General features: G+C 68.7%; 52 protein-coding genes and 5 tRNA genes (1 of these 57 cut by a window edge). 38 read left to right on the top strand and 19 right to left on the bottom strand.

The genetic code is table 11. From position 1 onward, the window contains the following. The 3 genes in view from ACO1BU_RS13455 to ACO1BU_RS13445 are tightly spaced (at most 9 nt apart) and all read left to right on the top strand, a layout consistent with a single transcriptional unit that may run on beyond the window. A protein-coding gene (locus ACO1BU_RS13455; RefSeq protein WP_424136465.1) for an amidase crosses the window boundary here: on the top strand, nucleotides 1-1265 show its 3' portion. The gene continues 232 nt to the left of window position 1, outside the view; 1265 of the gene's 1497 nt are visible here — the last part of the coding sequence; its start codon lies beyond the left edge, outside the window; its stop codon occupies nucleotides 1263-1265. Between the two features lie 9 nt (nucleotides 1266-1274). Continuing rightward, complete coding sequence (locus ACO1BU_RS13450) at nucleotides 1275-2891, top strand: ABC transporter substrate-binding protein (protein ID WP_424136464.1); 1617 nt, start codon at nucleotides 1275-1277, stop codon at nucleotides 2889-2891. Continuing rightward, nucleotides 2888-3907, top strand: a complete 1020-nt coding sequence (locus tag ACO1BU_RS13445; RefSeq protein ID WP_424136463.1) for an alpha/beta hydrolase family protein — start codon at nucleotides 2888-2890, stop codon at nucleotides 3905-3907. Before ACO1BU_RS13450 ends, ACO1BU_RS13445 begins: the two co-directional genes overlap by 4 nt. Nucleotides 3908-3920: 13 nt before the next feature. On the opposite strand, the gene ACO1BU_RS13440 is transcribed toward ACO1BU_RS13445, so the two are convergent. From ACO1BU_RS13440 to ACO1BU_RS13430, 3 genes are all read right to left on the bottom strand, one after another. Beyond that, the gene (locus ACO1BU_RS13440) at nucleotides 3921-4163 is read right to left on the bottom strand and encodes a hypothetical protein (protein WP_424136462.1); all 243 of its coding nucleotides are present in this window, start codon (nucleotides 4161-4163) and stop codon (nucleotides 3921-3923) included. Further along, nucleotides 4163-4429: a hypothetical protein gene (locus ACO1BU_RS13435; RefSeq protein ID WP_424136461.1), complete on the bottom strand. Its 267-nt coding sequence runs from the start codon at nucleotides 4427-4429 to the stop codon at nucleotides 4163-4165. The genes ACO1BU_RS13440 and ACO1BU_RS13435 overlap by 1 nt, the downstream gene beginning before the upstream one ends. Nucleotides 4430-4558: 129 nt before the next feature. Further along, entirely contained in the window at nucleotides 4559-4813 is a 255-nt protein-coding gene (locus ACO1BU_RS13430) for an Lrp/AsnC ligand binding domain-containing protein (protein ID WP_424136460.1), read from the bottom strand. 311 nt (nucleotides 4814-5124) lie between these two features. Here ACO1BU_RS13430 and ACO1BU_RS13425 point away from each other — a divergent pair, with 311 nt between their 5' ends. The 4 genes from ACO1BU_RS13425 to ACO1BU_RS13410 all read left to right on the top strand — a co-directional run bounded on the left by ACO1BU_RS13425 (nucleotide 5125) and on the right by ACO1BU_RS13410 (nucleotide 9039). Next, entirely contained in the window at nucleotides 5125-6159 is a 1035-nt protein-coding gene (locus tag ACO1BU_RS13425) for an ABC transporter substrate-binding protein (RefSeq protein ID WP_424136459.1), read from the top strand. 12 nt (nucleotides 6160-6171) lie between these two features. Next, on the top strand, nucleotides 6172-6645 hold the full coding sequence (locus tag ACO1BU_RS13420; RefSeq protein WP_424136458.1) for a nucleoside deaminase: 474 nt from the start codon (nucleotides 6172-6174) through the stop codon (nucleotides 6643-6645). Between the two features lie 76 nt (nucleotides 6646-6721). After that, nucleotides 6722-7276 (top strand): DUF2937 family protein, encoded by a 555-nt coding sequence (locus ACO1BU_RS13415; protein WP_424136457.1) that lies wholly within the window; start codon nucleotides 6722-6724, stop codon nucleotides 7274-7276. 71 nt (nucleotides 7277-7347) lie between these two features. Beyond that, nucleotides 7348-9039: a thiamine pyrophosphate-dependent enzyme gene (locus tag ACO1BU_RS13410; protein WP_424136456.1), complete on the top strand. Its 1692-nt coding sequence runs from the start codon at nucleotides 7348-7350 to the stop codon at nucleotides 9037-9039. Between the two features lie 70 nt (nucleotides 9040-9109). Here the strand turns inward: ACO1BU_RS13410 and ACO1BU_RS13405 are convergent, their stop codons facing one another. The 5 genes from ACO1BU_RS13405 to ACO1BU_RS13385 form a co-directional block, all read right to left on the bottom strand. After that, on the bottom strand, nucleotides 9110-10693 hold the full coding sequence (locus tag ACO1BU_RS13405) for an ABC transporter substrate-binding protein (protein ID WP_424136455.1): 1584 nt from the start codon (nucleotides 10691-10693) through the stop codon (nucleotides 9110-9112). A gap of 77 nt (nucleotides 10694-10770) precedes the next feature. Beyond that, complete coding sequence (locus ACO1BU_RS13400; protein WP_424136454.1) at nucleotides 10771-11901, bottom strand: CaiB/BaiF CoA transferase family protein; 1131 nt, start codon at nucleotides 11899-11901, stop codon at nucleotides 10771-10773. Between the two features lie 9 nt (nucleotides 11902-11910). After that, complete coding sequence (locus ACO1BU_RS13395) at nucleotides 11911-13071, bottom strand: acyl-CoA dehydrogenase family protein (RefSeq protein WP_424136453.1); 1161 nt, start codon at nucleotides 13069-13071, stop codon at nucleotides 11911-11913. Between the two features lie 141 nt (nucleotides 13072-13212). Further along, nucleotides 13213-13896 carry a DUF1045 domain-containing protein gene (locus ACO1BU_RS13390; RefSeq protein WP_424136452.1) on the bottom strand — a complete coding sequence of 228 codons (684 nt, stop codon included), beginning with the start codon at nucleotides 13894-13896 and terminating at the stop codon, nucleotides 13213-13215. Nucleotides 13897-13901: 5 nt separating this feature from the next. Next, a complete protein-coding gene (locus ACO1BU_RS13385; RefSeq protein WP_424136451.1) occupies nucleotides 13902-15041 on the bottom strand; it encodes an alpha-D-ribose 1-methylphosphonate 5-triphosphate diphosphatase in 1140 nt (379 codons plus the stop codon). Nucleotides 15042-15176: 135 nt separating this feature from the next. On the opposite strand from ACO1BU_RS13385, the gene phnF reads away from it, so the two are divergent. Then, nucleotides 15177-15938, top strand: a complete 762-nt coding sequence (gene phnF, locus ACO1BU_RS13380; RefSeq protein ID WP_424136450.1) for a phosphonate metabolism transcriptional regulator PhnF — start codon at nucleotides 15177-15179, stop codon at nucleotides 15936-15938. A 46-nt stretch (nucleotides 15939-15984) separates the two neighbouring features. On the opposite strand, the gene ACO1BU_RS13375 is transcribed toward phnF, so the two are convergent. From ACO1BU_RS13375 to ACO1BU_RS13365, 3 genes are all read right to left on the bottom strand, one after another. Next, nucleotides 15985-16060 (bottom strand) — tRNA-Asn (locus ACO1BU_RS13375). Nucleotides 16061-16151: 91 nt separating this feature from the next. Beyond that, nucleotides 16152-16227: transfer RNA gene (locus ACO1BU_RS13370), tRNA-Asn, on the bottom strand. A gap of 87 nt (nucleotides 16228-16314) precedes the next feature. Further along, a tRNA-Cys gene (locus ACO1BU_RS13365) sits at nucleotides 16315-16388 on the bottom strand. Nucleotides 16389-16536: 148 nt separating this feature from the next. On the opposite strand from ACO1BU_RS13365, the gene ACO1BU_RS13360 reads away from it, so the two are divergent. The 6 genes from ACO1BU_RS13360 (at nucleotide 16537) to ACO1BU_RS13335 (ending at nucleotide 23858) form a co-directional block, all read left to right on the top strand. Continuing rightward, nucleotides 16537-17199 (top strand): protein-L-isoaspartate O-methyltransferase family protein, encoded by a 663-nt coding sequence (locus tag ACO1BU_RS13360; RefSeq protein WP_424136449.1) that lies wholly within the window; start codon nucleotides 16537-16539, stop codon nucleotides 17197-17199. Nucleotides 17200-17357: 158 nt separating this feature from the next. Beyond that, nucleotides 17358-18782 (top strand): TolC family outer membrane protein, encoded by a 1425-nt coding sequence (locus ACO1BU_RS13355; RefSeq protein WP_424136448.1) that lies wholly within the window; start codon nucleotides 17358-17360, stop codon nucleotides 18780-18782. Nucleotides 18783-18810: 28 nt separating this feature from the next. After that, nucleotides 18811-19395: a DUF2497 domain-containing protein gene (locus tag ACO1BU_RS13350; RefSeq protein WP_424136447.1), complete on the top strand. Its 585-nt coding sequence runs from the start codon at nucleotides 18811-18813 to the stop codon at nucleotides 19393-19395. 82 nt (nucleotides 19396-19477) lie between these two features. Continuing rightward, nucleotides 19478-22174, top strand: coding sequence for a valine--tRNA ligase (locus ACO1BU_RS13345; RefSeq protein WP_424136446.1), 2697 nt, complete (start codon nucleotides 19478-19480; stop codon nucleotides 22172-22174). Nucleotides 22175-22184: 10 nt separating this feature from the next. After that, nucleotides 22185-22376 carry a hypothetical protein gene (locus ACO1BU_RS13340; RefSeq protein ID WP_424136445.1) on the top strand — a complete coding sequence of 64 codons (192 nt, stop codon included), beginning with the start codon at nucleotides 22185-22187 and terminating at the stop codon, nucleotides 22374-22376. 156 nt (nucleotides 22377-22532) lie between these two features. Next, nucleotides 22533-23858, top strand: a complete 1326-nt coding sequence (locus ACO1BU_RS13335) for an MFS family transporter (RefSeq protein WP_424136444.1) — start codon at nucleotides 22533-22535, stop codon at nucleotides 23856-23858. A 564-nt stretch (nucleotides 23859-24422) separates the two neighbouring features. Here ACO1BU_RS13335 and ACO1BU_RS13330 read toward each other — a convergent pair. After that, entirely contained in the window at nucleotides 24423-25055 is a 633-nt protein-coding gene (locus tag ACO1BU_RS13330) for a histidine phosphatase family protein (protein ID WP_424136443.1), read from the bottom strand. Between the two features lie 206 nt (nucleotides 25056-25261). Here ACO1BU_RS13330 and ilvD point away from each other — a divergent pair, with 206 nt between their 5' ends. From ilvD to ACO1BU_RS13310, 4 genes are all read left to right on the top strand, one after another. Then, nucleotides 25262-26986: a dihydroxy-acid dehydratase gene (ilvD, locus tag ACO1BU_RS13325; protein ID WP_424136442.1), complete on the top strand. Its 1725-nt coding sequence runs from the start codon at nucleotides 25262-25264 to the stop codon at nucleotides 26984-26986. A 69-nt stretch (nucleotides 26987-27055) separates the two neighbouring features. Next, nucleotides 27056-28072: a 4-hydroxythreonine-4-phosphate dehydrogenase PdxA gene (pdxA, locus tag ACO1BU_RS13320; RefSeq protein ID WP_424136441.1), complete on the top strand. Its 1017-nt coding sequence runs from the start codon at nucleotides 27056-27058 to the stop codon at nucleotides 28070-28072. After that, on the top strand, nucleotides 28069-28800 hold the full coding sequence (locus ACO1BU_RS13315) for a pyridoxine 5'-phosphate synthase (RefSeq protein WP_424136440.1): 732 nt from the start codon (nucleotides 28069-28071) through the stop codon (nucleotides 28798-28800). Before pdxA ends, ACO1BU_RS13315 begins: the two co-directional genes overlap by 4 nt. Beyond that, nucleotides 28797-29507: a 2OG-Fe dioxygenase family protein gene (locus tag ACO1BU_RS13310; RefSeq protein ID WP_424136439.1), complete on the top strand. Its 711-nt coding sequence runs from the start codon at nucleotides 28797-28799 to the stop codon at nucleotides 29505-29507. Before ACO1BU_RS13315 ends, ACO1BU_RS13310 begins: the two co-directional genes overlap by 4 nt. A 59-nt stretch (nucleotides 29508-29566) precedes the next feature. Here the strand turns inward: ACO1BU_RS13310 and ACO1BU_RS13305 are convergent, their stop codons facing one another. Next, complete coding sequence (locus ACO1BU_RS13305) at nucleotides 29567-30337, bottom strand: exodeoxyribonuclease III (RefSeq protein ID WP_424136438.1); 771 nt, start codon at nucleotides 30335-30337, stop codon at nucleotides 29567-29569. An 8-nt stretch (nucleotides 30338-30345) separates the two neighbouring features. After that, nucleotides 30346-30690: a HesB/IscA family protein gene (locus tag ACO1BU_RS13300; protein ID WP_424136437.1), complete on the bottom strand. Its 345-nt coding sequence runs from the start codon at nucleotides 30688-30690 to the stop codon at nucleotides 30346-30348. Nucleotides 30691-30876: 186 nt separating this feature from the next. Here ACO1BU_RS13300 and ACO1BU_RS13295 point away from each other — a divergent pair, with 186 nt between their 5' ends. The 13 genes from ACO1BU_RS13295 to ACO1BU_RS13235 all read left to right on the top strand — a co-directional run bounded on the left by ACO1BU_RS13295 (nucleotide 30877) and on the right by ACO1BU_RS13235 (nucleotide 41469). Beyond that, a complete protein-coding gene (locus tag ACO1BU_RS13295) occupies nucleotides 30877-32061 on the top strand; it encodes a deoxyguanosinetriphosphate triphosphohydrolase (protein ID WP_424136547.1) in 1185 nt (394 codons plus the stop codon). A 7-nt stretch (nucleotides 32062-32068) separates the two neighbouring features. Beyond that, nucleotides 32069-33838: an arginine--tRNA ligase gene (gene argS / locus ACO1BU_RS13290; RefSeq protein ID WP_424136436.1), complete on the top strand. Its 1770-nt coding sequence runs from the start codon at nucleotides 32069-32071 to the stop codon at nucleotides 33836-33838. Further along, the gene (locus ACO1BU_RS13285; protein WP_424136435.1) at nucleotides 33835-34680 is read left to right on the top strand and encodes an SPOR domain-containing protein; all 846 of its coding nucleotides are present in this window, start codon (nucleotides 33835-33837) and stop codon (nucleotides 34678-34680) included. The genes argS and ACO1BU_RS13285 overlap by 4 nt, the downstream gene beginning before the upstream one ends. Then, nucleotides 34659-35690 (top strand): beta-N-acetylhexosaminidase, encoded by a 1032-nt coding sequence (gene nagZ, locus ACO1BU_RS13280; RefSeq protein ID WP_424136434.1) that lies wholly within the window; start codon nucleotides 34659-34661, stop codon nucleotides 35688-35690. Before ACO1BU_RS13285 ends, nagZ begins: the two co-directional genes overlap by 22 nt. Before the next feature lie 7 nt (nucleotides 35691-35697). Next, nucleotides 35698-36387: a site-2 protease family protein gene (locus ACO1BU_RS13275; RefSeq protein ID WP_424136433.1), complete on the top strand. Its 690-nt coding sequence runs from the start codon at nucleotides 35698-35700 to the stop codon at nucleotides 36385-36387. After that, the gene (locus tag ACO1BU_RS13270) at nucleotides 36384-37145 is read left to right on the top strand and encodes a segregation and condensation protein A (RefSeq protein ID WP_424136432.1); all 762 of its coding nucleotides are present in this window, start codon (nucleotides 36384-36386) and stop codon (nucleotides 37143-37145) included. The genes ACO1BU_RS13275 and ACO1BU_RS13270 overlap by 4 nt, the downstream gene beginning before the upstream one ends. Nucleotides 37146-37371: 226 nt before the next feature. Beyond that, nucleotides 37372-37971 carry an SMC-Scp complex subunit ScpB gene (scpB, locus tag ACO1BU_RS13265; protein WP_424136546.1) on the top strand — a complete coding sequence of 200 codons (600 nt, stop codon included), beginning with the start codon at nucleotides 37372-37374 and terminating at the stop codon, nucleotides 37969-37971. Between the two features lie 164 nt (nucleotides 37972-38135). Continuing rightward, nucleotides 38136-38762, top strand: coding sequence for a Sec-independent protein translocase protein TatB (tatB, locus tag ACO1BU_RS13260; RefSeq protein ID WP_424136431.1), 627 nt, complete (start codon nucleotides 38136-38138; stop codon nucleotides 38760-38762). A gap of 60 nt (nucleotides 38763-38822) precedes the next feature. Further along, nucleotides 38823-39572 (top strand): twin-arginine translocase subunit TatC, encoded by a 750-nt coding sequence (gene tatC, locus ACO1BU_RS13255; RefSeq protein WP_424136430.1) that lies wholly within the window; start codon nucleotides 38823-38825, stop codon nucleotides 39570-39572. A 22-nt stretch (nucleotides 39573-39594) separates the two neighbouring features. Then, entirely contained in the window at nucleotides 39595-40869 is a 1275-nt protein-coding gene (gene serS, locus ACO1BU_RS13250; protein WP_424136429.1) for a serine--tRNA ligase, read from the top strand. 56 nt (nucleotides 40870-40925) lie between these two features. Next, nucleotides 40926-40999, top strand: a tRNA-Pro gene (locus ACO1BU_RS13245). Between the two features lie 61 nt (nucleotides 41000-41060). Continuing rightward, nucleotides 41061-41372, top strand: coding sequence for an ETC complex I subunit (locus tag ACO1BU_RS13240; protein ID WP_424136428.1), 312 nt, complete (start codon nucleotides 41061-41063; stop codon nucleotides 41370-41372). A 20-nt stretch (nucleotides 41373-41392) separates the two neighbouring features. After that, a tRNA-Arg gene (locus ACO1BU_RS13235) sits at nucleotides 41393-41469 on the top strand. A gap of 20 nt (nucleotides 41470-41489) precedes the next feature. Here the strand turns inward: ACO1BU_RS13235 and ACO1BU_RS13230 are convergent. Beyond that, nucleotides 41490-41693, bottom strand: coding sequence for a hypothetical protein (locus ACO1BU_RS13230; RefSeq protein WP_424136427.1), 204 nt, complete (start codon nucleotides 41691-41693; stop codon nucleotides 41490-41492). Between the two features lie 435 nt (nucleotides 41694-42128). On the opposite strand from ACO1BU_RS13230, the gene ACO1BU_RS13225 reads away from it, so the two are divergent. Both ACO1BU_RS13225 and ACO1BU_RS13220 read left to right on the top strand, forming a co-directional pair. Continuing rightward, nucleotides 42129-43247, top strand: coding sequence for an S-(hydroxymethyl)glutathione dehydrogenase/class III alcohol dehydrogenase (locus ACO1BU_RS13225; protein ID WP_424136426.1), 1119 nt, complete (start codon nucleotides 42129-42131; stop codon nucleotides 43245-43247). A 4-nt stretch (nucleotides 43248-43251) separates the two neighbouring features. Then, a complete protein-coding gene (locus tag ACO1BU_RS13220; protein WP_424136425.1) occupies nucleotides 43252-44406 on the top strand; it encodes a 2-methylaconitate cis-trans isomerase PrpF family protein in 1155 nt (384 codons plus the stop codon). A 54-nt stretch (nucleotides 44407-44460) separates the two neighbouring features. Here ACO1BU_RS13220 and ACO1BU_RS13215 read toward each other — a convergent pair whose 3' ends face one another. Together ACO1BU_RS13215 and ACO1BU_RS13210 are read right to left on the bottom strand one after the other, a co-directional pair. Further along, nucleotides 44461-45351: a polysaccharide deacetylase family protein gene (locus ACO1BU_RS13215; RefSeq protein WP_424136424.1), complete on the bottom strand. Its 891-nt coding sequence runs from the start codon at nucleotides 45349-45351 to the stop codon at nucleotides 44461-44463. Nucleotides 45352-45435: 84 nt separating this feature from the next. After that, nucleotides 45436-46479, bottom strand: a complete 1044-nt coding sequence (locus tag ACO1BU_RS13210; protein WP_424136423.1) for a class I SAM-dependent methyltransferase — start codon at nucleotides 46477-46479, stop codon at nucleotides 45436-45438. 207 nt (nucleotides 46480-46686) lie between these two features. On the opposite strand from ACO1BU_RS13210, the gene cydD reads away from it, so the two are divergent. The 5 genes from cydD (at nucleotide 46687) to bfr (ending at nucleotide 52817) form a co-directional block, all read left to right on the top strand. Then, on the top strand, nucleotides 46687-48357 hold the full coding sequence (cydD, locus tag ACO1BU_RS13205; protein ID WP_424136422.1) for a thiol reductant ABC exporter subunit CydD: 1671 nt from the start codon (nucleotides 46687-46689) through the stop codon (nucleotides 48355-48357). Continuing rightward, complete coding sequence (gene cydC, locus ACO1BU_RS13200) at nucleotides 48354-50003, top strand: thiol reductant ABC exporter subunit CydC (RefSeq protein ID WP_424136421.1); 1650 nt, start codon at nucleotides 48354-48356, stop codon at nucleotides 50001-50003. The genes cydD and cydC overlap by 4 nt, the downstream gene beginning before the upstream one ends. Before the next feature lie 105 nt (nucleotides 50004-50108). Beyond that, complete coding sequence (recQ, locus tag ACO1BU_RS13195) at nucleotides 50109-51941, top strand: DNA helicase RecQ (protein WP_424136420.1); 1833 nt, start codon at nucleotides 50109-50111, stop codon at nucleotides 51939-51941. A gap of 99 nt (nucleotides 51942-52040) precedes the next feature. Further along, a complete protein-coding gene (locus ACO1BU_RS13190; RefSeq protein ID WP_424136419.1) occupies nucleotides 52041-52244 on the top strand; it encodes a (2Fe-2S)-binding protein in 204 nt (67 codons plus the stop codon). 84 nt (nucleotides 52245-52328) lie between these two features. Then, the gene (gene bfr / locus ACO1BU_RS13185) at nucleotides 52329-52817 is read left to right on the top strand and encodes a bacterioferritin (protein ID WP_424136418.1); all 489 of its coding nucleotides are present in this window, start codon (nucleotides 52329-52331) and stop codon (nucleotides 52815-52817) included. Nucleotides 52818-52872: 55 nt separating this feature from the next. On the opposite strand, the gene ACO1BU_RS13180 is transcribed toward bfr, so the two are convergent. Together ACO1BU_RS13180 and ACO1BU_RS13175 are read right to left on the bottom strand one after the other, a co-directional pair. Next, nucleotides 52873-54603 (bottom strand): ABC transporter ATP-binding protein/permease, encoded by a 1731-nt coding sequence (locus ACO1BU_RS13180; RefSeq protein ID WP_424136417.1) that lies wholly within the window; start codon nucleotides 54601-54603, stop codon nucleotides 52873-52875. 55 nt (nucleotides 54604-54658) lie between these two features. Then, the gene (locus ACO1BU_RS13175) at nucleotides 54659-54934 is read right to left on the bottom strand and encodes a DUF3253 domain-containing protein (RefSeq protein ID WP_424136416.1); all 276 of its coding nucleotides are present in this window, start codon (nucleotides 54932-54934) and stop codon (nucleotides 54659-54661) included. Nucleotides 54935-55135 lie beyond the last annotated feature (201 nt).

Raw genomic sequence — 55135 nt, 5'->3', positions numbered from 1 at the left:
TCAAGGACCTGGAGGAGACGGAGGGGCTGGTCACCACCTTCGGCAGCCCGCTCTTCAAGGACAATGTGCCGACCAAGGATCTCAGCTCCGTCGCGCGCATCCGCGCCGCGGGCGCGATCATCACGGCCAAAACCAACACGCCGGAATTCGGTGCCGGCGCGAACACCCGCAACGCCGTCTATGGCGCTACGGGCAATCCGCATGATCCCACGCGTTCCGCGGCGGGCTCTTCGGGCGGCTCAGGCGCGGCGCTGGCGGCGGGTATGTTCCCGATCTGCTCGGGCTCGGACACTGGGGGCTCGCTGCGCAACCCAGCGGCCTTCAACGGCATCGTCGGCTTCCGGCCCAGCCCGGGCCTCGTGGCCACGGAGCGCCGCTCGCTGGGCTGGCAGAACCTGCCTGTGCTCGGGCCGATGGCGCGCAACGCTGCGGATGCCGCGCTGCTTCTCGCTGCCATGGCGAGCGACGACGCGCAGGACCCGCTGGCCTATACGCTGCCGGGCAAGCCGGTGCGCGGCCTGCCGGAGATGTGGACGCCGCTGGCGCCGATCGACCTCTCCTCGATCCGTATTGCCGCGACGGAGGATTTCGGCCTCGCTCTGGTCGAGAGGACGGTACGCGAAGCGTTCCGTGCACGCGTTGCCGCGCTGGAACCGCTTTTCGCCGGGATCGACGAGGCGACGCCGGATTGCAGCGGCGCGAACGAGGCCTTCGAGATCTTGCGGGCCGTGAACTTCCTTGCCGCCCATTCAAAGAAGGTGGCGGAAACGCCGGAGATGGTCGGGCCGAATGTGCGTGCCAATGTCGAGGAGGGGCTGCGCTACAGCGCCGCCGATGTCGCGCAGGCCGGCGTGTTGCAAACCCAGCTTTACCAGCGCTGGCAGGCATTCTTCGCCGCTGGCACCGACCTGATCATCACGCCGGCCATCACCATCTCGCCCCGGCCCTGGTCGGAGCTCTTTCCGGCCGAGATCGACGGGCAGAAGACCCGCACCTACTTCCATTGGCTGGCCATGGCCTATTTCGTGACGCTGACCGGCCACCCGGCGATTTCCATCCCGATGGGGCGCGACGCGCTGGGCATGCCCTTCGGCCTGCAGATTGTCGGGCCGCGCGGCGGCGATGCGCTGGTGCTGCGCGCGGCGGCGGCCATCGAAGCGGCGGTGGCGGGCGATCCGCTTCTCAGCCGTCCGGTGCCGGACGTCGCGGCCCTGGCCAAGGCACCGCCCATCTCCGGCATGCCGGGGTTCCTGGGCTTCGACTGAGGAACCGCCATGCGCCGCCGCCTTGCCATCGCCTTCCTCGCCGCGGCCGTCGCGGCCTCCGCCGGGGCAGGGGGGGCCGCGGCGCAGACGCTGCGGATCGCCATGGCTGGGGAGACCACCTCGGCCGACCCGCACCAGTATGGGCTGACCCCCAATACGACGCTCCGCGCGCATATCTTCAACGCGCTGACGGAAAACGCACCCGATCTTTCCGTCATGCCCGGCCTCGCGACGCGCTGGAAGCGGGAGAGCGACACAAGCTGGATCTTCCACCTGCGCCCCGGCGTCACCTTTCATGACGGCAGTCCCTTCACCGCGGAGGACGTGGTCGCCAGCTTCTGCCGCGTCCGGAACAACGAGGGCGAGGTCACCCAGTCCTTCTCCCGCTATGTCCGCGGCTTCGAGCGGGTGGAGACGCCGGACGCGATGACGGTGCGGATCGTCACGAGCCACCCGGCGCCGCTGCTTCCGAGCGACCTGACGAACCTCGCCATCATCCCGCGCCGGCTGGTGCCGGCCGGGAAGCTGAATTTCCAGGCGAACCAGCAATGCGGCGTGCAGGGCGCCTGGCCGACAGCGCAGGACTTCAACGAGGGCCGGGCCGCCATCGGCACCGGCCCCTACCGCCTGGTCTCCTACACGCGTGGCGGCTTGATCGAGCTGGCGCGCTACGACGCTTACTGGGGTGAGAAGCCGCATTGGGCGACGCTGCGCCTCACGCCTGTCACCGCTGCCGGGCCGCGCCTCGCCGGCTTGCTGGCGGGGGACCATGACCTGATCGAGGCGCCGAACACCGCCGATCTGGTGCGGCTCCGGCAGAACCCGGCCGTGCATGTTTCGGCCGCGCCCACCACACGGCTGATCTTCCTGCAATTTGACGCGGCCCGCAGCCCGAGCCCCTTCATGCAGGGCGGCACCGGCCCGAACCCATTGCAGGACGCGCGGGTGCGGCAAGCACTGTCGCTCGCCATCGACCGCAAGGCACTCGCGAGCCGCGTCATGGATGACGTCGCGGTGCCGGCGTCGCAGTTCCTGCCCGATGGCATGGCCGGCACCATCCCGGGCTTGCCCCTGCTTCCCTATGATCCGGCCCGCGCCCGCGCGCTTCTGGCCGAGGCCGGCTTCCCGCAGGGCTTCAGCCTGACCTTCCACGCCACCAACAACCGCTATGTCAACGATGCGCGGCTGGCTCAGGCCATCGCCCAGTACTGGCAGCGCGTCGGCGTGAAGGTGGAACTGGAGACGGTGCCGAGCGCCGCCTTCTTCACGCGCCGGGCGAGAAAGGAGTTTTCGGTCGCCATGGGCGGCTGGTCGGCGGATGCGGCGGAAACGCTGCTCTTCCTTCAGCTCTGGCTTGCCAGCCCCGATCCGTCGCGCGGCTTCGGCAGCAGCAACTACGGCGGCTGGTCGGATCCCGATTTCGACCGGGCGGTGCGGGAGGCGGCCAGCACCATGGACCCCGCCGCCCGCGCCTCGCTGCTGCAACAGGCCGGACGCATGGCGCTGGAGCGCATGCCTGTTGCACCAGTCCATTTCGAAAGCGCGACCTGGGCCAGCCGGCGCGGCTTCCGCTATCCCGGACGTGTGGACCAGACGACTCTTGCCGCCGAGGTCACCCCCGAATGAGCCTCCGGCGCCGCGGGCTGCTGGCCCTCGGCGCCATTTTTCCGCTCGCCGTCCGTGCGGCCGAGCCTGCCCCGCATCGCCGGCGCAATCCGCCGGTGGCTATCAGACCGGACCCCGCCATGCCGTTTTCCTCGCAGCTTGCCCAAGCTCTTTCCGCGCCGGGCCGCGCCTCGATCCTCTTCGACGACCCAGCCGGCGATCCTAGCCGCCCCGTCACCCTGCACGCCTATCGGCCAGAGGGCTGGCGGCCTGACGGGCAGGTGGTGCTGGTGATGCATGGCATGGGGCGCAACGGGGATGAGTACCGCGATTTCTGGATCGAGGCCGCCGAACGCCACAAGCTGCTGATCGTCGCCCCCACCTTCCCCGCGCATCTCTTTCCGGGGCCGGAGACCTACAACAACGGTTACGTCCTGGCGGAGGACGGTTCCCTGCGCAGGCCGGAGTGGCGCGGCTACCGCATCCCGGCCCGGGTGGTGATGGCGCTGCGTGAGGCCGGGCTTTCCACCCGGCCCAAGGTGCTGATCTTCGGGCATTCGGCAGGGGGGCAATTCCTGCACCGGCTGCTCTCCACCGAGCCGTCCGACCTGTTCGAGGCTGCCATGGTCGGCAATCCCGGCTGGTTCACTCTCCCGGATCTTGGCCGCCCGTTCCCGGCCGGGCTGGGCGGAATTGGCACAACGGAGGCTGATATCGCACGGCTCTTCGCCTTCCCGATGACCATCCTCTCGGGAGAGGCGGATACCGAAACCAGCGGGCCCAGCTTACCCTCGCAGCCGGAGGCGGTGGCACAGGGGCCGCACCGCTTCGCGAGGGCGCTCTACTATTTCGAATACGGCCAGGCCGAGGCGAAGCGCCGTGGGCTGCCCTTCAACTGGAAGCGGGTGACCGTGCCCCATATCGGCCATGATGGCGCGGCCATGTCGCGCGCCGCCGCCAGCCTGTGGTTGGAGGGCCAACTACCGCCGGATGCGCTGCTGGCCGAATGGGGCCGGACACGTGAAGGGGCGCTTTAGGCGCCCCCTATTGTCACCAGTGCCGCCAGCCGTAGTGGCGGGGATAGTAATAGCCGTAGTAGCGGGGGCGCGGCGCATAATAGTAGCTTGGGCCGTAGTAGTATCCGCCGCTGCTGGAGGCGATGGCCGCCCCAGCGGCCGCGCCGACACCGGCGCCGACCAGCGCCGAACCCGCCACATTCGGCTCCCCATAGGGCCCGTAGCATCCGCCGAGGGTCAGTCCGGCGAGCGCGAGCGCCGCGAGGCGAATTTTCATCACCAGCCCCTCGCGTAGCCCTGGGCATAGGGACGCCCGTAGCCGCCCCGCCCATAGCCGTCATAGGAACCGTAACCCCGGCGCGGCGGTTTCCTGTAACGAGGGCCGCTGTCGCTCGCTGCCGCGGCAACCAGCCCGGCGGCGAGGCCGACACCAGCCCCAAGCGCCAGTGTGCTGCCCCAATCGGTGGAGCCGTCGGGGTTCTGGCATCCGGCCGTCGCAAGCGCGGCGCCGAGGACAAGAGCGGGGAGAAGCCGGACCTTCATTTGTTGGAACCTCCGATACCACCCAAGATGGGCGCCCCCTGTGGCACCCAGACGGCAGGTCCGGGGCAGCGCGAGGCGGCATGGAGGTCTTTTCATGGCAGGGCCCTTGGCCCCGTCCGGTTCCTTCCGTCAGCTTCGTGGGCCGGAGAAGGCGTTGAAGGTTTGTAGCGTGTAGGTGTCCTTCACGCCGGGTACGCTCTGCACACGCTCGACGACGAACAGGCCGATATCCTGCTCTGGTTCGAGGTAGAACTTGCCCAGGAGGTCGTACTGGCCGCTCGTGGAGTGCATCTCCGAGAGTTCCGGGATGCTGTCCGCCATCTCGCGCGCTACGCGATAGGCAGCGCCCATCTCGCATTTGATCATGACGAAGATCGCTTTCATGCGTCGCCCACTCCGGTAAGGCCGGGAGGATGGCGCCGTCGCGCCCTGCTTCCAAGTCTTGCGCACGGAATTTGCGGCTGCCTATGGCTCCGGCGGGCGAGTGGCGCTTCCGGGCACGGAAACTGCATCGGGTCTGGTAGCCGAAAGGCTTCTTCATCCGATTGCGGAAGATCCGCGGCCTCGTCCTTGTGAGACGGAGTACCGGGTCCGGCGGGGGAAGGCCGCCGCAAGTCCGCATCGCCAACGCCGCCCGCACCCCCACGCGGCATTCCGACGTACCCGGAGCACCGGGCGCGATGCTGGAGTGCTGCATGCGTGAACTGACCAAGCGCGGTCTGCTGGGGGTGGCCCTGACCGCTCCCGCCCTCCTGGGGGCTCGGGCGCAGGGGCTGACCCCGGTCCGCTTCATCCTGGACTGGAAGGCGCAGGGTCCGCACGCCTGGTACTATATTGCCCAGTCCCGCGGCTATTTCAGGCAGGCCGGGCTGGAGGTGACGATCGACCAGGGCGACGGCTCCGCGGCCGCCATCACTCGCGTGATGTCCGGCGCCTATGATGCGGGGTTCGGTGACATCAACGCGGTCATCCAGAATGCCGCCCAGCGTCCGGGCGAGCAGCCCGTGATGGTCTATCTCGTCTATAACCGCGCGCCCTACGCCATCATCGCCCGCGCGGACGGCCCCATCCGCAGCCTGAAGGACCTGGAGGGACGCCAACTCGGCGCGCCAGCCGGCTCCGCCACCGCGCGCATGTTCCCGGCGCTGGCCAGCCGGAACGGCGTCGATGCTTCGAAGGTGCAGATCGCCGCGATCGCACCAAACCTTGTGGAGCAGATGCTGGTGCAGGGTCAGGTGGACGCCGTCGCCCAGTTCTCGGGCACCAGCTACATGAACTTTGTCGGGATGGGAAAGGATCCGGAGAAGGACTTCCGCTGGTTCTTCTACAGCGACATGGGGCTGGACCAGTATTCCAACGGTGTGATCGTCAGCCAGGCACTGCTGAGGAAGCCCGAAGCGGTGCGCGGCCTGGTAGGGGCCATCAACCGTGCAGTTCGTGAGGTGGCGGCCAGCCCCGACGCGGGCATCGCGGAGCTGAAGCGGGTGGAGCCGCTGACCGACCCGGTCATCGAGAAACAACGCATGCTCTACATGCTGCGGGCGCAGATGACGACGCCGGAGACGCAGTCTCTCGGCCTCGGCGACCTGGACGACAAGCGGCTGGAGGGCGCGATCGGCACGGTGGTGCAGACCTATGCTCTGCCGCGTACGCCCGGGGTGAGGGAGGTGTTCCTGCGGGACTTCCTGCCGCTCCGGGCCGAGCGCGTGCTGACCGTCGCCGAGCGCTGACCGGAGCCTGCCATGAACGAGCATGAGCGTATGATGGCCATGGCCATTGAGCAGGCGAAGCACGGTGCTTCCCTGGGAGAGCAGCCCTTCGGGGCGCTGGTCGCCAGGGATGGCGAGGTGGTGGTGAAAACCTGGAGCAAGAAGGTCGGGCTCCGTGACGCCACTGCGCATTCGGAGACGCTGGCGGTCGGCATGGCCTGCCGCGCGCTGGGGCGGCGGGAACTGCCGGACTGCACCTTCTACGCGACCTGTGAGCCCTGCCCGATGTGCCTCGGCGCCATCTTCAACGGCGGCTTCAAGCGGCTGGTGCTGGGGGCGCGGAACGCGGATGTGAAGCGGCTGGCCAAGAAAGCTTTCAATTTTAAGGATTATTCCGTGGAGTCCTTCGCGCGGACGGTGGGCTGGGATTTGGAGGTGATCGAAGGCGTGCTGACGGAGGAATGTGTCGCGCTCTACACCTCCGCTGAGGTGGAGTTGACGCGCTGATCCGCTTTCCGTCCGCGGGCGCAACCCTCGGCCTTCCCGGTGCCTTCCAGGCCCGGGTGGTTGAGGGAGGTTTGCGTTGCGCCTGGCCGGACGTTGGCTGTCGGATTTCCTGCGCCTTGGGCTTGGCCTGGCGCTGGCGCTCGCTGCCATGCAGCTGCCGGCCATTACGGCGGCCTATGACGCGGCGCTGGTGCAGGTTTCCGAACAGGCGCGAAGCGACATCGCGCAGCGGGAGAGCGCCGCACGGGACTATTACGGGCTGACCGGGAGATCGGAGGAGGTGATCGCGGCCCTGCGGACGCGCGAGCCGTCGAACGCGCAGGGGCTGGAGACCTCGATCGCGCGGGAAGAAGCCTTACGAGGCGCCCATGCAAGGATTGCCGGGGCGTCACCCCTCCTGCGGCCGGTCCGGGCGGCCTGGGACCTGATGGACGATCCCTTCGGGAACAAGTCGGCGATTCTCCGAACGGCGGTCGCGCTGCACGAGCCGCAGGTCCTGCTCGGTGTCGTCGCTGCGACCTACGGCTTGGTCGGCCTGCTGCTGGGGCTGCTGCTGGCGAACCTCCTGCTCGCCCTTCTCGGCTGGCTGGCCCGCGGCGGCCGCGCCGCCCGGCACCGCGAGGCGGTGTAGCCCGCCCGGTTCCGGCCCGCCGCATTCTGCTCTAGCCTCCGCCGCCACGCCAGGACGGGGAGAGACGGCAGATGGACGGGCATGTGGACAAGAGGTCGGGGACGGGCCGCACGGGTGGGCAGTTGCTGGCGGATGCGCTGGTAGCCCAGGGCGTCACCCACGCCTTCTCCGTGCCGGGCGAATCCTTCCTCGACCTGCTGGACGGGCTCTATAATGTCCGCAACCGCATCGAGCTGGTCACCTGCCGCTTTGAGGCCGGGGCCGTCCACATGGCCGAGGCCCATGCCAAGCTGACCGGCAAGCCCGGCGTTGCCATCGTCACCCGCGGTCCTGGCGCCTGCCACGCCAGTATCGGGGTGCATGTGGCGATGCAGGACAGCACCCCGCTCGTGCTGATCGTCGGCCAGATTCCCTTCGCCGAGACCGACCGCGACACCTTCCAGGAGGTGGATTACCGCCGGATGTTCTCGCCGCTCGCGAAGTGGGTGACGCAGATCGACGACGCCGCCCGCATCCCGGAACTCATGGCCCGCGCCTTCGACATCGCGACCAGCGGCCGCCCAGGCCCCGTGGTCGTCGCGATCAGCGAGGAGATGCAGAAGTCCATCGTCGACGTGCAGGATATCGGCCCGGCGCCGACCCTTCCGGCCTTCCCGGCGCCGCATGCGATCCCGCGCCTGCTGGAGTTGCTGGACGGGGCACAGCGGCCGGTCGTCGTCCTTGGCGGCACCGGCTGGTCCGCCGAAGGCAAGGCGGCCATCCGGGACTGGGCCTTGGCGCATGATCTGCCCGTCGCGGTCGGCTTCCGCCGTCTTGGCCTGTTTGACGGCACCTCGCCGAACTTCGCGGGCGATCTCGGCGTCGGCTCCGATCCGGGGCTGGTGGCGCGGGTGAAGGAATCGGACCTGGTCATTGCCATCGGAAGTCGCCTGGGCGAGGCGACCAGCCAGGGCTACACACTGTTCCCTGCCGGCCAGACCAGCCCGATTGTGCAGGTGCATCCGGACCCCGCCGAGATCGGCCGCGTCTTCCGTCCGCTGCTGGGCATCACCGCGGAGCTGAACGCCTTCGCCATTGCCCTGCGCGACGCTGCACCGGGCAAGCCGCGCCCCTGGGGCGAGTGGACCCGCAAGCTGCGCGCCGGGCGCGAGGCGAGCGCCGCCGCGCCGGATTATGAGGGCCCGCTGAACTTCGCCCGCGCGCTGCAGGCGCTGGAGGCGGAGCTGCCGGAGGACACGATCTTCACCGTGGATGCCGGTAACTTCGCCACCTGGCCGCAGCGCTTCATGTCCGTGCGGGAGAAGCAGGACTTCCTTGGCCCGACCAATGGCGCGATGGGCTATTCCGTACCGTCCGGCATCGGCGCGGCCATCACCTATCGTGACCGGTGCGTGGTGAGCTTCGTCGGCGATGGCGGGTTCCTGATGACGGGGCAGGAGATCGCGACGGCCTTCCATGCCGGCGTGGCGCCGATCGTGATCGTCGTGAACAACGGCCAGTACGGCACCATCCGCATGTATCAGGAGCGGACCTACCCGGGCCGCGTCTCCGGCACGCAGCTCACCAATCCCGACTTCGCCAAGTTCATTGAGGCCTTCGGCGGGCATGGCGAAGTGGTGGTGGCGACGGATGAGTTGGTGCCTGCCTTCCGCCGGGCGCGCGCCAGCGGTAAGCCCGCCATTATCGAGGTGCGGATGAGCCCGGAGCAGATCACAAACCGGCAGACCGTTGCGCAGATCCGCCAAGCCGCCGCCAAGAGCTGAACTGGCGCGTCAGGTCTTAGTACGATGAAAGCCAAGAGGCCGGAGGAGTGCTCTCCTCCGGCCTTTTTCCTCAGCTGCGCCGCACGTTCCAGAAGGTGGAGAAGCCAGGCAGGACGCCGGTCAGGTTAGCTCGAATGGCGGTCGGCTGCAGGTATTGGCCTAGCGGGTAGAAGGGAGCCTCCTTCATGGCCTCGAGCTGTAGGTCCCGGCAGATGGCAGCTTGCGCAGCCTCGTCCGGCGCCTCGAACCAGGCATTGCGCAGTTCCTCGATCTTCGGGATCGTCGCCCAGCCGGCATAGCCAGCCTCGCCCGCGCCACGCAGGGCGAAATGGGTACCGGGGTTCAGCCAGTCCGCACCCACCCAGTTGGTGACGAAGGCGCTCCAGCCGCCGTCGGACACGGGTCCCTTGCGGTTGCGCCGCTGCAGCATCGCGTTGAACTCGACCGCATAGGTCTCGACGTTGAAGCCGACCTGGCGAAGCATGTCCTCCATCACGGCGCCCTGGGTCATCAGCACCTGGGCATTTGAAGGGATCATGAGCAGCACTGTCTCGCCCTTGTAGCCGGCTGCCGCGATGTCGCGCTTCACCCTGGCCAGATCCCGCGGCCCCTTCAGCACGTCCAGGCCGGCGTCGCTCGCCATAGGCGTGCCCGGGCAGAAGAAACCCAGCGGCACGTTGTAGAGGCTCGTCTCGCTCGGGCCGACCACGGCCTGCATGCAGGCGGTCTGGTCGACGGCGCCCCAGAGCGCGCGACGAATGGCGGGGTTGTTGAAGGGGGCTTGCAGGTGGTTCACCTGCATCATCGGCACGAAGCCCGTCCGGTCCTTCACCTCCACCCTCACGTTCCGGTCCCGCCGCATCAGCGGGATCTGGTCGTGATAGGCGTATTCCATCCAGTCCTGCTCGCCGGCGATGAGCGAGGCGGTGGCGGTGGAGGGGTCGGGCATGGTGTGCCACTCCACCCGGTCGAAGTGCACGACCTTCGGGCCAGAGGTCCAGGTGGAGGTGCCGTCCTTGCGCGGCACATAGCCCTCGAACTTCGTGTAGACGTTCAGCGATCCCGGCACGCGCTCATCAGCCTTGAAACGGAACGGGCCGCTTCCGATCATCTCCGAGACAGGTCTGAAAGGATCGGTGCTGGCCAGGCGCTCCGGCATGATCGCGCAAACCGGCGTCGCCGCCTTGCCCAGCGCCATTGCCAGGAGCGGGAAGGGGCGCTTCAGGCGGAAGCGGATCGTCTTGTCATCGGGCGCGGAGAGTTCGTCGGTTGCGGCCATGAGCATCGTGCCCATCGGGTCGCGCGCGGCCCAGCGGCGGACGGAGGCCACGCAGTCGCGCGCCAGGACGGGCGTGCCGTCATGAAAGCGCAGCCCGTCACGGAGCGTCAGGGTCCAGAGCTTGCCGTCATTCTCGATGCGGTGGCCCTCGACCATCTGCGGAGTCGGCTGGAACCTGTCGTCCATTCCGTACAGCGTGTCGAAGACAAGATAGCCATGATTGCGGCTGATATAGGCGGTGGTGGTGACGGGATCGAGGACGATCAGGTCCTGCTGCGGGATGAAGCGCAGTGTGGTGGCGGGTTGCGCACGGGCGAGGGACGGTGCGGCAATGGCAGCCGCGCCGGCCACTTTCATCAGGGTGCGACGGTACATGATCTGATACTCCTTGGCCGAACTACGAAGCTGGCAAGAAAGGGACCATCAGCCGGCGCGAGAGGATCCCACGTCAGTCATGCCGCGAACTCGGCCCGGATACTGGCCGTGTGCGCGCCGAGCGCGGGCACGGGGCCGAGGTCACGCGGCCCGTCGCTGAACACGGGGGCCGGCGCGGCGAGGGAGACGGGGCCGCCAGGCGTTTCCAGTGTCACGCGGCGCAACGCCGGGTGCTGTGCGAAAGCGGCCAGATCGTTGACGAACCCAAAGGCCGTCCGCGCGGCCTTAAGTCGTGCAGCGCATTCCTCGCGGCTCAACGCTGCGAACACGGCGGCGATATGGGCGTCGACCATGGGCCGGTTGGCCACCCGCTCCACATTGCTGCGGAAGCCCTCGTGCTGCGGCAGGTCGGGTTCCCGCAGGAAATGGACGCAGAAATCCGCCCATTCGCGCTCATTCTGGATGGAGATGAGCACCGGCGTGCCATCCGCCGTTTCAAAGGCGCTGTAGGGGCAGATGGAAGGGTGGGCGAGGCCGACCCGGGCCGGTGCCTTGCCTGTGCCCTCGTAATAGACCAGCGGCACGTTCATCCAGTCGGCCATTCCGTCGAAAAGCGAGACTGCGATGCCCTTGCCGCGCCCGGTGATGCCGCGCTCGATCAACGCCTCCAGCACGGCGGAATAGGCGTTCATGCCGCAGGCGATGTCGCAGACGGAGACGCCGACCCGGCCCGGTCCCTCCGGGCGGCCGGTCACGCTGCAAAGCCCGCTTTCGGCCTGCACCAGAAGGTCATAGGCCTTCATGCCCGCGTATTCGCCGGTCTCGCCATAACCGGAGATGTCGACGGTGATGAGGCGCGGGTGCTGCGCGCGCAGATCGGCGCTGCCAAAACCCGCCCGCGCCGCCGCGCCGGGCGCGAGGTTCTGGATGAACACATCCGCCTTGGCGACCATGCGACGAAGCAGTGCAAGATCTTCCGCCTGCTTGATGTCGAGGATCACGCTTTCCTTGCCGCGGTTCAGCCAGACGAAGTAGCTGGATGATCCCTTCGCGCTGGCATCGTATCCCCGTGCGAAGTCACCTTCCGCGCGCTCGATCTTGATCACTCGCGCGCCGGCATCGGCGAGGCGACCGGCGCAATAGGGTGCCGCGACCGCCTGCTCCATGGAGATGACGAGCAGCCCCGCCAGTGGCTTCGATCCGGGCATGGATTTCCCCTAGAAGCTGCGCGGCATGCCGAGGACGTGCTCGGCCACATAGCTGAGGATCAGGTTCGTGCTGATCGGCGCCACCTGATAGAGCCGCGTCTCCCTGAACTTGCGCTCAACGTCGTATTCATGCGCGAAGCCGAAGCCGCCATGGAATTGCAGGCAGGCATTCGCGGCCTCCCAGGAAGCTTTCGCGGCCAGGTATTTCGCCATGTTCGCCTGCGCCCCGCAGGGCTGGTGCGCGTCGAAAAGCCGGCAGGCCTCGAAGCGCATGAGGTTGGCGGCCTCGATCTCGATATAGGATTCCGCGATCGGGAACTGCACGCCCTGGTTCTGCCCGATCGGGCGGCCGAAAACGATGCGCTCCTTCGTGTAAGGCACAACCTTGTCGATGAACCAGTAACCGTCGCCGATGCATTCGGCCGCGATCAGCGTGCGCTCCGCATTCAGCCCGTCCAGGATGTATTTGAACCCGCGCCCTTCCTCGCCGATCAGGTTCTCCGCCGGGATCTCCAGGTTGTCGAAGAACAGCTCGTTCGTCTCGTGGTTGACCATGTTGTCGATCGGCCGGACCGTCATGCCCTTGCCGATCGCGTCGCGCAGATCGACCAGGAAGATCGACATGCCCTCCGACTTCTTCTTCACCTCGGCCAGCGGCGTCGTGCGGGCCAGCAGGATCATCAGCTCGGAATGCTGGATGCGGGAGATCCAGACCTTCTGGCCATTCACCACATAGCGGTCGCCCTTCCGAACGGCCGTGGTCTTGATCTTGGTCGTGTCGGTGCCGGTTGTAGGCTCGGTCACGCCCATGGATTGCAGGCGTAACTCACCCGAGGCGATCTTCGGGAGGTAGCGCCGCTTCTGCTCCTCCGAGCCGTGCCGGAGCAGGGTACCCATGTTGTACATCTGGCCATGGCAGGCGCCGGAATTACCGCCGGACCGGTTGATCTCCTCCATGATGATGGAGGCCTCGGTCAGGCCGAGGCCGGAGCCGCCATATTCCTCGGGGATCAGGGCGGCCAGCCAGCCGGCCCTGGTCAGGGCCTCGACAAAGGCCTCGGGATAGCCCCGTTCGGCGTCGATCTTGCGATGGTACTCAGCCGGAAATTCGGCGCAGAGGGCGCGGACGGCATCGCGCAGCTCCTGATGCTCGTCGATGGTCGTTGGCATGGCCTTCCCTCCCGCGCGGTTCGCTTCGCCTCAGGAAGGCGCTGAGGGCCTTCCCCGGCCGGGCTTCGCCTCGGCCCGTCTCGCCCGACCGTCATGCCGCCGGGCGAGGCGCGGGGGAAGAGGGAATGACGGGGCGGTGCCTCAGCCGCCGAGCGGCAGGCGCTCAGCGAGCAGGAAAGGCTGGCCTGGGGCGGGTTGGGTGAAGAGGCACAGCTCGGTCACCCGGCGAGGCCGGGCAGCGGCGTCCCCCAGCATCGCCTCCGCCACGGGCCGGATCGCGGCGTCCTGCTCGGGCGTAAGACGCTGGGTCAGGGTCACGTGGAAGCGCCATTCACCGAACACCTGCGGATAGCCCCAACGGTACAGGTTGTGGCGCCCGGCCGGGGAAAGGCGCTCCGGCCTGCGCCGCGCGATCTCGGCCTCGTCGGGAGGAACGCGATGGACGTCGAGCGTCGCCACGCAGGCATCCGCCAGGGCCTGGAGGGCAGGGCAGGGGGCGCTTTCCCGCAGTGCCAGGAAGCCACTGAGCGAGGTGATCTCCAGCGGCGGCAGGTCGAAGGGTTCCGTGGCCGCGGCCATGCGGGCCGCGTCATCCCGCAGGGCGGCGTAGGAGCCGGCCAGACGAAAGGGTGGCTTCAGCGTGGCATGCAGGCCGTAGCCGCGCGCGTCGCCCGTCAGGGCATGCAGGTCGAAGCCGGGAATGGCGGGCTGGGGCAGCGTCGCGCCTGTCTCGGCGTCCCTGCCCAGCCAGGTGCTGCCCAGGCTGTGCAGGGGATCGTCCACGGGCGGCGCCCAGTAGAGTGCCGCGCGCGCAGGGTGGGCCATGCCGGTCATGCGATCCGCGCCCCGTTGCGCCAGACGGCCTGCACCACCGGCATGGCGCCGAAGGCCCGCACCCGCACCAGATCGGCCCGCAGCCCGGGGGCAAGGCTTCCCCGGTCGGTCAGCCCGAGCGCCCGGGCCGGGTTCGCCGTGATGGTCGCGACGGCGGCGGGCAGAGACAGGCCGGCTTCGGGAACCAGTTTCCACGCCGCCTCGATCATGGCCGGCGGCACGTAGTCGGAGGCAATGATATCCACCAGCCCCCTTCGGGCCAGATCGGCCGCCGAGACATTGCCGGAATGGCTGCCCCCGCGCACGAGGTTGGGCGCGCCGACGATCACCGCCATGCCATGCGCCCGGGCAGCTTGGGCAGCCTCGACATTCACGGGAAATTCGCTGATCCGGATGCCGTCGGCAGCATTCTGGGCCACCACGGCCGGGTCCCAGTCGTCATGGAAGGCCAGCGGCACGTCCCGACCCTCGAACATGGAAAGCAGGGCGCGGCGGTTAGGCGCGCTCACCAGCTCCCGTTGCGCGGTCAGCTCGGCGATACGCCGCTCCACAGCCTCCGGGGAGTTGCCGCCCTTTACCCGCATGGCACGGTAGCGGGCGGCATCGGCGTATTGGCCAACGCCGGGCGTGTGGTCCATCAGGCTGACCATCCGCAGCAGCGGGTGGCCATGATAGTCTTCCAGCATCGGCAGCATGTCTCGCGCCGGCAACTCGCAGCGCAGGTGCAGCAGGTGTTCTGATTTCAGCACCCCTGCCGCGGTCAGCGCGTCCATATCGCGCACCCCGTCGCGGGCGGTCTGAAGCCGGCTCTCGTCGAAGCCAAGATCGCCCAGGCAGAGCGCATCCAGCACCGTCGTCACGCCCGCCACGGCCGTTTGCGAGTCGTGGGACAGGAAGGCTGAAACAGAAGGCCAGCGCGCCATGCTGCGCGGCAGGATCTGGCGCTCCAGGTTGTCCGTATGGACATCGACCACGCCGGGGATGACGTAGTCTCCCTCCAGGTCCAGCGCGCCCGGAACGGTGCTGCGGCCCGGTGACACCTCTATGATGCGCCCGTCTCGCACCACCAGCGTGCCCTCTTCCATCCGGTCGGGCAGGACCAGCCGCGCGTTGGTCAGGATCATCTCGTCGCTCATGTGCCCCCTTCTGCCCGAGCATCGCGCCGGGGCAAGCCCTCGTCCCATGATCGTCACGCAGGGTTCACGCGCCAGGATAGACGTCTAGACAAGTCTGCCCCGCCACGGATAGCGTCCGGTTTCCGGGAGGGCGCGATGGGTATGATCCTGGAAGCAGGGCTGGCGTCGGGCCTGGACCGCGGCGGCGGAGTGGCCCTGTGGCGGCAGATCGTCGAAGCCCTCGAATCGGCCATTGCCTCGGGGCCGCATGCTCCTGAGGACCGCCTGCCCAGCGAGGGTACGTTGGCCGCCCATTTTGGGGTGAATCGTCACACGATTCGGCGGGCGCTGGAGGAACTGGCACTGCGCGGCGTCATCCGTACCGAGCAGGGGCGGGGCAGCTTCATAGCCCATGACGTGCTCGACTACCCGCTGCATGGCCGGACCCGCTTCTCCGAGAACATGCGGGCGCAGCGGCGGGAGCCCGCCGGGACCATCCTGCGTATGGGGCCCGTTCCGGCCGAAACCGTGGTGGCGGAGGCGCTGGGGATTCGCAGGAACCGGCCCGTCCTCCGGGTGGAGCGCCTGGGGTCGGCTGACGGCCGGCCCGTGGTGATCGGCATCCACCATCTGCCGCTGCCGCGATTCGCTCCGGCTCAGATGGCCCTGCGGGCTGACCCATCCATCACGGCCGCCCTAGCGGCCTGCGGGCTGGAGGACTACCGGCGCGCCCGCACTCGGATCACCGCCCGCCTGCCCAATGCTGAGGAGGCTTGGCGGCTGGAGCAGCCGCGCGGCCGGCCGGTGCTGGTGACGGAGGCGCTGAATGTCGATCCGGAAGGCCGCCCCGTGGATTTCACCCTGGCCAGCTATGCCGCAGGCCGGGTGCAGGTGCTGGTCGACGGAGAAGGGGGCTGAAAAAGGCAAGGGGGACGCACCTTGCGGCACATCCCCCTCCGTAAGATGGCTCCCCGAGTTGGACTCGAACCAACGACCTAGCGATTAACAGTCGCGTGCTCTACCAGCTGAGCTATCGAGGATCAGCCCCGTCGGTCTGCCCTGAATTGGGGCACGAGGCAGGCGGAAGACAAGAAGGGGGACGTGCCCGACGGCCCATCCCCCTCCGTAAAATGGCTCCCCGAGTTGGACTCGAACCAACGACCTAGCGATTAACAGTCGCGTGCTCTACCAGCTGAGCTATCGGGGATCAGTCCCGTTGGTCTGCCCTGGTGAGGCAGCGGGGCGCGCCGGATACCCCGCCTTTCCGTTCCCCGCAAGGGGGTAGGAGAAGCGATGGAGGCCTGAGCGGGAATCGAACCCACATTCACGGATTTGCAGTCCGTTGCATCACCATTCTGCCATCAGGCCGGCACGCGGCGCCGATATCGCTTCCCAGAGGCGGCGGGTCAACCCGCCTCACGCAAACCAACTGGTAAAGGGTGAGGGGGGCATCCTTCCAAGCGCCGCCAGTCGCCCCTATAAACCGACCGGTTCAGTGAATGGGGCAGCGGGCGGCATGGACTACGCCGAGGCGCGCAGGCGCATGGTGGACGGGCAGATAAAGCCCAACCGGGTGACGGATCCGCGGATTTTCCGCGCGATGCAGGAGGTACCGCGCGAGCTCTTCGTGCCGGCGAATCTCCGCAGCCGTGCGCTGGCGGATGAGGATCTGGCCCTGGGCGGCGGGCGCGTGCTGCTCCAGCCCATGGTCATCGCGCGGCTGATTCAGACCGCCGCGCCGCGCACCGCGGAGCGCGTGCTCGTGGCGGCCTCCGGCACAGGCTATGGCGCTGCGTTGCTCGGCCATATGGGGTGCCAGGTCGTCGCCGTGGAGGACGATCCCGCCCTGCTGGCGATCGCCGGCCCGGCACTGGCCAGCGCGGGCTTGCCGCCCGGCGCCGTCCGGCAGCAGCAGGGCAATCCGGCCGCGGGCTTCCCGGAGGCCGCGCCCTATGACCTGATCGTGGTGGAGGGCGCGATTCCAGCCGTGCCGCCCGCCCTGGCCGAGCAGCTCTCCGAAGGCGGCCGCATCGTCGCGATCCGCCTCACGCCGGGGAAGGCGGGCGCCGCCATTCTCGGCCGGCGGGTTGCGGGGCAGCTCAGCACGGTCGAGGTCTTCGACGTACGCGGGACACTGTTGCCGGCCTTCGCCCCGAAGCCCCACTTTCAGTTCGTCTGATTTCGCGAAGGTGGGGCGACGCGCCCGAAACCTTCCCGAAAGGGATATGCCGTCATCCTGGCCCCGTGGCGCGGGAGCGGGCTAACATCGTCGATAACGGAATCACGTGGTCGGCCCTGCGCCCAGGGGCGGGCCACGGCCCATCAGGATCGCAGCCGATGACCAGCACCACATTCCCGCGCTTGCGTCTCCGACACGCCCTTCTCGGCACCGTCCTCGCAGGACTCGCGTCGCCCGCGGGCGCCCAGACGCTGCAGGAGGCGCTGGCCCAGACCTATGCGAACAACCCGACTCTCACCACCGCGCGCGCCCAGCTCCGCGTCGTGGACGAGAATGTGCCGCAGGCCTTGGCTGGCTGGCGCCCGACAGTCAGCCTCTCCGGCTCGGCGGGCTACACCGCGGGTAATCTTCGTCAACGCACCACCAATGTCTTCGGCCAGCGAGTCGGAGTCACGACGGATCAGGATCGTGGCGTCGCCTCGGTGGCGGCCACGATCACCCAGCCGCTCTACCGTGGCGGCCGCACGGTGGCCTCGACCCGGCGCGCCGAGAATCAGGTTCTTGCCCAGCGAGCCCGGTTGCTCGCGACCGAGCAGCAGGTGCTGCAGGACACTGTTGCCGCCTATGTGAACACGATCCGCTATCAGGAGGAGGTCCGCCTCAACCTGAACAACGCGCAGGTCCTGCAGCGCCAGCTCGAGGCAACAAACGAGCGCTTTCGGGTTGGTGAAATCACGAGGACCGACGTGGCGCAGGCGGAGTCGCGCCTCGCCGGCGCCCGCGCGTCCCGGACCGAGTCGGAGGGGCAGCTCCAGAACGCCCGCGCCACCTTCCAGCGCGTCGTCGGCACGGCCCCCGGTCGGCTGACCGCGCCCCAGCCCCTGGCACCGGCTGTCCGCAACGGGCAGGACGCGGTCCAGGTCGCGGCCCTGAACAACCCGGCCGTGGTCGCCGCCCTGTTCGACGAGGCCGCCGCGCGCGACTTCATCGATGTGCAAGTCTCCGCCCTGCTGCCGCAGGCCAGCCTCCAGGCGCAGGCCACCCGCAGCGACAATCAGCAGACGGCCGGCACCCGCATCACCGGCGAGAGCATTCTCGCCACGGTAACGGTGCCAATTTACCAGGGTGGTGCCGAGTATGCCGCCGTCCGCCAGGCCCGCCAGGACGCCACCCGGCTCCGACAGGTGGTGGACGACCAGCGCCGGACGGCCTCGGCCCAGGCCTCCCAGGCCTGGGAGACGCTGGTGAGCACCCGCGCCACGGTGGACAGCGTGCGCGCCCAGATCCGGGCGGCCGAGATCGCGCTGGACGGCGTGCAGCGGGAGGCAGTGGTCGGAAGCCGCACCACGCTGGACGTGCTGAACGCCGAGCAGGAGCTGCTGAACGCCCGCGTGTCGCTGGTGCGCGCCCTGACGAATGTTGTCACGGCCAGCTACTCTCTTGCCCAGTCCGTCGGGCGTCTGACGGCACGTGACCTTGCCCTTCCGGTCGCTCTTTACGACCAGGAATCCTATTATCGCGCCGTCCGCGACCGCTGGGCCGGGCTGAGCGACTATGCCGCTCCCCAGCCGGTGCGCGACTGACCCGCCAAGCCGAAACGAGGAGCCCCGCATGTCCGGAGCCGCCACCCCCGGGCAGGACCCGTCGATGGAGGACATCCTGGCCTCCATCCGTAAGATCCTGAACGAGGAGGAGGAGGCGGCCCAGCGTCCAGCCCCGCCACTTCCCTCGGCGGCGCGCGAGCCGCTCGAACTAGCGCCCGAGCCGCTTGAACTGACCGAGGAGATGCTGGTGTCTCCCGTGATCGGGCCTGCGCCCGGCCCGGTACCTACGCCCGTGCCGACACCACTGCCGGCCGCAGCCGCTCCGGCGGCCCCTGTGGCGCCGAGTCCGACACCCGTCGCGCCCGTGCCCGCACCGGCACCCGCGCCTGCCCCGGGGCTGTCAGATGCGGCGGAGGGGCTCGTGGCTCCCGCCACGGCCGCGGCGGCCGCCGCGTTGATCGGCCAGCTCGCCCGCACCGTGGCCGCGGAGCGCACCGCGCCGGTGCATCGCGGCGGTCCTTCGATCGAGGATGTGGTGCGGGAGGAACTCCGTCCGCTCCTGAAGGAGTGGATGGACGCCCATCTACCGGCAATGATGGAGCGGCTGGTGCGGGCCGAGATCGAGCGGGTGGTCAGCCGGTCACTCGGCTGAGTCTGCGGCCCGCGCAGCCCGCAGGGCAGGGCAGGGCGCATTCCCCTTGACGGGGGCCGAGCCCGCCGCCAAGCCTCCGCTCATGCTCGACAAGACGCTTTCGCCCGCCGGCTTCGAGCCGCGCCTCTATGAAGGCTGGGAGGCTTCCGGCGCCTTTACGGCGAACCCGGCCTCCGACGCCAAGCCCTTCACCATCATGATTCCGCCGCCCAATGTCACGGGCAGCCTGCATGTCGGCCACGCGCTGGACGTGACGATCCAGGACACGCTGGTCCGCTTTCGCCGCATGCAGGGCCGGGACGCGCTCTGGCAACCCGGCACGGACCATGCGGGCATCGCGACCCAGATGGTGGTGGAGCGCCTGCTGGCCGCGGAGGGCAAGGACCGGCGCGAGATGGGCCGCGAGGCCTTCCTCCAGCGCGTCTGGCAGTGGAAGGGCGAAAGCGGCGGCACCATCACCCGTCAGCTCCGCCGCATGGGCGCCAGCCTCGACTGGTCGCGCGAGCGCTTCACCATGGATGAGGGGCTCTCGGACGCCGTGCGGGAGGTTTTCGTGACCCTGCACCGCCAGGGCCTGATGTATCGCGACCGGCGTCTGGTGAACTGGGACGTGAAGTTCCAGACCGCCATCTCCGACCTGGAGGTGGAGAGCCGGGAGGTGAAGGGGAATCTCTGGCACCTCCGCTACCCTGTGGACGGCCAGCCCGGCCGCTATATCGTCGTGGCCACCACCCGGCCGGAGACGATGCTGGGCGATACCGCGGTGGCGGTGAACCCGGAGGACTCGCGCTTCCAGGATCTGATCGGGCAGGCCGTGATCCTGCCGATCGTCGGCCGCCGCATTCCTGTCGTGGCCGATGCCTATTCGGACCCGGAGAAGGGCTCGGGCGCGGTGAAGATCACCCCGGCCCATGACTTCAACGACTTCGAGGTCGGCAAGCGCCACAACCTGCCGTCCCCGTCCGTGCTGGATGCGGAGGGACGGATCACGCTTGCGGAGCTGGAGGCGGATATCCATTCCATGCCCGGCCTCGCCGAGCCGTCGGTGCTGGCAGGCCTGGAGGGGCTGGAGCGCTTCGAGGCCCGCAAGGCCATTCTGGCCGAGCTGGAACGGCTGGACCTGATCGAGAAGATCGAACCGCATACCCATGCCGTGCCGCATGGCGACCGCTCCGGCGTGCCCATCGAGCCGCGCCTGACCTGGCAGTGGTATGTGGATGCCGCGACGCTGGCCAAGCCCGCGGTGGAGGCGGTGGAGAGCGGCCGCACCCAGTTCGTGCCGAAGCAGTGGGAGAACACCTTCTTCGCCTGGATGCGCGACATCCAGCCCTGGTGCGTCTCCCGCCAGCTTTGGTGGGGCCACCAGATTCCGGCCTGGTACGGCCCGGATGGTCATATCTTCGTCGAGCGTACCGAGCCCGAGGCGATCGCCGCCGCCCGCAGCCACTACGGGCGCGAGGTGGAACTGACCCGCGATCCGGACGTGCTGGACACCTGGTTCTCCTCCGGCCTCTGGCCCTTCTCCACGCTGGGCTGGCCGAAGCAGACGCCGGAACTGGCGCGCTACTATCCCGGCGACGTGCTGGTGACGGGCTTCGACATCATCTTCTTCTGGGTTGCCCGGATGATGATGCTGGGCATCCACTTCATGGGCGACGTGCCCTTCAAGGTCGTGAACATCCACGGCCTGGTCCGCGACGAGCGCGGGCAGAAGATGTCCAAGTCCAAGGGCAATGTCATGGACCCACTGGAACTGGCGGATGCCTATGGCGCGGATGCCCTGCGCTTCACCCTGGCTTCCTTCGCGGGCCCCGGGCGGGACGTGCGGCTGGGCCGGCAGAAGGTGGAGAGCAACCGCGCCTTCGTGACGAAGCTGTGGAACGCCGCCCGCTTCTGCGAGATGAACGGCATCGCGCCGGATACCTCCTTCGACCCCATGCAGGCGAAGACCCCGCTGGCGCGCTGGATCATTGATGCCGGCAATGCCGCCATCGCCGAGGCCACCGCGGCGCTGGAGGCCTTCCGGCTGGATGACTATGCCGCCGCGATCTATCGCTTCACCTGGGGCAGCTTCTGCGACTGGTTCCTGGAGCTGGCCAAGCCCGCCCTGACCGGGCCTGACGGTCTGGAGAAGGCCGAGGCCAAGGGCGCCGCACAGCACGTGCTGGGCCTGATCCTGCGCCTTGCCCATCCCGTCATGCCCTATGTGACGGAGGAGCTATGGGACCGCTTCGGCTATGGCCCGGAGGGCAGCCTGATCCGCACGCCCTGGCCGGAGCCGGTGGCGGTCATGGGGGCCGAGGAAGCGCGGGCCGAGCTGAACTGGCTCGTGGACTTCATCTCCGAGGTGCGCGCCGTGCGGGCCGAGGTCAACGTCCCACCCTCCGTGACCGTGCCGCTGCTGATACAGGGCGCCTCCGCCGAAACCATGGACCGGGCGGCACGCTGGATCGAGCCGATCCGCCGCATGGCCCGCGCAACCGAGGTGAAGCCGCTGGACGGCGCGGCGCCGGAGGGCGTGGCCCAGGCCGTGGTGCATGAAGCCACGGTGATGCTGCCTCTTTCCGGCGTGGTGGACCTGGCTGCCGAGCGTACCCGCCTGGCAAAGGAGCACGCGAAGGTTGAGGCGGAAGCGCGCAAGATCGCGCAGAAGCTGGCCAATCCCGACTTTACCAGCCGGGCGAAGGAGGAGGTGGTGGAGGAGACGCGCGAGCGCCTATCCGCGGCCGAGGCCGAGGCGGCACGCCTCGCCGCCGCTATCTCACGCATCGCGGCCTGAGCGCCCGGGCGTGCGGTTCTTCGATTTCTTCGCCCTGACGGTGCTCGCGACCGTGCCCATCCTCTGGTGCCGGTCGCGACTGCCGATGCTGAACAGGGAGCCGCCGATCACCGACCGCCAGGCGGTCACGATTGGCGCCGTGATCAGCGTCATTCTCTCGGGCATCTACGTCTACCGCTACGTGCTCTACCGCGCAGGCTAGGGGCGTCGTAGGAAGCCAGTTTGACGGGAAAGCGCGGGGCGGGGCTGTTGTCGAAGCATTGCGCGCCCTGCAACCCAGCCCGGGGGTGCCGCGTCTGTCTCAGAGCGCCCGCGCGGGCATCATGGCGAGATTATGACAGACGCTCCAGCGGCTTCGATGCCCGATCCGATCGCCCACACCTCCCAAGCCGAGCGGGCGGACACCCGCCGACGCGTCTGGGCGATTGTCGGCGGCTCCTCCGGCAATCTCGTGGAGTGGTACGATTTCTACGTCTATGCCGCGACGGCACTCTATTTCGCGCCGAGCTTCTTTCCCTCGGGTGACCGCACGACGCAGTTGCTGAACACTGCGGCCGTCTTCGCGGTCGGATTTCTGATGCGCCCCATTGGCGGCTGGCTCTTTGGCATGGTCGGGGATCGCTACGGGCGCCGTAGCTCCATGATGATTTCGGTGCTGATGATGTGCTTCGGCTCGCTGATGATTGCGGTGTTGCCGAGCTATGCGACCATCGGCGTGGCCGCCCCGGTGTTGCTGGTCGTCGCCAGGCTGATCCAGGGTCTTTCGGTCGGCGGCGAATACGGCACCAGCGCCACCTATATGAGCGAAGTGGCGACGCAGAAGCATCGCGGCTTCTTCTCCTCCTTCCAATATGTGACGCTGATTGGCGGGCAGCTTCTCGCGCTGCTCGTATTGGTCGTTCTGCAGGGCATCTACACGCCGGACGAAATCCGCGCCTGGGCCTGGCGCATCCCCTTCTTCATCGGGGCGCTCGCCGCGATCGTCGCTCTTTTCCTCCGCCGTGCGCTGCACGAAACGACGACAGCGGAGAGCCGCGCCAAGAAGGGAACGGGCACGATCGGCTTGCTGCTGCAATACCCGAAGCCATTGTTGCAGGTGGTCCTTCTGACCGCGGGCGGTAGCCTCGCCTTCTATACCTACACGACCTACATGCAGAAATTCTTGGTCAACACCTCCGGCTTCAGCGCGGAGCGCGCGAGCGTGACCATGACGGTCGTGCTGTTCTGCTACATGTGCCTGCAGCCGGTGATCGGCGCCTTGTCGGACCGGATCGGGCGCCGGGCCTGCCTGATCATCTTTGGGCTCGGCGTGGCCATCATGACCGTGCCGCTTCTGAGCAGCCTCGCCGGCGTGACGAGTTCGACCGCGGCCTTCGCCATCATCTTCGGCGCACTGTTCGTCGTCAGCTTCTACACGTCGATCTCTGGCGTGGTGAAGGCGGAGCTCTTCCCTGCCGAGATCCGGGCGCTCGGCGTGGGGCTGGGCTATGCCATCGCCAACAGCCTTTTCGGCGGCACGGCGGAATACGTGGCGCTGTGGTTCAAGTCCCATGACATGGAGAACGCCTTCTTCTGGTACGTCTCCGGCTTCGCCATCCTGTCGCTTCTCTCCGCCCTCTCCATGCGCGACTCCCGGCTGCATGGCCATCTCGCGCGCGAGCAGGCGGAGGGAAAGCTGCGCTGATCCCGTGATCATCGTCCTGGACTTCGAGGCCAGCAGCCTGGGGAAGCGCGGCTTCCCCATCGAGGTCGGCTGGGCCGCGGAGGACGGGGCGGAGGAGAACCACCTGATCCGGCCGGCCCCCGGCTGGAAGGAGTGGGACGAAGGCGCCGAGCGTATCCATGGCATCCCGCGGGAGCGCCTGGAGCGCGAGGGCGAGCCTCATGACTGCGTGGCCCGGCATATGATTGAGGTGCTGACGGGGCACGCGCTCTATGCCTCGGCACCCTCCTGGGACGGGCAATGGCTCAGCCGGCTGCTGAGGGCCGCCGGCCTGCCCCGCCATGCTTTGCGCCTGCGTGACACGGAGGAGGCGCGCAGGGATGCGGCGCTCGCCGCCCTTTCCGCAGCGGGGTGCGACCCGGAGGTGCATGACGACCTGGTTGCCTCGGTATTGGAGGCGGTTGCCGCCGAGGCGCATGCGGCCAATCCGGCGCACCGCGCCCTGGCCGATGCCCGGCGAGAGCTGGACCTCATCCGTGGAGTGCCGGCCGCGTGCGAGAGGCTCTGGCCGGCCGCTCCTCGAGGTCAGCGGCTTGCAGTTAGCCCAGGCCAGTCCGCCGGGCGGATGCGCGCCAGCGGCGCGAAGCCGGGCGGGGCCGGTACGGGACGGAATGCCACGATCTCGGCCTCGGCCAGGTCGGCGAAGGCGGGCCCGGCGGCATCTACCAGGTTGGGCCGGTGGGCCACGACCAGAACAATCTCCCCCGTGACAGCGCTCCGGAGCATCGCACGCAGCGCTTCGGCCGCCGGCGAGCCAGGGCCCTTGGCCAGCATCCGGCCTCCATCGTTAAGCGCGCCGTCGACTTCAGCAGAGGGCAGCCCCATCAGCACTGCGGTCTCCCGCGCCCTGCAGTATTCGCTGGTGATGACACGCCGGACCGGGGCGCCGATCCGGCGGAGGGCTCCGCCGAGCTCCGCAGCCACTTGGCGGCCGGCGGCACTGAGGTTCCGCTGGGTCGCGCAATCCCGGAAGTCGAGATCCTCGGCGTCGTTCTGGCCGGGCTCGGTGGCGGGGTGGCGCATATAGAGCACCAGCCCGCCGGCCCGCAGGGCAGCGGCAAGCCCAGCCGCTTCGACGGGCTGGGCAAAGGCTGGTGTCGCCGTTGCGGCGAGCTGTCCGGCCAGGAGGAGGGCAGGGAGGAGGGATCGGGCCCGCATGACGATCTCCCGCGCAAGGTTCCGCCCCTTGGCGGGCGGCGCCCGAATAATACGGCGTCGGCACGAAAGCGGCGTTGACATGCGCGTGTCGCTGGAGGCTCTTGCACCGCCGGGGTGGCGGATCGCGTGGCCCTGCATTGCGTCCGGCCGCGTTGCTCCGGTTGCTTTGTTGCGCGATACACCGGCCCCGCGAGAGGAAAATGCCGATGCCGGACAACACCTGGGACAAGTCCCGCCTGCCCAGCCGCCATGTGACCGTGGGCCCCGAGCGTGCCCCGCACCGCAGCTACTACTACGCGATGGGGATGACCGAGGAGGAGATCGCCCAGCCGCTGGTCGGCGTGGCGACCTGCTGGAACGAGGCCGCCCCCTGCAACATCGCCCTGAACCGTCAGGCACAGAGCGTGAAGACCGGGGTGAAGCAGGCGCATGGCAGCCCGCGCGAATTCACCACCATCACGGTGACCGACGGCATCGCCATGGGCCACCAGGGCATGAAGGCTTCGCTGGCCAGCCGCGATGCCATCGCGGACACGGTGGAACTGACCATGCGTGGCCATTGCTACGACGCGATGGTGGGCCTAGCCGGCTGCGACAAGTCTCTGCCCGGAATGATGATGGCCATGCTGCGCCTGAACGTGCCCAGCGTGTTCATGTATGGCGGCTCCATCCTGCCCGGTAAGTTCCAGGGCCGGGATGTGACGGTGGTGGATGTGTTCGAGGCCGTGGGCCAGCACGCCGCTGGCAACATGTCCGACGAAGACCTGCACGAGCTGGAATGCGTGGCCTGCCCCAGCGCCGGCGCCTGCGGCGGCCAGTTCACCGCCAACACCATGGCGACTGTGTCCGAGGCGATCGGCCTCGCGCTGCCCGGCTCCGCCGGAGCCCCCGCGCCCTATGAGGACCGCGACAAGTGGGCGGTGGAGTCCGGCAAGGCCGTGATGGACCTGCTGAAGAAGAACATCCGCCCGCGCGACATCGTCACCAAGGAATCGCTCTATAACGCGGCGCTGATCGTCGGTGCCACCGGCGGCTCCACCAATGCTGCCCTGCACCTGCCCGCCATGGCGCATGAGGCCGGGATCAAGTTCACGCTGCAGGACGTGGCCGAGATCATGCGCAAGGCGCCCTATATCGGCGACCTGAAGCCGGGCGGCCGCTATGTGGCCTTTGACGTCTACAAGATCGGCGGCATCCCGGTGATCGTGAAGGCGCTGCTCGATGCCGGGCTGCTGCATGGCGACTGCCTGACCGTCACCGGCAAAAGCCTGGCGGAGAACCACCGTGAGGTGATCTTCCCCAAGGATCAGGACGTGATCCGCCCCGTTTCCAACCCCATCGCCCCGACCGGCGGCGTGGTCGGGCTGAAGGGCAACTTGGCCCCGGACGGCGCCATCGTGAAGATCGCGGGGCTGAAGGAGCTGCGCTTCGAGGGTACGGCGCTGTGCTTCGACTGCGAGGAGGACGCCTTCGCGGCGGTGGAGCAGCGCGCCTACAAGAAGGGCGATGTGATCATCATCCGCTATGAGGGTCCGAAGGGCGGTCCGGGCATGCGCGAGATGCTCTCCACCACGGCCGCGCTTTACGGCCAGGGCATGGGCAGCGAGGTTGCGCTGATCACCGACGGCCGCTTCTCCGGCGGCACCCGCGGCTTCTGCATCGGCCATGTCGGGCCGGAGGCCGCCGTGGGCGGTCCCATCGCCCTGCTCCAGAACGGCGACCGTATCATCATCGACGCCGCCAAGGGCACGATCGATGTCGACATCTCCGAGGAGGAGATGGCGAAGCGCAAGGCCGCCTGGAAGCCGCGCGGTACCGACTACAATTCCGGCGCGCTGTGGAAGTATGCGCAGCTCGTCGGCCCGGCCAATCTCGGTGCCGTCACCCATCCGGGTGGCGCCGCCGAGACGCATGTCTACGCCGACATCTGAGCAGGACGGGGCAGCCATGATCCGCGCACGGGATGCGGCGCGGATCATGCCCATGCCACCCTTCCCGGCATGAGCAATGCGCTGCCCCTCGCGCTGACCATGGGAGACCCCGCCGGCATCGGCGGGGAACTCACCCTGGCGGCCTGGGCGCGGCTACGGCGGGATGGCCCCGCCTTTGTCGCGCTCGACGATCCTGGCCGCCTGGAGGCTCTGGCCGCCCGGCTAGGCTGGGAAATACCGGTCGCTCCGGTCGCCGGACCGGAAGAGGCGGCCGAGGTCTTTGCGGAACGGCTTCCCGTGATGACCATCAGGCTGCCTGCGCCCAGCATCTCCGGCCAGCCTGACCCGCTGAATGCCCCGGCCGTGCTTGGCTCGATCGAGCGGGCGGTGGCCCTGGCCCAGGCAGGCCGGGCCGGGGGCGTGGTCACCAACCCCATCAGCAAGGCGACGCTTTACCGCACAGGCTTCGCCTTTCCCGGTCACACAGAGTTCCTGGGCGCGCTGACCGGCACGGCGGAGCCGCCGGTGATGCTGCTCGCCTCGCCCATGCTGCGGGTCGTGCCTGTCACCATCCATGTCTCGCTTCGCCGCGCGCTGGATATGCTCAGCACGGCGGAGATCGTCCGCACTGGCCTTGCCTTGGCGCGGGGGTTGCGGGACGGCTTCGGGATCGCGTCGCCGCGTATCGCCGTGGCTGGACTCAACCCGCATGCGGGGGAGGAGGGCGCCATGGGGGATGAGGAACCCCGCCTCGTCCTCCCGGCCATCGAGGCGCTACGCGCCCAGGGCGTGGAGGCCTTCGGCCCGCTGCCCCCGGATACCATGTTCACCGCCCGCGCGCGCGAGACTTATGACGCTGCCCTCTGCCTCTATCATGATCAGGCGCTGATCCCGATCAAGACGCTGGACATGGATGGCGGTGTGAATGTCACGCTCGGCCTGCCCATCATCCGCACCTCGCCCGACCACGGAACGGCCTTCGGCATCGCGGGGCAGGGAATCGCCGACCCGGGCAGCCTGATCGCCGCCCTTCGCCTCGCGGCCGAGATGGCCGCTCGCCGGCCCAGGAAGGAAAACGCCGCATGACGCCCATCCGGCTCGGCGTGAATGTTGATCACGTGGCCACCCTGCGCAACGCGCGCGGGGGTGTTCATCCCGATCCGGTGGCGGCGGCGCGCCTGGCCCTGGCGAATGGCGCCGACAGCATCACGATCCATTTGCGCGAGGATCGCCGGCACATTCGCGATGCGGATTGCACGGCGATGAAGGCGGCCATCTCCGCCCCGATCAACCTGGAAATGGCGGCGACGGCCGAGATGCAGGCGATCGCCCTCGCGCTGCGTCCCCATGCCTGCTGCCTCGTTCCGGAGCGCCGCGCGGAGCTGACCACCGAGGGTGGGCTGGACGCAGCCGGGCAGATGGAAACGCTGGGCCCCGTCATCGCAGCCCTGGTCGGCGCCGGCATCCGGGTTTCGCTCTTTCTCGATCCCGAGCCGGTGCAGGTGGAGGCGGCTGTCCGCCTCGGTGCCAAGGCGGTGGAGCTTCACACGGGCACCTTCTGCGAGGCGGCGCCCGGCCCGGCGCGGGACCGGGAGCTGGCTCGGCTGAAGCAGGCCGCCGGCCTCGTCGTTGCGAGAGGGCTGGGATGTCATGCCGGCCATGGGCTGGATTACGAGACCGCCCCGCTGCTGGCCGCGATCCCCGAAGTGGTCGAGCTGAATATCGGCCATTTTCTCATGGGGCAGGCGCTGTTCGATGGGCTCGGCCCCGCCGTCGCTCGCATGCGGCAGGTGATGGAGACGGCCCGGTCATGAGCGATCCCGCCTCGGCCATCGCTGCAGCCGGCTATGTGCCCCTACCCGGAGAGGCGGTCCGCCGTCTCTTTGATCCCGCCGGCGCGGCCCTGTCCGGCCATGCCTGGGAGCGCTTCGCCGCCAGCTGGAACGACCTGCGGCCGGATGGCTTCATGCGCGACGGTGGCCGCTACCGCCTTCGCCGTCACGCCACCTATGCCGCCATGCCCGGCCGCCCGGCCACCCGCGGTCCGCAGCAGCCGCACTACCAGGGGCTGGAGTACAATCACCTGAATGGCGGCATTGAGCGCTGGTTCGAGCCTGTCACCTCCGAGATCGGCGAGGGGCCCGCGCTCCGTGCCGTCATGGAGGGGGCGCGGAAAGTTTTCGACCAGCTCTCCCCCGACACCGCCTGGCACATCGAGGTTCACCAGTTCCGGATCGAGGCGCGCCCCGGCGAGGCCGGCAAGCCCACCCCGGAGGGGATGCACACCGACGGCGTCGACTTCGTCATCGTGATGCTGATCGGACGCGAGAATGTAGAGGGCGGCGTCACGGGTATCGAGATCGACGGGCGTGAGGCGGCCAGCTTCACCCTGCACGACCCCTGCGAGGCCGTGCTGCTGAACGACAGGCGCGTGAAGCACGGAACCACGCCCATCCATCCGATCGATCCGGCCCTGCCCGGGCACCGGGACGTGCTGGTGATCACCTACAAGAGGCGCTGACGGGCAAGAGGTGCTGAGGGGAGCCGGGTCGGGGAGGGCTCTCCCGCCGCCCGCTTTTCCTAGTCCGCCAGGTCGAACAGAACCGGCGCGTGGTCCGAGGGGCTCTCCTCCGACCGTGCAACCACGTCCACGGCCGCACCCGTCAGCCGCTCCGCCAGTTCGGCGCTGAGCAGGGCATGGTCGATGCGCAGCCCGCGATTGGCCTCGAAGGAGGAGCCGTAATCCCAATAGGTCCAGGGCGCGTCCCTTGGATGGAGGGCGCGCAGCGCGTCGGTCATGCCGAGATGGGTGATGGCGCGGAAGGCGGCGCGGCTTTCCGGGCGGACCAGGGCATCGGTCGGAGGCAGTGCTCCGGGAGAGAGATCAGCATCTGTCGGGCAGACATTGAAGTCGCCCAGCACGGCATAGGGAATGAACCCGGCCAGCCGCTCCGCCACCCGGGCGCGCAGGCGCTCCATCCAGGCCAGCTTATAGGCATAGCCCTCGGCCCCGCCCGAATTGCCATTGGGCAGGTAGATGCCGGCGATGTGCATCCCGGCCGCCCGCACCTCGACGAAGCGGGCATGGGTATCCTCAACCCCGTCTGGCAGGACCTCGTCCACCACCTCAAAGGGGATGCGGGACACCACCGCCACCCCGTTCCGGCCGCCCGGCTGGCCCACGGCGTGGAAGCGGTAGCCGAGATCCGCCACTTCCATGCCAGGGAATTCCTCCGTCCGGCATTTTAGCTCCTGGAGGAAGACGAGGTCCGGCGAATGCCGCTCGATCAGGCGCCGCAGATGCGGCATCCGCTTGCGGGCCGAGTTCACATTGAAGGTGCAGAGGCGCAAGGACAGGATCAGCCGACCGAGAAGGAGACGCCGCAGCCGCAGCCGGACACCGCCACCGGGTTCTTCACCGTGAAATGCGCCCCGATCAGCTCATCCGCCCAGTCCAGCACCGCGCCCCGCAATAGGTCTAGCGAGACGGGATCGATGAAGACGCGCCCCTCTACCACCAGATCATCGGGCTCGGGCGTGTCGGCCAGGTCGAACTTGTACTGGAAGCCCGAACAGCCGCCGGCCTCCACGGCCAGCCGCAATCCGGCCTGCGGGCGGCCCTGGGCGGCCGCGATCTCGGCCACCTGGGCCAGGGCGGCCGGGGTGACGGAGAAGGGGGCAAGAGGGGGACTGCCATCGGGCATTGGGGGAACCTCGTCGGCCGGGCGCGCTGGTGAATCGCGCCGATGAATGATTTGCACCCAAGATAGGGCGCGGCCGCGCATTCTCCAACGCGCGCCAGCCTTGCCGCTGCCGCAGGCCGGGTGCTACGGCCCCGACGAGCCATGGATAATTCCGCCACCCCTGCCGCGCCGGAAGGCCTGCCCCCGATGGCTGCGGGGGATGATGCCGTGCGCGCGCCCTCCGACCGGGCGCCCTGGGCGGTCCAGCCGGGCCGCACCCGCGGGCGGCTCTATCCTGACGATTCGGGCAGCGGGCGCTCCCCCTACCAGCGGGACCGGGACCGGATCATCCACTCCACCGCCTTCCGGCGGCTGCAATACAAGACCCAGGTTTTCGTCTTTCATGAGGGCGACGCCTTCCGCACCCGGCTGACCCATTCGATCGAGGTTGCGCAGATCGCCCGCTCGATCGCCCGGGAGCTGCATCTGGATGAGGACCTGGCCGAGGCCCTCGCCCTGGCTCATGACCTAGGCCATCCCCCCTTCGGCCATGCCGGGGAGGAAGCGCTGAATGGCGTGATGCGGAACTGGGGCGGCTATGACCACAATGCCCAGTCCCTGAAGGCGGTGACCCTGCTGGAGCAGCGCTATGCCGGTTTCGACGGGCTTAACCTGACCTGGGAGACGCTGGAGGGCCTGGCCAAGCATAACGGCCCGTTGCGCCGCCCGCCGCACTACATCGCCGAGTACTCGGCGAAATACGACCTGGAGCTGCACTGCCACGCCAGCGCAGAGGCGCAGGCGGCGGCGATCGCGGACGACATCGCCTATAACAACCACGACCTGGATGACGGGCTGCGCGCCGGGCTTTTCACGCTGGAAGAGGTCTGCCGCCTGCCGCTGATCGCCATGGCGCGCGACCAGGCCATGGAGGCGATCCCGGCGGACACGCCGCCAGACCGCATGGCAAGCGAAATCATCCGCCGCGTGATCAACCTCATGATCATCGATGTGATCGAGGAGGCGCGCCGCCGCATCGCCGCGCTGAGGCCGCGCGATGTCACGGATATCCGCAACGCGGACCGGCCGGTCGTCTTCTTCTCCGACCGGATGCGCGCCCTGAACCAGGAGACGCGCGAGTTCCTGTTCGGCCGGATGTACCGCCACTGGCGCGTCAACCGCACCACGCTGAAATCCAAGCGCGTGCTGCAGGTCATGTTCTCCCTGCTGCATGGCCAGCCCGACATGCTGCCACCTGTCTGGGCCGCGCGCGCGGGGGAGGCGGGCTCGGCCAGCGCCGCCCGCGCCGTCTGCGACTGGCTGGCCGGCATGACCGACAAGTTCGCCCTAGAAGAGCACCGTCGCCTGACGGACCCCCACATTCCCGGCTGATTGCACCATGACCGACGATATTTTCCGCACGATCCGCGACGCGGTCGTGGCCGAGCTACGCGCCATCCTTCCGGAACTGCCGGAGGAGTCCCTGGGCCGCGTGCTCGTGGAGCCGCCGCGCGATCCCTCGCATGGCGACATGGCGACGAATGCCGCGCTGGTCGTGGCCAAGCCCGCGCGCCAGCCGCCGCAGAAGGTGGCGCAGGCGCTGGCGGAACGTCTGGCGGCGCGGGAGGGCATCGCGGCTGCGGCGCCCGCCGGGCCAGGCTTCGTCAATCTGCGGCTGGAAGAGTCGCTGCTGCGCGCGCAGCTTCCGGTCATCCTACGCGCCGGCGAATCCTATGGCGACGGCCAGACCGGCGGCGGACGCAAGGTGGATGTCGAATACGTCTCCGCCAACCCGACGGGTCCGATGCATGTTGGCCATTGCCGCGGCGCTGTAGTGGGCGATGCGCTCGCTAATCTGCTGACCAAGGCTGGCTGGGCGGTAACGAAGGAGTACTACATCAACGACGCCGGCGCTCAGGTGCAGGCACTCGCCTGGGCAGCCTATTGGCGCTACCTCCAGGCACTCGGTACCACGCTGACCGAAGACGAGTTCGCGGCCGGGATTCCCGGCGGGCTGCAATATCGCGGCGATTACCTGATCCCCGTGGGCGAGGCGCTGAAGGCGGAATACGGCGACTCCCTCGCGCCGGGCGCGTGCCCCGCAGACTCATCGCTCTGGCTCGACACCGTGCGCAACTTCACAGTCGGCGCGATGATGGCCGAGATCCGCGAAGATCTCGCGGCTTTGGGCGTGCGGCACGACGTGTTCATCAGCGAGGCGGAGCTGGTGAAGAACGGCGCGGCCGATCGTGCCATTGCCGAGCTTGCAGCGCGCGGCCTGGTCTATGAAGGCGTGCTGGAGCCGCCCAAGGGCAAGCTGCCGGATGACTGGGAGCCCCGCGAGCAGACCCTGTTCCGCTCCACTGAATTCGGCGACGATGTGGACCGCCCGCTGCGCAAGAGCGACGGCACGAACACCTATTTCGCCAATGACATTGGCAACCACGCGGATAAGATCGCGCGCGGCTTCGACGAGCTGGTGCAGGTCTGGGGCGCCGATCATGGTGGCTATGTGCCGCGCATGAAGGCCGCCGTCGCCGCGCTCTCCGCCGACAAGCCCGTCTCCTTCGATGTTGTGCTGACGCAGATCGTAAAGGTGGTGAAGGGCGGGCAGCCCGTGCGCATGTCCAAGCGCGCCGGCACCTATGTCACCTTGCGCGACCTGATCGACGAGGTCGGGCGCGACGCCGTGCGCTTCACCATGCTGACGCGCAAAGCCGATGCGCAGATGGAATTCGACCTGGATGCCGTCGTGCAGCAGTCACGCGACAACCCGGTCTTCTACGTGCAATACGCCCATGCGCGCTGCCGCAGCGTGCTGCGTCAGGTCGAGGATCCCGCGCCCGCCGATCTGGCTCAGGCACCGCTCGAGTCCCTTTCGGATCCGGCGGAGATGGCGCTGATCCGCCGCCTGACGGCTTGGCCGCGCACGGTGGAAGCGGCGGCCCTGGCACGGGAGCCGCACCGGATCGCCTTCTTTCTCCATGACTTGGCCGCTGACTTTCATCTACTGTGGAACCGGGGGAGAGAGGACACCACCTTGCGGTTCATCCGGGAGGATGAGCCGGAGGCCACGCGCGCGAGGCTGGCCCTCGTCACGGCGACGGCTACGGTGATCCGCTCAGGTCTCGCGGTCATGGGGGTGACACCCGTCGAGGAGATGCGGTGAGCGATTTCACGGTTCCGAGCTATCGGGTTCGTCCGCAGCGGGCGGGCTTCCAGGTGCCATGGCGCATGGTTGCCATGGCGGGCGCGATCATCGGCGCGGCGGGGGCTGGCGGCGCGGTGGTCTGGGGTATTGCGCGCGCGGTGAACCGCGAGGTTCCGACCATCGAGGCTGATGAGCGCCCGATCCGCGTGAAGCCGGAGGATCCCGGCGGGTTGCGCGTCGCGAACCAGGATGAGCGGATCTTCGACCGCTCGCGGCGTGGTACGGGCGGCGTCGCCACCGGACAGGCCCGGCTGACGCCGGAGCCCGAGAGCCCGGATTTGGAGGCGCTACGACAGGCAGCGGCCCGTGCCCAGCAGCGAGCCCAGGCCAGCCAAGCAGCCGCGCAGGCGCCGGTTCAGCCGGACACGCCGCCGGCCCGGCCGCCGCTGGCCAATCCCAGCTTCGGCCCGCAGGCCGCGCATCCGGCCGCCCCGGTTTCCGCGCCCACGCAGCCAGCCCAGCAGCAACAGGCCCAGCAGGCAGTGGCCCAGCCCGAGCCGCAGGTACCCGCGATCACCCCGCCGCCCATGCCAGCCAGCACGCCGGTCCGCACCGGCCGCTTCATCGTGCAGCTCGGCGCCGTGGGCTCGGAGGAGGCGGCACGCGGCGAGTGGGCCCGCCTTCAGGGCCGTATCCCGGAGCTGTCCGGCCGCCAGCCGCATTTCACGAAGGTCGATCGCGGCGATCAGCCGCCGATGTGGCGGATCCGCACCGGGGGCCTGCCGGATGCCGCGGCAGCCCGGGAACTCTGTGAGGCCGCAAAGGCGAAGAGCGCGCCATGCGCCGTGATCGGCGGATGACCGTGCGCGCCGCCGTCACCGGCCTGTCCGGCCTCGCCATCACGGCGGAGGAGGTGGCCATCTTGCGCGCCACTCCGCCGGCCGGGGTGATCCTGTTCCGCAGGAATGTGGAGAGCCCGGACCAACTCCGCGCCCTGACCGCCGCAATCCGGGAGGAGCTGGGCGAGGAGGCACCAATCCTGGTCGATCAGGAGGGCGGCCGCGTGGCCCGGCTGCGGCCGCCACATTGGCCCGCCTTCCCCCCGGCCAGCGTCTTCGAACAGGCGCCCTCCGCCCGCGCTGCCGCGAACGCCGCCCTGCTGGGAGCCGAATGTGCCGCCATGGGGCTGGACGTGGTGTGTGCGCCGGTCCTCGACCTGCGCCTGCCCGGCGCGCATGACGTGATCGGTGACCGGGCCTTTTCCGCCAGTCCGGAGGAAGTCGCCCGCCTGGGCGAAGCCTGGATCGAGGGGCTGATGGCCGCGGGGTGCATCCCAGTGATCAAGCACATTCCCGGCCATGGTCGCGCGACGGCTGACAGCCACGAAGCCCTGCCGCGGGTGGAGGCGGATGCCCAAACCCTGGCCGCCGACATCGCCCCGTTCCGCGCCGTTTGCGCCCGGAATGCCGGCCGCCATCTCTGGGCGATGACGGCGCACATCACCTATGCCGCGCTGGACGCGGACCTTCCCGCCACCCTCTCCCCACGCCTGATCGAGGGTACCATCCGCGGCGAGATCGGCTTCGACGGCGTGCTGGTCTCGGATGATCTGACCATGGGCGCCCTGGCCGCCATCCCGGGTAACCTGGCCGAGGCCTCGCTGGCCGCGGGCTGCGACCTGGTTCTGCACTGCAACGGTGTTGCGGCCGATACCGCCGCGCTGCTCCGCGACTGCCCGCCACTGGCGGAGCGCGCCAGGGAGCGGCTCGTGGCCGCCCGGGCGGCCATGCAGGCGGCGAGACCGGCCGCGATGGCCGCCGCCTCGGCGCGCCCCTCCGCCCGTGCCCCGCACGCGCTGACCGACGCCTGACGCGCCGATGGAATGGCTCCCGGATTTCGCCGCCGCGGCCCTCGCCGCGATCCTGGCGATCACCCTGCACGAGGCGGCACATGGCTACGCCGCCCGCGCCCTCGGCGACGACACCGCAGCGCGTCTCGGCCGCCTCTCGCTGAACCCGCTGCGCCATGTCGATCCCGTGGGCACGCTGCTGATCCCGGGGCTGCTGGTGGTGTCGCAGCTCTTGCTCTCCGGCCGGGTGGATGTGCTGTTCGGCTGGGCGAAGCCGGTGCCGGTGAATGTCATGGCGCTGCGCAATCCTCGCTACGGCATGGTGCTGGTGGCGGCGGCTGGCCCGGCCATGAACCTGGCCCTGGCCATCGCGGCTTCCATCCTGCTGCATCCCTTCCAGGGAGTCGGGCAGGACAATGTCATGGACTGGGTGGGGAACTTCCTGCTCCTTTCCCTGATCGGGAATCTCGTTCTCGGCGCCTTCAACATGATCCCCATCCCACCGCTGGATGGCGGACGCATCCTGGGCGGGCTGTTGCCGCCGGAACTCGGCATTCCCTTCCTCCGCCTCGAAAGGGCCGGGCTCTTCATCGTGCTGGGCATGCTCTTCATCCTGCCCCTGGCGGTCCCGGGGACGGATCCCGTCCGTTGGCTGGTGCGGACCGTTGTCTTCCCGCTCGCACAGCTCATCCTCACCCTCACGGGCCACGACCTTTGAGCACGGCTGAACCAGCCCTGGTGGTGACGCTGGACGGCTTTGAGGGGCCGCTCGATCTGCTGCTGGACCTCGCCCGCGCGCAGAAGGTGGATATCGCGAAGATCTCCATCCTCTCCCTGGTGGACCAGTATCTCGCGGTGATCGAGGGCGCGCGCCGCGTACGGCTGGAACTGGCCGCGGACTGGCTGGTCATGGCCGCCTGGCTTGCCTGGCTGAAATCCCGCCTGCTGCTGCCGGACGATCCTGAGGCGGAGGAGGACGCCGAGTCCCTCGCCGAGGCGCTGGCAGATCGGCTCCGGGAACTGGAGCGGATGCGCGAGGCAGCCGCCTGGCTGGGGCAGCGGCCCTTCCTTGGCCGCGACGTGATGGCCCGTGGTGCGCCGGAGAACCTGGTGCTGGAGGACCGCTCGGCCCTGGCCGCTGACTTGCCGAGCCTGCTGCGGGCCTATGCCGACGTGTTGCGCCGCGCGGCGGCCCGCCGGCCCTATCGCCCGCGCCCGCGGAAGATCTGGACGGTACAGGACGCGCTGGAGCGCCTTCGTAAGCTGGTCGGCAACGTGCCCGGCTGGGCCGAGTTGTCCGGCTTCCTGCCGGAGGCGGAGATGGATCCGACCGAACGGCGCGCGGCCCTCGCCAGCACGCTCGTCGCCGGGCTGGAGATGGCAAAGACCGGCCTGGCCGAGCTGCGCCAGGATGCCCCCTTCGCTCCGATCCTGCTACGTACTTCGACCGAGACTTGTAATGCCGACGCCGCCTGACCCCGACGCACCGGAGGGGCTGCTTCCCCCTGAGGAAGAGGGCGCACCCCCTGATCCGGTGACCACGCCCGAATCCGCTTCCCCCGCCGAGCCAGTCCCGGCCTCATCTCCGGAAGAGCCGGACGGCCCGCCCGGCGAGGCCGACCCTGCCGAGACTGCGCCAGCGGAACCTCAACTCTCCGAACCTGCCTCCGCTCAGGTGGAGCCCACGGGAAGCGTGCCAGTTGTGGCCGCAGAGGCACTGCCCTCGCCAGAGGCACTTCGGATCGCCGAGGCGCTGGTTTTTGCCTCCGCCACCCCGGTCACGGCGGCTCGTCTGGCCCCGCTGCTGCCGGAAGGAATGAGCGCGTCAGCGGTCCTGGCCTCGCTGGCCCAGGCCTATGAGGGCAGGGGGGTCAACCTCGTCTCTGTGGCGGGGGGCTATGCCTTCCGGACCGCTCCGGATCTCGCCGCGGTCCTGACCAGGGTGGTGGAGGTGCCGCGCCGCCTGCCGCGCGTGGCCATGGAGGCCCTGGCCATCATCGCCTGGCACCAGCCCGTCACCCGCGCCGAGATAGAGGAGATTCGCGGCACCGCGCTTTCCCAGAACACGCTGGAGACGCTGCTGGAGAACGGCCTGATCGCCCCGCGCGGGAAGAAGGAGGCGCCGGGCCGGCCGACCCTTTGGGCGACCACCTCGAAATTCCTGGAGCAATTCGGGCTCGCCTCGCTGCGCGATCTGCCCAAGCGGGAGGAACTGATGCCCGAGCCGGGGCTGCCTTTCCCCCAACCCGCGCAGGCCCCGCCCGAGGCGCCGGTTGAACCCGCGCGCGATCCGGCCGCGTAACGCCGCTTCCCTCCGGCCCGCTTCCATCCCACCATAGGGCGCCCCATCTTGGCGCCAGCCCCATTTGTCGTGCGGGCGAGTTCTGCTAACGGAGACGACCCCGTGAGGGACCGGCGAGCGCCATTCGAGGGCGCATTCCGCCCGATGCGGGTGATCGGAGAAACATGTTCGACCTGGCCTGGTCCGAGATCGCGCTGATCGCCGTGGTGGCGGTGGTCGTGATCGGTCCGAAGGATCTTCCGGACGCCGTGCGCGGCGTCGCCCGTGGAATCCAGAAGCTGCGTCGCATGGCCGGCGAGTTCCAGGGCCACCTGGACGAGGTGGTACGTGAGGCGAAGCTGGAGGATGTGCGCGACCAGATTCGCGACATCCGCAATTTCGACCTGAAGTCCACCATCGAGAAGGCGGTGGATGAGGACGGCGCGATCAGCCGCACCTTCCGGGACGACCCGTTCCGCGCGCCGCCGCCGCCGACCTCCGACGCCGCCCCGGCCGCCGGGACCGAGGCGGCAGTGCCGGCTGAGGCGCCCCCTGTGGACGCGACTACCCCGCCGCCCGAGGTGACTGCCGCGAATGCGGCGGCCGACACGCCGGACGCGACTCCGCCCGCCCCCAGCCCCGCGCCGGGCGGGCATTCCCCGGAGGCGTCGGGTCTCGACCCGGTGCCCGAACCTGTTCCTTCGCCCCCTGCGGGGGTGGCCACGGCCGAGCCCTCCGCGCCGCCTGCGACGCCGACCGAGGCGAAGCCCGGCGCGGAGCGGCCCGCGAGCCCCGCCACCCACACCGCCTGAACCGAAAAGCGCCCGAAGACAGTGCCTCGCGATCCGGACGATACAATCGACGACAAGCCCATGCCGTTGATTGACCATTTGCTTGAGCTGCGCACGCGGCTCCTGTGGTCAATCGGGGCCTTCGGCATCGCCTTCGCGGTTTGCTACTACTTCTCGACCCAGATCTACGGCTTCCTGGCGCGCCCGCTGGCCGACATCCTGATGGAGCAGGGTGGCGGCGAGCGGCGGATGATCTTCACCGCGCTCTATGAAGCTTTCTTCACCTATCTGAAGGTCGCCTTCTTCGGGGCCGTGTTCTTCAGCTTTCCGATCTGGGCGACGCAGCTCTGGCTGTTCATCGCGCCAGGCCTCTACAGATCCGAGAAGAAGGTCATCACGCCCTTCCTCATCGCCTCCCCCGTGCTTTTCGTGCTCGGCGCGGCGCTGGCCTATTATTTCATTTTCCCGCTGGCCTGGAAGTTCTTCATCTCCTTCGAGACCCCGACCGGCGGTGGCGGGCTGCCGGTGCAGCTCGAGGCGAAGGTGTCCGAATACCTTTCGCTGGTCATGCACATGATCCTGGCCTTTGGCGTCGCTTTCCAGATGCCGGTCCTGCTGACCTTGCTGGCCCGGGTCGGGATCGTGAGCGTGGAGCAGCTCCGCCGCGGACGCCGCTACGCGATCGTCGGCATGTTCGTGGCTGCCGCTGTGCTGACGCCGCCCGACGTCATCAGCCAGGTTGGTCTCGCCGTGCCGCTGCTAGCTCTTTACGAGCTGTCCATCCTGGCCGCGGTTTGGATGACGCCCAAGCCCAAGCCCCCAACGACCTAAGCCCCGATCCGAGGCTCGACCTATGCATGATATACGGGCCGTCCGCGCCGATCCGGCCGCGTTCGATGCCGCGCTGGCCCGACGTGGCCTCGCGCCGGTTTCCGAAGAGCTGCTGCGCCTCGATTCCGCCCGGCGTGCCGCCCAGACCACGGCCCAGGAGGCCCAGGCCCGGCGAAACGCGCTGGCCAAGGAGATCGGGCAGGGCAAGCGGAGCGGTGCGGACACCTCCGCGCTAGAGGCTGAGGCGACCGAGTTGCGTGCCCGGATGGAGGGGCTGGAGGCAGAGGCCAAGGCGGCCGAGGAGGCCCAGACCCGCATCCTGGAGGCCCTGCCCAACATCCTCGACGCCGATGTGCCTGAGGGTGCGGACGAGTCGGCCAATGTCGTTCTGCACCAGCATGGCGAGATCCCGGAGCTTTCCTTCACCCCGAAGCAGCATTTCGAACTGGGTGAGGCCCTGGGCGGGATGGATTTCGCCACGGCGGTAAAGCTGGCCGGCAGCCGCTTCACCGTGCTGCGCGGTCCGCTCGCCCGGCTGGAACGGGCCCTCGGGCAATGGATGCTCAACCTCCATGTGGACCAGCACGGCTATACCGAGACCGTGGTCCCGTTGCTGGTGAACAGTGCCACGATGTATGGCACGGGCCAGTTGCCCAAGTTTGCCGATGACCTTTTCCGCACCACCGATGACCGTTGGCTGATCCCGACGGCGGAGGTGCCGCTGACGAATACGGTGCGGGACGAAATCGTGCCCGAGGCTGAGCTGCCCTACCGCCTGGCCGCCCTCTCGCCCTGCTTCCGCTCCGAGGCCGGCTCGGCCGGCCGGGACACGCGCGGCATGATCCGGCAGCACCAGTTCAGCAAGGTCGAGATGGTCTCGATCACCACGCCCGAGCAGTCCGCGGAGGAACACGAGCGGATGACCCGCTGTGCCGAGCGGGTGCTCACCGAACTGGGCCTGGTCTGGCGCCGGATTATGCTCTGTGCCGGAGATACCGGCTTCGGCGCCGCCAAGACCTATGACCTGGAGGTGTGGCTGCCCGGACAGGGGGCATGGCGGGAGATTTCCTCCTGCTCGAACATGCGGGACTTCCAGGCCCGCCGGATGAATGCGCGCTTCAAGCCCAGGGAGGGAAAGGGGAACCAGTTCCTTCATACCCTCAATGGCTCCGGCGTCGCCGTCGGCCGGGCCCTGATCGCGGTCATGGAAACCCACCAGCAGGCGGATGGCTCGATTGCGATTCCGCCGGCGCTGCGGCCCTTCATGGGCGGGGCGGAGATCATTCCGGCAGCATGATCCTGCGCAGGGCCATTGCGTCCGGGGCGCCGCGCCCATAGGTTCCCGTCGAGTTTCGGGGTGTGGCGCAGCCTGGTAGCGCGCCTGTTTTGGGTACAGGAGGCCGTGGGTTCGAATCCCGCCGCCCCGATTCGAAGAGATACTGCCGGCCGCCCCGCGGGCGGCGGAAGAGTTCGACTGGAGTGCCGCGCATGAGCATCGCCCGTATCTATTCGACGCCGAAGAGCGCCATGCAGTCCGGTCTGGCGCGGACGGATGACTGGGTCCTGGAATACGAGCCGGCCGAGCCGAAGCGGATCGACCCGCTGACCGGCTGGTACGGGTCGGGCGACACGAACCGTCAGGTGCGCCTGCGCTTCGACACGCTGGAGGCGGCCGAGACCTATGCCAAGGCCGAGGGCCTCACCTATGAGGTCGAGCCGCGCCGCCAGCGCCCGGCAATCCGGCCCAAGGTTTACGCCGACAATTTCCGTACCGACCGCCTCAACAACTGGACTCATTGAGGCGTCGCCGGGCTGGAGAAGCACCCTTAGCTCAACTGGATAGAGCAACCGGCTTCTACCCGGTTGGTTGGGGGTTCAAGTCCCTCAGGGTGCGCCACCACCGTCCAGGCCGCTTCGTCAGGGGTAGCGGCCCCGTTCCATGATCTCCAGCGTGTATTCGCGATAGGTGACGCCAAGTTCCTCGGCGCGGGCGAGCCGGCGAAGGGCGATCTCGCGCGGGGGCGTCTTCCAGGCCCGCTTATGGGCACGCCTCCAGCACCATTCCCGCCAGGATTCGTCGGGGTCGAGCGGCGGGCCACCATTATGGCCGATTCCGGGCATTCAGCTTGCCGTCCTTGCCATGACGTCCACCAGGATGCGCGGGCTGGCACGGCCGCTTCAACAGGCCACCCGGATCCAGACCTCGGCGTTCGGGCGGTCTGGCCATATGCGTGAGGTCGCTTTCCGCCACAACAGCCGGGTAAACTGCGTGTCTGGGAGAGGCGATCTGGAGCCGGGCCGACCGCGCCATCCGCACCCAGTGGGGCCGGCACCCGGATCGTGACCTTCGCCGGACTCATCAGCGGCGGGACGGACCCGGCGGGAAGCAGAGGAAGCTAAGCGGATTCGGACCTGGTCCACAGCATCGGGCTCCGGAGGAGCTGCTCCCTCCCGGACCCGTGTCGTCAGCTCCTCGCCCGTCACGCCGTCCTCCTCTGGCCCGTGCCGCTTGCCGCGGATAGAAGCACTGCAGGATCAGGAAAGGGACCCGCCGACATGAAGACCCGCGCCGCCGTCGCCTGGGAGGCGAACAAGCCCCTGACGATCGAGACGGTCGATCTGGAAGGCCCGAAGCCCGGCGAGGTGCTGCTGGAGGTCATGGCCACGGGGGTCTGCCACACGGATGCCTACACCCTGTCCGGCCTCGATTCGGAGGGGAAATTCCCCTGCATTCTCGGCCATGAAGGCGCCGGCATCGTGCGCGAGGTGGGCGCGGGCGTGACCAGCGTGAAGCCGGGAGACCATGTGATCCCGCTCTACACGCCCGAATGCCGCCAGTGCAAAACCTGCCTCTCTCAGCGCAGCAATCTCTGCACCGCGATCCGCTCGACCCAGGGGCAGGGCGTCATGCCGGACGGCACAAGCCGCTTCTCCTGCGACAACCCGAACAAGCCCGTCTGGCACTATATGGGCTGCAGCACCTTCTCGAACTTCACGGTGCTGCCGGAGATCGCTGTGGCGAAGATCCGCGAGGACGCGCCCTTCGATAAGGTCTGCTACATCGGCTGCGGGGTAACGACGGGCATCGGCGCCGTGATCTACACGGCCAAGGTCCGGCCGGGCTCCAACGTCGTGGTCTTCGGTCTCGGTGGCATCGGGCTCAACGTCATCCAGGCCGCCCGCATGGTGGGCGCCGACAAGATCGTCGGCGTGGACCTGAATCCCGCCAAGGCCGAGATGGCGCGCAAGTTCGGCATGACGCATTTCGTCAACCCGGATGAGGTCGGCCGCGACAAGGTGGTGCAGGCCATCCAGGACCTGACGGATGGCGGCGCCGATTATTCCTTCGAATGCATCGGCAATGTGCACACCATGCGGCAGGCGCTGGAATGCTGCCATCGCGGCTGGGGTGAGAGCATCATCATCGGCGTGGCGCCTAGTGGCACGGAGATCAGCACGCGCCCGTTCCAACTCGTCACCGGCCGCGTCTGGAAGGGTTCGGCCTTTGGCGGCGCGCGCGGGCGCACCGACGTGCCGAAGATCGTTGACTGGTACATGGAGGGGAAGATCGACATCGACAGCCTGATCACCCACACCATGCCGCTGGATCAGATCAACCACGCCTTCGACCTGATGCATGAAGGCAAGTCGATCCGCTCCGTCGTGACCTTCTGAGGCCATGGACCAGCGCGCGATCCCCGCCGTGTTCATGCGCGGCGGGACGAGCAAGGCAGTAATGTTCCATGCGCGCGATCTTCCGGCCTCGCCGGAGAATTGGACGCCGATCCTCACCGCCGCGCTGGGCAGTCCCGATCCTTATGGCCGCCAGCTCGATGGCATGGGCGGCGGCGTCTCCTCTCTCTCGAAGGCCTGCATTATCGGGCCGGCGACCCGGGACGATGCCGATCTCGACTACACCTTCGCGCAGATCATGATTCGTGAGCCACGGATTGAGCTGCGGCAGAATTGCGGAAACATGTCCTCCGCCGTTGGCCCCTTCGCCGTGGAAGAAGGATTGGTCCGCGTACCGGATGGTGATGCGGTGGTGCGCATCCACAACACGAATACGAGCAAGATTATCCACGCGCATTTCGCCGTGGCCGGCGGGATGCCGCGCTATGCCGGCGACCTCGCCATCCCCGGCGTTTCCGGCACTGGTGCGCCAATCCGGCTGGACTTCCTGGAGCCCGGCGGCGCCAGCACGGGCAGGCTTCTTCCCACCGGCCGTGCGCTGGACCTGCTTACCTTGGAGGACGGCACGCGGATCGAGGTCTCCCTGGTGGACGCCGCCAATGCCTGTGCCTTTGTCCGTGCCCGCGACATCGGGCTGGCTGGCACGGAACTTCCTGAGGCAATTGAGGCACGACCGGATGTCATGGCACGGCTGCAGGCGATCCGCGTCGCGGCGTCGGTCGCCATGGGCATCGCGCCCGACCCCGAGGCGGCCCGGCGAATTTCAGCCATTCCCTTCGTGGGGTTTGTCAGCCCCGCCGCGCCATTCCGAGACCTGAGCGGCGAAGCGATCCCGGCCGGGGCGATGGACGTCGCCGCCCGCATCATTTCGAACGGCCAGCCACATCGGGCATTGCCACTCACCATCTCCCTTTGCACCGCCGTCGCGGCCCGCATCGAGGGCAGCCTCGTGCATGAGGCACTTTCCCCGGCTGCCCCGACGGGAGGCGCGCTAAGGCTGGGCATGCCCTCCGGCATCCTGACGGTCGGGGCGGAGGTGGAGCGGGGCAGGGATGGCGTGTGGCAGGCACGCGCCGGTTCCTTTTATCGCACCGCGCGGCGGCTTTTCGACGGGCGGGTCTGGGTGCCGGCTGGGGTCTGATACGGGACCGTCCGGATCGCATCCGGTAAGCCTCCGGCAGTTGCCAACCCCCCGTCAGCCGGGAACGCTCCCCTCCGGTAGGGAGAGGGCATGATCGAAGATCCCCCCCGCGGTGGTGATCCAGACGCCCTCCCGCCGGGCGACAATATGGGCCAGCGCCCGGCGCAGGGCCCGCATTCGGTAGGGCTGGCCGATGACATAGGGGTGCAGCGCGATCCCCATCACCTGCGCCACCCCGTCACGTGTCTGGCGTAGCCTCTCGTCGAAGTCGTCCACGATCATCTCCGCAAACTGCGCGGCACCATCCTTGCGCGCGATGATGGCGGGGATGTCGTTCACCTCCTGCGGGTAAGGAATGGCCATCAGCGGGCCATGCTGCGTGCGGTGCCAGACCGGCTGGTCGTCGCTGCACCAATTGAGGGTGTAGCGATATCCGGCCTCCGCCAGCAGGTCCGGCGTGGCGTGGCTCTCGGCGATCCAGGGCGAGAGCCAGCCGCGAGGAGCACGGCCCTCACGCCCCGTGATGACGGCGGTGGCCTCCGCGATCAGCGCACGTTCCCGCGCTTCCGGCAGGTCGGATTGCCGCTCGGAGTTGGTGCGGCCATGGCCGGCTATCTCGTCGCCCCGGGCACGGTGTGCAGCGACCAGTGCCGGCGCGTGGTCGTAGATGGCGCCGTTCAGCAGCACGGTGCAGGGCAGGGAGAGTTCGTCCAGCGTTTCCAGCAGGCGCCAGGCGCCGACGCGGTTGCCGTAGTCGCGCCAGGCATGGTTCAGCACATCGGGCTGTGGACCGCCGGGCGCCAATTCCGCCCCCAGGCCTTGGCCGAAGGCGAAATGCTCAAGATTCACGCCGAGATAGACGGCGAGTCTCGCCCCGTTCGGCCAGTTCCACTGCGGCCGGCCGCGCCAGGGGTGGTAGTCGTAACGGTCATGGGTGGGGAGCATGCCGGTCCTTGCCTTCAGGGGACCGGCGAGGATGCATGTGGCGTTCCAGAGCGTGGCGGGCTGGCCCTGGCCAGGCTTCCCTGGTTACGGAAGCAGGGCGGCGTTGCGCCAGCCCTGCACGCCATCCACAACCACGACGGGCGAGGGCCCGTGCAGGTTGAGGATAGCCGGCCGCTCGATCTCGAGACGCCATCCCTGACCGAGCAGCATATCGAAGAGCCGTCCCTCGATCTGCCGGGAATGAGTCCCGATCAGGAGATAGGCCACCTTTTCCCGCAGCAGGTCGAGGCAGCCTGCGACGAGGTCTGCCTCTCCGCCCTGGATATCGACGTGCAGAAGATCGACCCGGGGCAGGGGGCGCGCCACCTCCGATAGGGCAACCATCGGCAGCACATCGAATTTCCCGGACCGCACGGCCTCTTCCCGCTGCTCCTCCGTTGCCCCGAAGATGGGCTCCAGACCCCAGGTACTGCCGGCCTCCTCCTGCCTAGGAAACAGGGCCGTGCCAGGCTGCGCGGCAGCGATGCCATGGTGCAGGACGCATTGCGACGGGCTGAAGCCATTGATCGCCGTGGCCTCTTCGGCGAAGCGCAAATGGCCGTGGTCGCCCTCAATGCCGACCAAATGGACGTCGAGCCCTGCACGCCGGGCCGCAACGCCGGTGTTGTTGAGCCAACACCCCCAGCCGCAACCGAGTTCAATGACCGTGAAACTTCTCTTCGCCAGGTCCACCGCGCGCAGCGCGGCGGCCCACTCAGCGATATCCGCGTGCCAGTTCGCCGGGATCGGAAGCGGCTCGACCGTGCCTGCGAAGGGTTCGAGCACGGATGGAAGGAACTTCGGATCGACCAGCACGCCGAGGAAGTTCGTAATATAGCCCGGACGTGGGACGAGTCCCGGCGCGGCGTGACGGCGGATGATCTCCTCGGCGCCAAAGACCGCATTGTAGTGGAAGAATGGACTGTCGGCGGCCTTGCTCCGGAGGGCTTCCAGCGCCGCTTCTGCCGCGCGCTGGCCAGCAAGGGCAAGATCCCGCGCAAGTACAGCGGCCTCCCGTTCCTTCAGAAGAAGGTTACGTGAGTCTCTGAGCCGCCGGATCGCCGGAACCTGAAGGGCAAGGCGCTGCATTGCTATCATATTGCCAAGCCTAGCAAGCATATTGCCCAGCCTAGCAAGTCCAGTTCTGACTTCGGAACAACATTGATGATCGAGGCGGACACCGCGGCGCGATGGCATCCGGGGATGCGTCCGGGGGCGCCATCGGCGCGCCGAAGGTCAGGATCGCGCATCAGGCTGATTCCAGCGGACGGCGATCTGGCCTAGAACCCTCCCGACATGTCCCAACGTGCCGGCCGAGACCCTGCCCGCGCCCTCCTCTCCGCCGCCGCGCGGGAAGGCCGTTCGGCGCTCCTTCCACCGATCTTTCTGGGGCTCGCGGCGACGGCCTGCGGCATTGCCCAGGCTTGGCTACTAGCCGACCTGCTCGCCGCGCTGCTCGGCTTCGGCCGAGCGGGCTGGGACGTGCTGGCCGGGGCCGCCGCCCTCGCCTTGGTGCAAGTGGGGCTCGCGGTCGCACAGGAAGCGACCGCGGCCCGGGCCGGGGAGGCGGCACGGTCCACCATGCGCCGGCGCCTCTTCATGCGCCTTCTGGGCGAGACGCCGTCCAGCCGACCGGCCGGTGAGGGTGCTGCCCTGGCGGTGGATCGGGTCGAGGCCATGGAGGGCTATTTTGCCCGTTGGATTCCAGCTGCCGCCCTCGCGATCGGTGCGCCACTCATGGTCGCGATCGCCGCGGCAGTGGTCGATCCCCTGAGCGGCGTCATCCTCTTCGCTGCCGGGCTGCTCGTGCCGATGGGCATGGCCCTTTCAGGCATCGGCGCCGCAGTGGCCAGCCGGCGCCAATTTGACGCCCTGCAACAACTCTCCGGACGCTTTCTCGACCGAATGCGTGGCCTGCCCACCCTCGTCCTGTTCCGCCAGCAGGAGGCGGAGGCCGAGGCACTGGACCGGGCGGCGCAGGATCTACGGGCGCGGACCATGCGGGTGCTGCGTCTCGCCTTCCTCTCGACGGGTGCGCTGGAGCTGATCGCGGCCGCGGTGCTGGGCTGCCTGGCATGGCGGCACGGGACGCTGGCCTCGGCCGGGCACCCGCTGCCCGAGGCGGCGCTGTTCTGCCTGCTGCTGGTGCCCGCCTTCTTTGCCCCGTTCCGGGCATTCTCCGTCGCTTATCACGAGCGGATGTCCGCCCAGGGGGCAGCCGCCGCGCTGGCGCCGATCCTGGAGGCCCCGGCCCCGGCCGGTCTGAGGCTCGAGGAGGTTCCGCCGGATGTTACCCTCGTCGTGGACCACCTTTCCCACCGGCCCGACCCAGCCCGGCCCATGGCGCTGGAGGACGTTTCCTTCAGCGTGCGTCCCGGGGAAACGCTGGTGCTGTCCGGACCGAGCGGTTCCGGCAAGTCAACCATTCTCAAGCTGCTCATGGGTTTTTCCCGCCCAGATGGCGGCCGGATCGCGCTGAATGGCCGCGATGCGCTGGCCCTGGCACCGGCCGAGCTGCGACGCCTGATGGCCTACCTGCCGCAACGCCCCGTGCTTCTGCGCGCCACCATCCGCGAGAATATCCGCCTCGCCCGGCCCGAGGCCGATGACGCCGCCGTAGAGGCCGCGGCGAAGTCGGCCGAGGTGATGAGCTTTGCGCAGGATCTTCCAGAGGAGCTGGACACGCTGGTCGGGGAGGGCGGCTACGGACTTTCCGGCGGGCAACGCCTGCGCGTGGCCCTGGCCCGGGCCTTCCTGCGGGACGCACCCGTGGTCCTGCTTGACGAGCCGACCGCGCATCTTGACCCCGCGACCGAGGCATTGGTGCTGGAAAGCCTGCGCCGCCTCTGCACAGGCAGGACTGCCGTGATCGCCAGCCATTCCGCCGCCTTGCGCGCTCGCTTCCCCAAGGTGCTGGAGTTGCGGGAGGGGCGCGCGGTGGCGCAGCGCCGGGCGGTGAACACGTGACCGCGGCCCGCGATCTGCTCCGGATTCTTGGTCTCTGGCGCTCGCGTGCCGGATGGCTGGTCTTCGGTGCGCTGGTGGCCTGCGCCTCGGCACTTACCGGTCTGGCTCTGCTTGCCCTGGCCGGGCGCGGCGTGGCAGCGGGGCTGGCGACCGGCACGCTGGCCGCCGGGGCCGCTTCCCTGATTCTGCTGCGCCCGCTCATTCTCGTCCGCCCGCTGCTGCGCTGGGGGGAGCGGATGGCGACCCACGAGGCAACCTTCCGGGCCCTGGCTGACACGCGCACCTGGTTCTTCCGGCGCCTGTCCGGGCGCCTCTCCGCCGGGCCGGGACTGACACGGTCGGGCGACCTGCTGGGGCGGCTGGTCAGCGACGTGGAGGCGCTGGACGGTCTCTATCTCCGCGCCGTGGTGCCCATGGCGGCCGCGGCCGCGGTGGTGCTGGCTATCGCTGTCATTCTCGATGCCCTGTCGCCTGTGCTCACCGCCATTGTCGCGTTGCCGCTCGCCGTCGCGCTGTTGCTGCCATTGCTCGTGGCGCCTTTCGCCGCGCGCGCCGCGGAGCGGACCGCTCGCGCCATGGGGGCCTTGCGCGCCGAGGCGGTGGAGCCTCTGACGGCGATGGAGGACATCCTGGCCGCCAATGCCGAGCCGCGTGCCCTGGCGCGCGTGGAGGAGGCCGCCGGGCAAGTGGATGCGGAGCGGCGGCGCCTGACCCGGGCCGGATCGCTCGGCGCGGCGGCCGGCACGGTGCTGGTCCAGGGGGCATTGCTTGGGGCGCTTGCCTGGGGGATTTCAGGCGGAAGTGCGGGGGCCGCGGTGGTGGCCCTCTTCCTCGTGCTGGCGGCAGCAGACGCGCTTGGCGTGTTGCCGCGCGCCGGTTCGGCGCTGGCCCTGGCGGCTGCGGGCGCGCGCCGGCTGCTGGAAGCCGCCGATCAGCCCATTCCGGTGCCGGACCCACCGATCTCAACCAAGCCGGTAGGCCACGCGATCACCGTCCGCGGTGTGCAATTCGCGTGGGGGCCGGACCGCGCCCCGGTTTTCGAAGATCTCTCCTTCGACCTGCCGGAAGGTGCGCGGATCGCGCTGCTCGGCCCTTCCGGCGCCGGCAAGTCCACCCTGGCGGCGCTGCTGCTGAAGCTTGCTGCTCCACAGGCGGGCACGATGACCCTAGGGGGCGCCGATTACACGACGCTTTCGGCCGATGCGGTGCGCGCTCGCATTGCCTGCCTGACTCAGGAGGCTACGCTCTTTGACGATACCATTGCGGCCAATCTCCGCCTCGCCGCGCCGGAGGCGTCGGACGCTACCCTTTGGGAAGCGCTGGAGCGCGCCCGCATCGCCGAGCTGATCCGCGCCCTGCCGGACGGGCTCGAGACGCGCTGCGGCGAAGCCGGGGCCCGCTTCTCGGGCGGGCAGGCACGGCGCATTGCTCTTGCCCGCGCGCTGCTCTCGCCTGCCTCCGTCATCATCCTGGATGAGCCGACTGCGGGGCTGGACGCCGTGACCGAGCGCGCCTTCCTGGAGACGCTGGACACTGCCCTGGGCGGGCGCAGCGCCATCCTCATCACCCATCGTCTGATCGGGGTGGAGCGGCCGACGCGCATCCTTCGCCTGGCCGGCGGGCGGGCGCTGCCGGCCATGTCCTGATCACCTCGTTTCGCCCGCGTGCCCTGTCGCTGCGCCGCGCGCTGCACCATTTGATGCCGACACCATGACAGCCCAGACCACGATTCCCGCGCAGCGGAGGCGCATGTGAGCGCCGATCCCCGCGCCGTCCTTCATGATGCCTTCGGCTTCACCGATTTCCGCGGCCGCCAGGCGGAGATCGTGGAGCATGTGGTGGCCGGCGGCTCCGGCCTCGTGCTGATGCCCACGGGCGGGGGCAAGTCGCTCTGCTACCAAGTGCCGGCGCTCTGCAGGGATGGACTCGGCGTCGTCATCTCCCCGCTGATCGCGTTGATGGAGGATCAGGTCGCTGCGCTACGCCAGCAGGGCGTCGCGGCGGCCGCACTGCATTCCGGGCTGGATGAGGAGGAGCGGCGCCGCATCTCGCTCGACCTCGCGAATGGCAAGCTGAAGCTCCTCTATGTCTCACCGGAGCGGCTGGCACTGGAGGGCACGGCGGATCGCCTCGCACGGCGCGACCTGGCGCTCTTCGCGGTTGACGAAGCGCATTGCATCTCCGCCTGGGGCCACAACTTCCGGCCCGAATACCGCATGCTGACCATGCTGGCGGAGCGCTTCCCCGAGGTACCGCGCGTGGCGCTGACCGCGACGGCCGATGCGCGAACCGTGGACGACATCCGGGAGCGCTTGTCCCTGACCGATGCGCCCGTCTTCCGCGGTAGCTTTGACCGCCCAAATATCCGCATTGAGGTCGCGCCACGCGACAATGCCATCGCCCAGATCGCAGCCTTCATGGAGGAGGCGGATGACGGTCGCGGCGCCGGCATCATCTATTGCCCGAGCCGCGCGGAGACGGAGCGCACCGCCGCCCGGCTGCGCCGCGACGGCTATGACGCACTCCATTACCACGCCGGCATGGATGCGGCCGACCGGCGCGCGGCGGAGCGCCGATTTTCCTCCGGCGATCCGGTGGTGATGGCCGCGACCATCGCCTTCGGTATGGGCATCGACCGTCCGGACGTACGTTGGGTCGCCCATCTGGCGCTGCCGGGCGGGCCGGAGGCCTGGTATCAGGAGATCGGCCGCGCCGGCCGAGACGGCGCCCCGGCACGCGCCCTGCTGCTCTACGGCGCCGAGGACATCGCCGTCGCGCGCCGCCGCATTGCCGAAAGCCCGGCCGCGGATGCGCAGAAGCGGCTGGACCATGAGCGGCTGGACCGCCTCGTCGCCATCGTGGAGAGCGCCACCTGCCGCCGCCGGCTGCTGCTGCGCTGCTTCGGCGACGATCTGGCCGAGGATTGCGGCAACTGCGATGCCTGCCTGCGCCCGCCACGCTTGGTCGATGCGACCGAGGCCGCGCGCAAGCTGCTCTCTGCCGTGCACCGTACCGGCGGCCGCTTCGGGCTGGGCCATGTGGTGGACGTGCTGCGCGGGAAGGAGACTGACAAGGTCGGCTCCTTCGGCCATGACAAGCTCTCGGTCTTCGGTATCGGGCGCGACGTGGCCGACGGGGCCTGGCGCAACATCGCCCGCCACCTGCTGGCCCGTGGCGCGCTGGAGATGGCCAGCGACACCAACCTGCCGATCTATCAGGCCACGGAGGCCGCCCGCCCCATCCTGCGCGGCGAGCAGCCGGTGATGCTGCAGGAGCAGGCGATGCGTGAAGCCGCCCGGGCACCCCGCCGGCAGCGGGCTGGCCGGACGCCGGCCGGGGCCTCCGCCTTTGCCGGCGAACCTGCCGATTCCGGGGCCTTCGAAGCGCTGCGGAGTTGGCGGAAGGAGGAGGCGACCCGCCAGGCCGTGCCTGCCTATGTCATCTTCCCCGATCGAACCCTGGCGGACATCGCGGCCCAGAGGCCGCGTAACCTGGACGAGCTGGCCTCGGTCCATGGGGTAGGGGCGTCCAAGCTGGATCGCTATGGACTCGACGTGCTGCGGGTGTTGCGTGACGCGGGGTAGAATTTTGCATCCCCTGGATGAGAATGACTTGCATCAGCCTTCGCAACTGGGTTAACTCCCTTCAGCGCCACTGACGGCGTAGGGGGAGTCCTGCTCGGCATGTATGTGTGCATTTGCAATGGCTTGACCGACACCCAGATCCGGTCCGCCATCGCTTCCGGTGCCGGTCGTACTCACGACGTCTACGCCGCCTGTAACTGCAAGGCCCAGTGCGGTACCTGCACCTCCCAAATCCTCTGCATGCTTCGTAGCCAAGTCGCAGCCGCGAATGCGGCGCAACAGCTCGAACCAATCGCGAATTAGTCGCACAGGCTATAAAAAACAAAGACTTGACCGGCCTGGGCTACGGCTCCATCTGGGCTTCCGAAACACGTGGAGGCCCGAGCCGTGCCCGGCGATGCCAAGGTCATCGAACATCTGAACACCCAGCTCACCAATGAGCTGACCGCGATCAACCAGTACTTTCTGCACGCCCGTACTCTGAACCACTGGGGCGTGACGCGGCTCGGCAAGCATGAATACGAAGAGTCCATCGAGGAGATGCGCCACGCCGACTGGCTCATCAAGCGCATCCTCTTCCTCGACGGCCTGCCCAATGTTCAGCGCCTGAACCAGATTCTGATCGGCCAGTCCGTGAAGGAGGTTCTGGAATGCGACTCCCGGCTGGAGCAGAAGGCCATCCAGGATCTGAAGGACGGCATCGCCTATTGCGAATCCGTGCGCGACTATGTCTCCCGCGATCTTCTTCTGAAGATCCTGGCGGATGAGGAGAAGCACGAGGACTTCCTGCATGCGCAGTTCACCCTGATCGAGAAGATCGGGGAGGAACGCTACACGCTGCTCAACTCCGACCCGGCGCCGGATCAGGAGCACTGAGGAAGACCGGGAGGCACCGCCTCCCGGGATTTCCGCTGCGTCGCCGCGGGGCCGCTCAGCCCGGCACCAACCGGCGGTCCTGCAGGCGCAGCGTGCGGTCGTGAAAGCTGGCGACGGCCGGGCGATGCGCGATCGAGAGAATGGCCGTATCCGGCAACTTGTCCCGTAGAAGTCCATAGAGCTGGGCCTCGGACGCCGGGTCCAGGCTCGCCGTGGCCTCGTCCAGGAAGAGCCAGGCCGGGCGTTGCAGCAGGGCACGGGCAAAGGCCAGGCGCTGCTGCTCGCCGCCGGAGAGGACCCGGTCCCAGTTTTCCACCTCCTCCAGCCGAGGCGCCAGATGCGCCAGCCCTACGTCGGCCAGCACCGTGCTGAGCGCCGCGTCGTCGAAGGCGGTTTCGGCCGCGGGATAGCAGAGATTTCGGCGTAGCGTGCCCAGGGTCAGGTAGGGTCGCTGCGGCAGGAACAGCGCGGCCTGCCCGGCCGGAGCGGCGATGCGCCCGGATCCAAAGGGCCAGATGCCCGCGATGGCCCGGAACAGCGTGGATTTTCCGCTGCCCGAGGGTCCCGTCACCACAACCGCCTCGCCCGGTGCCAGGGACAGGGTGGCTTTCTCCAGCAGCCGGCGCCCGTTTGGCAGCGCCAGGTCCAGGCCGGACACCTCCAGCCCCGGCCGGGCCTCCTCGACCACAGATGGGCCTTCCTCGGACCGCGTCTCCGCCACGGCGATCGCCTGTTCGAAGCCGGAGAGGCGCTGCACCGTCGCCCGCCAGGACGCGATCTCGGAATAGTTGTTCACCAGCCAGGAGAAGGACTCCTGCACCGAGCCGAAGGCCGACGAAGTCTGGATCAGCCCGCCCAGCGGAATCCGCCCGGCGAAGTAGTTTGGCGCCACCACCACGAAGGGGAAGATCGTCGCGATTTGCGAGAAGCCGGCCGTGAAAAAGGTCAGGTGCTTCGTTGCGCTCATGATGGCGCGCCAGTTGCCGATCAGCGCCCCGAAGCGCATGGCCAGCCCAATGCGCTCCTCCGTCTCACCGCCATAGAGCGCGATGCCCTCGACATTCTCCCGCACCCGAACCAGGGCGAAGCGGAAGTCCGCCTCCACCTTCTCTTGCAGGAAGTTCAGGCCGATCAGCCGGCGGCCGATCAGATGCGTGAGCCAGGTGCCCACCGCCGAATAGGCGAGCGCCACCCAGACGAGATAGCCGGGGATCGTGACACCAAAGACCGTCACGTCACCCGACAGGCTCCAGAGCACGAAAATGAAGGAGAAGAGCGTTACGACGGCCCGCATCAGCCCAAGGCCGAGGGTGAGGGTGGTATCCACGAAGGCCCGTGCATCCTCGGCGATTCGCTGGTCCGGGTTGTCCGTGCCGCGGTCCTGCACGGCCATCCGGTAATAAGCCCGGTGCCCGAGCCAGCGGCGGGACAGGGAGTCAGTCAGCCAAGTCCGCCAGCGGATCTGCAGCAGCTGCTTCAGATAGAGCGCATAGACCGCGACGACGATATAGAGCGTCGCGACGAGGCTGAAGCCCGGGATGAAGGCGAAGTCCTCGGTGCGGCCGCCGAGCAGCAGCAGGTTGATGAAGGACTGCCAGTCCTTCGTCTCCAGCGCGTTGTAGAAGCCGCGCTGCCAGTAGGTCAGGATGACGTTCATCGCGACGAGCGCGAGGTTCAGCACCACGACCACGGCCAGGAGCCCCCGCGCGGCCCAGCGGTGCTCCCCGTTCCAGAAGGGGCGGGAGAGGGCCCATGCGTCGCGCAGGGCGCCAAGGGAATGTCGCATGCACCGGATCCGGCTGTCGTTTGGGCGGGTGAGTGTCCCCCGTAGGGGAGCTGGGTCAATCCGCGGCCGGCGCAACGAAAGGGGCGCGTAAGCGGATGACGCCCCGCAGATCGTCCAACTCGGCCGGCTTTCCCTTGCGCAGCACCTCGATCTTCCCCTCCCGCGCCAGAGCGACGGCCGCCTGACGCACCAGCGCCAGCAGCGACTGCCAGCCTTCCGGCTGCAGAGCCTTCGCCACATCGCTTGGGGAGATGCTCTTACCGGGAGGGAGGGCGGCGATTTGGCGCAAGATTTCGGCCTGGATGGCTTGGCGGTCGGGGCGTGCGGTCATGGCGCCGGGTTAGGACAGAAGCGGGGCTTGGGAAAGAAAAAGGGCGGGACCTTTCGGTCCCGCCCCGTTCTGTACCTCGTGAGAGGTCCTGCGGGATTAGCGCAGGACGATCTCGACGCGGCGGTTCTGCGGCTCGCGCACGCCATCGGCGGTCGGGACCAGCGGACGGCTCTCGCCGAAGGCCTGGATCGACATCTGGTC

This window comes from Roseomonas chloroacetimidivorans (genome assembly GCF_049629625.1).
GTDB lineage: Bacteria > Pseudomonadota > Alphaproteobacteria > Acetobacterales > Acetobacteraceae > Roseomonas > Roseomonas chloroacetimidivorans.
Note: the sequence above shows the minus strand (reverse complement) of the source record. Positions and strands in the feature narration are given on the sequence as shown.

What these genes read in the sequence shown, in the direction of transcription:
- ACO1BU_RS13405 (WP_424136455.1), bottom strand. Translation starts at nt 10,693, where the DNA reads ATGTACCGTCGCACCCTGATGAAAGTGGCCGGCGCGGCTGCCATTGCC.
- ACO1BU_RS13390 (WP_424136452.1), bottom strand. Translation starts at nt 13,896, where the DNA reads ATGGCCCACCCTGCGCGCGCGGCACTCTACTGGGCGCCGCCCGTGGAC.
- tatC (WP_424136430.1), top strand. Translation starts at nt 38,823, where the DNA reads ATGCCGTTGATTGACCATTTGCTTGAGCTGCGCACGCGGCTCCTGTGG.
- ACO1BU_RS13435 (WP_424136461.1), bottom strand. Translation starts at nt 4,429, where the DNA reads ATGAAGGTCCGGCTTCTCCCCGCTCTTGTCCTCGGCGCCGCGCTTGCG.
- ACO1BU_RS13420 (WP_424136458.1), top strand. Translation starts at nt 6,172, where the DNA reads ATGAACGAGCATGAGCGTATGATGGCCATGGCCATTGAGCAGGCGAAG.
- ACO1BU_RS13395 (WP_424136453.1), bottom strand. Translation starts at nt 13,071, where the DNA reads ATGCCAACGACCATCGACGAGCATCAGGAGCTGCGCGATGCCGTCCGC.
- ACO1BU_RS13175 (WP_424136416.1), bottom strand. Translation starts at nt 54,934, where the DNA reads ATGACCGCACGCCCCGACCGCCAAGCCATCCAGGCCGAAATCTTGCGC.
- ACO1BU_RS13230 (WP_424136427.1), bottom strand. Translation starts at nt 41,693, where the DNA reads ATGCCCGGAATCGGCCATAATGGTGGCCCGCCGCTCGACCCCGACGAA.
- ACO1BU_RS13430 (WP_424136460.1), bottom strand. Translation starts at nt 4,813, where the DNA reads ATGAAAGCGATCTTCGTCATGATCAAATGCGAGATGGGCGCTGCCTAT.
- ACO1BU_RS13220 (WP_424136425.1), top strand. Translation starts at nt 43,252, where the DNA reads ATGGACCAGCGCGCGATCCCCGCCGTGTTCATGCGCGGCGGGACGAGC.
- ACO1BU_RS13350 (WP_424136447.1), top strand. Translation starts at nt 18,811, where the DNA reads ATGTCCGGAGCCGCCACCCCCGGGCAGGACCCGTCGATGGAGGACATC.
- ACO1BU_RS13215 (WP_424136424.1), bottom strand. Translation starts at nt 45,351, where the DNA reads ATGCTCCCCACCCATGACCGTTACGACTACCACCCCTGGCGCGGCCGG.
- ACO1BU_RS13275 (WP_424136433.1), top strand. Translation starts at nt 35,698, where the DNA reads ATGGAATGGCTCCCGGATTTCGCCGCCGCGGCCCTCGCCGCGATCCTG.
- ACO1BU_RS13210 (WP_424136423.1), bottom strand. Translation starts at nt 46,479, where the DNA reads ATGCAGCGCCTTGCCCTTCAGGTTCCGGCGATCCGGCGGCTCAGAGAC.
- ACO1BU_RS13240 (WP_424136428.1), top strand. Translation starts at nt 41,061, where the DNA reads ATGAGCATCGCCCGTATCTATTCGACGCCGAAGAGCGCCATGCAGTCC.
- ACO1BU_RS13400 (WP_424136454.1), bottom strand. Translation starts at nt 11,901, where the DNA reads ATGCCCGGATCGAAGCCACTGGCGGGGCTGCTCGTCATCTCCATGGAG.
- ACO1BU_RS13360 (WP_424136449.1), top strand. Translation starts at nt 16,537, where the DNA reads ATGGACTACGCCGAGGCGCGCAGGCGCATGGTGGACGGGCAGATAAAG.
- ilvD (WP_424136442.1), top strand. Translation starts at nt 25,262, where the DNA reads ATGCCGGACAACACCTGGGACAAGTCCCGCCTGCCCAGCCGCCATGTG.
- ACO1BU_RS13385 (WP_424136451.1), bottom strand. Translation starts at nt 15,041, where the DNA reads ATGAGCGACGAGATGATCCTGACCAACGCGCGGCTGGTCCTGCCCGAC.
- ACO1BU_RS13345 (WP_424136446.1), top strand. Translation starts at nt 19,478, where the DNA reads ATGCTCGACAAGACGCTTTCGCCCGCCGGCTTCGAGCCGCGCCTCTAT.
- serS (WP_424136429.1), top strand. Translation starts at nt 39,595, where the DNA reads ATGCATGATATACGGGCCGTCCGCGCCGATCCGGCCGCGTTCGATGCC.
- ACO1BU_RS13425 (WP_424136459.1), top strand. Translation starts at nt 5,125, where the DNA reads ATGCGTGAACTGACCAAGCGCGGTCTGCTGGGGGTGGCCCTGACCGCT.
- ACO1BU_RS13410 (WP_424136456.1), top strand. Translation starts at nt 7,348, where the DNA reads ATGGACGGGCATGTGGACAAGAGGTCGGGGACGGGCCGCACGGGTGGG.
- ACO1BU_RS13440 (WP_424136462.1), bottom strand. Translation starts at nt 4,163, where the DNA reads ATGAAAATTCGCCTCGCGGCGCTCGCGCTCGCCGGACTGACCCTCGGC.
- ACO1BU_RS13355 (WP_424136448.1), top strand. Translation starts at nt 17,358, where the DNA reads ATGACCAGCACCACATTCCCGCGCTTGCGTCTCCGACACGCCCTTCTC.
- ACO1BU_RS13310 (WP_424136439.1), top strand. Translation starts at nt 28,797, where the DNA reads ATGAGCGATCCCGCCTCGGCCATCGCTGCAGCCGGCTATGTGCCCCTA.
- ACO1BU_RS13190 (WP_424136419.1), top strand. Translation starts at nt 52,041, where the DNA reads ATGTATGTGTGCATTTGCAATGGCTTGACCGACACCCAGATCCGGTCC.
- ACO1BU_RS13335 (WP_424136444.1), top strand. Translation starts at nt 22,533, where the DNA reads ATGCCCGATCCGATCGCCCACACCTCCCAAGCCGAGCGGGCGGACACC.
- ACO1BU_RS13450 (WP_424136464.1), top strand. Translation starts at nt 1,275, where the DNA reads ATGCGCCGCCGCCTTGCCATCGCCTTCCTCGCCGCGGCCGTCGCGGCC.
- phnF (WP_424136450.1), top strand. Translation starts at nt 15,177, where the DNA reads ATGGGTATGATCCTGGAAGCAGGGCTGGCGTCGGGCCTGGACCGCGGC.
- tatB (WP_424136431.1), top strand. Translation starts at nt 38,136, where the DNA reads ATGTTCGACCTGGCCTGGTCCGAGATCGCGCTGATCGCCGTGGTGGCG.
- nagZ (WP_424136434.1), top strand. Translation starts at nt 34,659, where the DNA reads ATGCGCCGTGATCGGCGGATGACCGTGCGCGCCGCCGTCACCGGCCTG.
- ACO1BU_RS13445 (WP_424136463.1), top strand. Translation starts at nt 2,888, where the DNA reads ATGAGCCTCCGGCGCCGCGGGCTGCTGGCCCTCGGCGCCATTTTTCCG.
- ACO1BU_RS13300 (WP_424136437.1), bottom strand. Translation starts at nt 30,690, where the DNA reads ATGCCCGATGGCAGTCCCCCTCTTGCCCCCTTCTCCGTCACCCCGGCC.
- ACO1BU_RS13330 (WP_424136443.1), bottom strand. Translation starts at nt 25,055, where the DNA reads ATGCGGGCCCGATCCCTCCTCCCTGCCCTCCTCCTGGCCGGACAGCTC.
- ACO1BU_RS13295 (WP_424136547.1), top strand. Translation starts at nt 30,877, where the DNA reads ATGGCTGCGGGGGATGATGCCGTGCGCGCGCCCTCCGACCGGGCGCCC.
- pdxA (WP_424136441.1), top strand. Translation starts at nt 27,056, where the DNA reads ATGAGCAATGCGCTGCCCCTCGCGCTGACCATGGGAGACCCCGCCGGC.
- cydD (WP_424136422.1), top strand. Translation starts at nt 46,687, where the DNA reads ATGTCCCAACGTGCCGGCCGAGACCCTGCCCGCGCCCTCCTCTCCGCC.
- ACO1BU_RS13180 (WP_424136417.1), bottom strand. Translation starts at nt 54,603, where the DNA reads ATGCGACATTCCCTTGGCGCCCTGCGCGACGCATGGGCCCTCTCCCGC.
- argS (WP_424136436.1), top strand. Translation starts at nt 32,069, where the DNA reads ATGACCGACGATATTTTCCGCACGATCCGCGACGCGGTCGTGGCCGAG.
- ACO1BU_RS13225 (WP_424136426.1), top strand. Translation starts at nt 42,129, where the DNA reads ATGAAGACCCGCGCCGCCGTCGCCTGGGAGGCGAACAAGCCCCTGACG.
- ACO1BU_RS13315 (WP_424136440.1), top strand. Translation starts at nt 28,069, where the DNA reads ATGACGCCCATCCGGCTCGGCGTGAATGTTGATCACGTGGCCACCCTG.